A 43,283-nucleotide genomic window follows, 5' to 3' on the forward strand; every position below is an offset into this window, starting at 1 on the left:
AAAAGCGACTACTCAGCTATATCACCGGGTCCAGCGACACGCTCAGCCCCCCGCCGTTCCGCACCTGCACGCGCAATCCCAGCTTCAGCGCGGCTCCCCGGAACTCCAACCCCAGCGCGTCCCTGAGCACCTGCCGCGCCGCGTCCGGGGAGACCGTAGGAGCAGCAGGCGCAGGCGCGTTGAGGATCGCCTGCCGCTGCGCTTCCAGCCGCGCCTTCTTCTCGCCGTACTCCTGAAGCGAGTCGATCCCCGCCTCGTACGCTTCCTTCACCCGGCGCAGACGCACATCGATGTCGGAGAGGAGCGGCGTCACGTCGCGCGCCTCGGGCGCTGCGTTGGGCAGGTAGGGCGTGAGGTCCACGTCCTGCCCCAGCAGGCCCTCCAGCCAGCCGCGCACCTCCGTGTGGATGCGCTCAGCCGGGTAGTAGACCCGGTGGGTGCAGCCATGCCGCTTGGCGAGCGGGTGGCGGCTGTCCCCGCAGGTGTAGTAGGCATTGCGCTCATCGCGGCGGTGCCCGATCATCGCCCGCCCGCATTCCGCGCAGGTGATGCGCCCCTGGAGGGCGAACAGGTCCGCCCGGCTGCTGCGTCGGCCCTGGCCTTTGCGCCGCGCCTGCATTGCGCGCTGCACCGCCCACCACAGTTCGTCGCTCACGATGCGAGGGCAGGGGGCGCTGATAGGAGCCTGGAAACTGGAGGGGCGGCCAGGTTTGCTGCGGCCCCACAGCCACTCGCCCCGGTAGGCCGGGTCACGCAGTATGGCCTGAATCAGTGAAGTGTCCCAGGCGGCCTCGCCAGTAGGGGAGGGGACACCCTGCGCGTGCAGCTCCTGCTGGATGGTGTGCGCCCCGACCTCCAACGCCCGCTCGAACATCCACGTCACCCAGGCCGCTTCTGCCGGCTGCACCTGGTCGTCCTTCCAGCCGTACTTCCGCAGCTTGAACACCGTCTTGCCCGCACGCATCTTGGCGACCTTCCCGGCGGCCAGGCGCTTCACGACCCGGCGACGCTCGGCATCCGCGAAGACCAGGCGCATCCCGGTGTTCATCGCCCCGGCGTCATCGTCCAGGTCCACCATGCCCTCGATGGCAGTGTGGATGGTCAAGCCCGCGAGGTGGGCCGTCTCGATCAGGGCGTACCCCGCGCGGGGGTGCCGCGCGAGGCGGTCAACGGCGTACACCACCAGGTCGGTAAAGCGGTGGGCGTCCGCGAGCAGTTGCCCGAAGCCGGTGCGGGCCTCGGTGGTGCCGCTGATGGCGTCGGAGTAGACGGCCACGACGGTCAGGCCCGCGCGCCCGGCGTACTGGCGGCACTCCGCCTCCTGGGCAGTCAGGCCGTGCTTGTCCTCGCGGGTCGCGCCGTTGGGGTCAGACGTGCGGAGGTAGAGGGCAGCGGGGCGAGGCATTAATCCTCTACCAGCCCTAGCATTTGCCTCCCTAGCTCAGTGGTCCGGTACTGCACGTCTGGGGACGTGGCAGCAGCCGTGTACTCCAGATGGTTCGTTTTGATCAGGCGGCTGGTGTATCTCTGCCGTAAGTAGGTCGGATCGAGGTCCAAGATACTGGCCAGTTCCGCCGTCGATTTGGGCTCAAGGCACAACTCCAAAATTGTCGTCGGGATGGGCTTTCTTGTGACAGTTGAGAACCCCGCCACGATTCTCCTTGGGACCTCCTCTATCGTGGCATGCCTCTGGCTCGCAAGGTGACCTTGCGAGTCCTTGCGACCTTGCGACCTTGCGAGTCCTTGCGAGTCCTTACGACCTTGCGAGCCCTTGGAGGGCTTGCGAGTTCCGGTGGGTTTGCTCGCAGCAACATCTTCATCTCCGAGCAGTAGGGGGAACAACGTTTGCTGCTGGCTCTGGTATGGATCCGCTCGAGCCATGTCCCCTTGAGCGACCTCGTACTCGTACCAGCGGGAAATGCGCTGCCGTACAAGCATGCCTAGATCCACCAGGTTGCTGAGCAAGCGAGTCACATCGGTGGGATGGAGGTCCAACAGGAGTTGCAAACGCTGGTTGGAAACCCTCCTCTCATAGACTGCGGTTGCGAGGATGGAGCGCTCCTGAGGAGACAGCTGCTTGAAGCGGTCGCCGAACAGCGTGATCAACCGGGAAGTCACCCATTCCGGGTAGAGCCCCACCGTGAAGAGTTCAAGTTCAACCACTTCGGGAGATGGCTTCTCGGAGAGAGCCGGCCGACGCCAATGCTGTCTTTCCCAAGCGTGCCTAATTTTCGGGAAGCCAGAGCCAGCTTTCTCCGCACCGCCGACCATCTGGAACATCAGTTGCAGGGAAGGGTTCCGGCAATCGCTGACCCCTCCCTGGTACACCAAGTCGATAGGGACACGAGATACGCCGGGGTTTCTGAAGATGAAGCCGCTGGGGTGCTTCACGATCAGAATCCCGGTGGTCAAGGAATAGTCCGCGTGAACAAGCGCATTGATGAGTGCCTCGCGGATTGCAATGTGCACGTCCGTCTCATCGACACGCTTAGCCCCCTCCAGCATCTGAAAAGGCACGGCCAGATCGGCGACCAACTTGCTATATACCCTTCGATAAAAGTCGTATAGGTTCCCGGACCAGGTGCCGTCGGGGAGGACTCGGTCGGACCATCTCTGGTCATCGACCAGATGGGTTCGATCCTGATAATCAATGGAGTAGTGGGGGAGGGCTTCCCGGATGCTCTTCCACTTTCCGAACATTAGAAGTCCAGCGAGAGTAAGCCCCTCTCGCTGAGTTTTTCTGTCAACACGCCAGCCGCCCAAGTGCTCAAGCAGATCCTTGTCGTCAAAGGTCAGATAGGGATGCCTGGGCTTGCTTGAGGCAAAGTCATTTCTGAAGGCCCGAAGGCTATCGCCATCAATGTCATCAATGGTGAAATCGTCTAGGATATCACTGTCGCGTGCATCAGCCACTGCGTCAGCAATCATCTGGCTGACTTCATCCCGACGGCAACGATAATCGCCTTGATTTAAGCGCTTATAGGTATTGCCAAAAGGGTTTTTTCCAATGTAGATAGGGCGTTCTTTTCTGCTAGCCCGTTCTACCCGAATCAAGACCAGATTGACATCATCACACTCGATGACCTCAACAGAACCCTGATGCAGGATGTTCCTGCTGACGGCATCTGGATTGTTGATGGTGTTCCAGAAATCATCCACGACCCTGCCGGCGTTTTTGATTCCCGTGAACTTTAGACTTCCGTCCGAGTTTTCTGCCGCACCCAGGAGGATGTACCCGCCATCCGAGTTTGCCATAGCGGAATAACTTGCCCACAGGGCGTTGGGAACAGCACCGTTACCATCACGGCCCTGAGCATCTTTGGCTTCAAACTCATATGACTCGCGTAAAGCAAGGAGCTTTGCGCAGGCAACTTGGTTGTCCAGTTCTTCAGATAAGCTCATTGGTTGCGTCCATGTATTCACAAGAGGCGAAAGGTAACTAAGGGGGGGTCACGAAATATGGAGAGAGGCGGGACAGATCATGCTGGGTTTCCAACAGGGCGTTGGCTGCGCTCCCGCCAAGCAAGCCAAAGCGCGTACCCCAGCAGGGCAAATATGGTGAGAAGCGAGGTCACGAACCCTACAGCACTGTACATAGGCCCCATCCCTGAAAAGGCGTTCTCAGCAACGTATAACTTGAACAGATTGCCACAGACGGCCCCAATCACAAGGAGGATGGCCGCTAAGAGATTGAGCGCCATGCTCGCGCGCAGGTCCTTCACCAGAGCGGGAAGCAGGATGTTGGCGAGCGACGAAAGGCCAAAGAGCTGAACGGTGACCTCAAGGATAACTTTGGCACTCAGCACCGTCTGCTTCGCAAGAACGGTCAGCAAACCGACAGTTACAGGGATGGACAGGAGAGCAATTCCACTCAATACGAGCAGCACCGTGGTCAGAGAGCCACTTGTTTTCATGAACCTATCCATGGCCTGTCGGGTACGCTTTGTTCCCTGGTGGCTGAGCAGAATGGCATGCAGGCCCGCGATGAAGAGGATCAACGCCTCGACGAGTAGCAGTTTCCAGAGCGGATAGGAGCTGAGCGTCACGGAGCAACTCCTGGAATAGGCCCCCGCTGCATGTCCTGGGGAACGATCTTGAGCGTGATCAGAAACTCCTCCGTGCTGGTCCCTTCGACGGCCTCGTATAGGCGGTCACAGTAGGACCGACTCCTGAAGAGGATGGGGGGCATACCTATCGTGATCTCTGCTACCTGCTGCCCGTCCTGTTCAGTGATGGTCATCTGTAGCCGACGGGAGAGGCTCCCCTCCCGCTGCAATGCCCGGATTACCTTCACTGCCGCCTCGGGCAATGGCAGGGAATCCTCTTCCGCTTCCAGGAAGCCGCGGCACACGCCCTCATTGAAGACCTTCACTCGCGTGCCGTGGTCAAGCAGCTGCGGCTGGAACCGGTAGGGCCGTTCGACCACGTCCTTGTACAGCTGCACGTCCCGGTTAAAGAGGCTGACGTGGGCCGCCACGCCCTCCACATAGGCGAGCGGCACCATGTCGTCCGGCCACGTTAGGCACCAGGTGCCGCCTTCCTCTCCATGCTGGCTGCACTCCGGCTCCACTTCCAGCCGCCATACCGTGCGCCGGAGGTCGTGTACGTCCCTGCAATCAGGAATCAGAACCGTGTAGTACCCCATCGCTCAGACCGACTCGACCTGGCGCGCACCCACGTACTTCGCGTACACGCTGCCCACGATCTTGTACCCCGTCATGTTCCGGATCGGCGGCACGTTCGGATTCAGGCTGGCCAGCACATGCTTGCCGTTCAGCACTGTCCGCAGCTTCGCCACGTACCCGTTCGGCGTCTCGAAGACGGTGATCTTGTGGGGGCTGTAGATGCTGTACGTAATGTTGGTGTCGACCAGCACGATGTCGCCACTCCGGATCGCGCACTCGGTCCCGTCGTCCATGCTGTCGCCGGTGATCAGCATGGCCCGCGCACCCGGGCGGTACTGGCTGGCGGTGAGGGTCACGACCACCTGGCGCAGGTCGGCGTAGTAGTCGTCGACCGGGGCGTCCGGGCGGCTCGCTTGCACGATGCCGGAAACAGGGAGCACTCTTGTGTTCTTAGCGTAACGCGAGGGTAAAAAAACCCCGCTGGGGGCGACGGGCATGGACTCTCCTTAGTTGAGCGGGCCTTCGTGGCGGTCGCTGACGATGCGGTACAGGCGACCCAGAACACGGGCCTGATCGGCGGGAATGAGGTGGGCGGCGTAGGACGGATTGTCCGCCGTCCAGGCGTGCCCGAACGGCGTGGAACTGTAGCGGCGCAGGAACACGCGCCCGCCGCTCTCGACGGCATAGACGCGCTGTTCCTGGGGCGTAGTGGCGGCCAGGTCGAGGAAGACCAGATCGTCCGGGTGGATGCTGCGGGCCTGGGCGGTGGTCATCTCGTCGCTGTCAGCGAAGAACACCCCGTAGTTGTCGGGGTTGCGCACATGGGGGTTCGGCGCAATGAAGCTGAAAGCGTCCGGCTGTGGCTCGGGCTTCAGCAGGTCTTGCAGCTTGAAGACCGGTGTGGCCTCGTTGCCGATGGCGACAGCATCCGCCACGCCAAGATCAATCCCGGTGGCGCGCTGCATTTCGCCTAAGGTCCAATTGAGTGCGCGCGCGAGGGCGACGACTTTGGCAAAGCCTGCTTGTCTCAAATCAGTTTTGCCTCGCTCAACGTCGCTGACCCATGCCTGGGTCATCAGGTCTCCTGTAGCAGCAACGATGTCCTCTTGGCCCTTGCCGAGTTCTAGGCGACGCATCTTCAGCTTCAACGCCCAAGCGGGCGGAGCTGTCTTCGTGGGTTTGGCCTTGGGGGTCGCCATATGCGTCAGTCCGTACATGTTGCCCGTACTACGCTCAATGTACGGATTTAGTTGCATGAGGTCCAAAGACAAATCCGTGTAGGCAGGCCTGGTCCGAGGATGTACATTGACAATGTACGGATTTACTTATATTCTCTGACCATGCGAATGAGCGAGATCAAGCGACTGCGCCAAGAGCGCGGGCTGTCCCGCGACGAGCTAGCCGCTCTAAGTGGCATTTCGTCGCTGACGATCCGCGCTCATGAGCTGGCTACCGTAAATGGCACCGAGACGAAGACCGCCGAAGCCATCGCCCATGCGCTGGGTGTGCCGGTACACGCTCTCTTTTTTCCTTCGGATATAAATAAATCCGAGAAAATAGGTTATTCCGAAAACGGAGTCGGCGTATGACCCGCTCGCGAAGGCAGGCACACATGGAACAGCAAGACACCCCGGCGGCTACCGGGGCGCAGATGTCAGAGGCTATCGGCTTGCTGAGGCAGATTCGGGACCTGCTGGCTGGTGGGCTGGGCGTTCAGTTCACGTCAGACGGACAAGTAGCGCCTTTGCCCGAGTCCACACCCGAGCGATCTGGTCCTCGGTGAGTTGGGGTTGCTGATGAAGGCCTTCAACGCGCAGCGCCAGATCGTAGGCAATCAGCAGCTTTGCCTGATGTTCAGCGGCTTCCTTCTGCGACTTCGCGAGCTGAGCAGGCAAGTTCGGAAACGTCAACAAGATCACCTCCTTTTGCGGTCAGCCTACCCGGCTGCTGCTCAGGGAAGTGCCGCATGACCCGCTCCCGCCAGCCCCTCGACATCCGCGTCGTGAGCGCGAGCGTGCGCGGCACGGAGGTCTACCGGCACGAGGAGAACGGCGAGCCGGAATGGAAGAACCCCGACCTGATCGCCCGATGCCACGCCGCGCTGCTGCGCCCCATCAGCACGCCACTTGTTCCCACCGAAGAGCCGTCCAGCGCGCGCGCCAGCTAGCCACGACCACTCGACCTGACTGAATCCATCCAAGGCCTGAGAAACCGAGGATTCAGTGCAGGGCACCCGGCTGAAGGGGAGTCCCATGTACCGTACACCCGCCCCATACCTCCGATGTGAGATTTCTTACATCTGCACTCGGTTCAACCATTCCGACCCCGCCCAACTGGGCGTTCGGCGGCCTGGCGCGTTGCCCGGCTGAAACGAAAACGCGCGCCTACAGGGACTGCAACCCAGGCGCGCACTCGAAAGGAGCACCACCATGATACAGGACGGCATCTACCAGTGGGAACGCGTGCAGGTCTATGGCCCCAGCACGCCCATGCTCGCGCAGTTCTGCCACGGCACCCTCGTGCGCCTGGACGACGGCACCACCCCGGTGCCCACCGCCGACCTCGTGTCCTATGCGAGCCGCGTCATCCGCGAGATCGAGCAGCGGCTCGACGCCCAGCGCCGGTTCGGGGGCCGCATCGAGTTCACGCCCACCGTCGTGCTGAGCAACCCCGTCACGGGACTGGTCGGCGTGCCGGTGGGCGTGGGGGGTGAGGCATGAAGCGCGTCTGCCCCACCTACGTTCAGAGTCTTGCCGCCCGCCGCTGGGACGCCTTCGCTGCCGAGCTGGCTGAGGAACCCTACACCGCCGAACGCGCCCGTCTCGAAGCGCGCACCCGCCGACTGGTGGTCCTGCTGCGCGCGGCCGAGGCCCGGGTCGAGCGGTGCGGCTGCGGGCAGATGCGGGCGGTGAGCGTGTGATCCGCCTCGCCCTGCTGTGTGTCCTGGCCTACGTCGCGATGTTCCCGATCATCGACCGCCTCAGCCCTGACGCGAGTGCCTGGCTGCGGCTGGCCTGCGTCGCCGACCTCGTGCTGTTCCTGCTCACGCTGACCGCGCTGCTGACCCGTCTCACCCACCCCACCTGGAGGAACCCATGACGGCCATTGAACACGCCAGCACGACCTACCCCCCTCTCGCCCTCCAGCAGGCCCAGCAGGGGCTAAGCCGCGAACAGATCGACCTCGTGAAGCGCACCATCGCCAAGGGGGCCACCGACGATGAGCTGAGCCTCTTCGTGCAGCAGTGCAACCGCACGGGTCTTGACCCCTTCGCCCGGCAGATTTACGCCATCAAGCGCTGGGACAACAAAGAGCGCCGCGAGGTGATGGGTGTGCAGGTCAGCATCGACGGCCTGCGCCTGGTCGCCGAACGCAGTGGCAAATACGCCGGGCAGGTCGGCCCGATGTGGTGCGCGAAAGACGGGGTGTGGCGCGAGGTGTGGCTGGAAAGCACGCCGCCCGCAGCGGCAAAGGTGGGCGTGCTGCGCTCGGACTTCCGGGAGCCGCTGTGGGCAACGGCACGCTGGGACAGCTACGTGCAGACGAACAAGGAAGGGAAGCCCGGCCCGATGTGGGCCAAGATGCCCGACCTGATGCTCGCCAAAGTGGCTGAGGCGCTGGCGCTGCGCAAGGCATTCCCGCAGGACATGAGCGGGCTGTACACCAGCGAGGAGATGGCGCAGGCCGACAACCCTGCCCCTGCCGCGCCCCAGGCCCGCCGCACTGACGTGACGCGCGAGGTGGCGCAGCAGGCGGGCGTGCAGCCGCAGACCCTGCCTGACCCGCAGCAGGAAGAGGCGCTCCAGAAGTGGGCCAGCAGCATCGGCCTGCTCGCCACACGCGTTCGCAACGTCGCCCCCGCCGACGCGGTGCAGAGCGTCCTCGACACCTACGAGTGGCGCACCGGCATTGACGGCGCGCGGGCCTGCTACGAGGCCCTGCGAGAGCTGGGCCTGAAGCACGCCCGGCCCGCCCAGGAAGCGGGGCCGCAGGACTCCGCCCCGGTCGAGGCCGAGGTGCTCGCCAGCAGTGCCCAGCGCCAGGCCCTCGCACAGTGCGCGGCCCGGGCCGGGGCAACCACCAGCGATGACCGGGCGGTGCTGTGGGGCTACCTGACCAGCAGCGACCGGCCCGTCGGCACCAAGGACCTGAACGAGGGGCAGGCACAGACCATCCTCGACATGTTCAGCGGCTGGGATAACCACGAAGCCGCTGCCGTGTTCGTCGAAGCCCAGAAGAAGATTCTGCCGTTCTGACCCGCCTGGCCCGCACCCCACCCGGGGCGGGCCACTTCCCCTTCCCCGCGAGGTTCCAGATGAAACAGACCCAGCTCTACACCGTCCGCGCCTACCGCACCGAGACCAAGTACAACGCCAAGGACGACCTGATCAGCCTGCTCGACGTGCAGGTACCCGCCGATGCACTGGAGTTTCTGCGCGCGGCCCACAACGCCCAGGACAGCAAGGACGTGACCTTCACCGTGCAAGTGACGGACCGCGAGGACGGCGAGTTCCGCAAGCTGGCCTTCACCAGCAAGGGCAGCAAGATGAAGGACTTCGTGCCCGTCGCCACGCTGGAGAAGTGGCACAACTCGCACGACAACCTGACTGAGCTGTTCGACCACGTGACCTACGAGCTGGCCCTGATCGTGCAGGTCCGCGAGTTGCAGGAAGGCCCTGGCCTCTTCGAGGAAGAGCAGCCGGAAGCGGTGGCGGCGGGCGTGCTGAACGCGCCGAAGGAAGTGCTGGCCCTGCCCGCGCCGGAGGTCGAGGACGCCGAGTTTCAGGACTGGGAGACGACCGCCCGGGCGCTGCTGGCGGCCTGTGGTCCTGCACAGCTCGCGGAATTGCTCGCGGCCCTGGGCCTGCCCGCGCTGCCCGCTGCGGCAATCGGCGAAGAGCAGGAAGAGGCCCGCCGCAGGCTGCTCAAGGTCCTGCACGTCCTGGACGGCACCGCACTGTTGAAGAGCGTGCAAGCTGAGGTGGAAGCCATCGCCGCATTCCTGGCCCGCTGCTCGATGAAGCATCTGGCGGACCTGCTGGAAGAGGCGGGCTACGACCCCACGAGCTGGGATGACCCGAAGCGCACCGACGACGAGGACATGGCCGAGTGGCGCGAGATCATCCGTCACCACTGGGCGCAGCTTCAGGGCACTGAGACGTTCGAGCAGGTGCGCCAGCAGGTGGAGGGAGAGGGCCATGCGGCAGCCGCCGACTGAAGCGGGGGGGCTGCGGCCCCTTCCTCCCACCGAGGTGGAGGTCCGCCCGGAGCTGACGGATGACCTCCGGGCGTTCTGGGTCAGGGAGCTGCGGGGGCTGTCTGCACCTCACCAGGCGGCCATGCTGACCAGCCTCGTCCACCGCTACGGCCAGGCCGCTGCGGACGAGATCAAGAAGGCGGTGGGCGCATGACACCAGCCCGAAACCTCCAGCTCTTCCCCGGCAAGCCCGTCAAGCCCGGCACGCGCCGGGAGAAGGGCACCTACGGCATCACCGACAACGCCGTGATCGAGTACCAGAAGCGCAATGGGCGGGCCGACACGCGCGTGCTGGCCGCCCTCGCGCAGCAGGCGAACTACCGCCAGAAGACCCTGACCATCCCCGAACTGATGGCGCAGACCGACCTGGGGCAGCGGGCCGTGGAGAAGGCCCTGGCTGCCCTGGCCGCCGCAGGCTTCTGCACCCAGGTGGGCCGGGCCTGGCGGTACACCCAGCCCGGAGCGAACGGCGGTGCGAACCACCGTGCGAACGGTCGTGCGAACAGTTGTACGCAGAAAGGGGCCGGAAATGCCGTTCTGCACGGCAAATCCGCTTCCCTGAAGGAAGTAGAAGGACTTAGAAGGAATTTAAAGATCAACAACACCTACGTCTCTGACCTGTATGGCGCACCCACGCCAAGGACGGGTGTTGTTGCTGGGGGAACTTCCGAACAGCAGCCAGGGGCCGCACAGGAGGCGCAGGGCGCGGCCCCTGGCGGGGCCAGAGCTGACCTGCCTTCGCCTTCACAGCCCAAAACAGCTCACCAGCACGAGGAAACCGAGAACGTGACTGACCTTGAACAAGTTCCGCCGCCCGCCGCCGCGCCGCTGAGCTACCGCGCCGCCCAGGAGGCGCTCAGCAACGCCAAAGCGTGGGATATCTGGCAGGGCTGGGTGCCCGGCGTGCCCGGCCTGAGCCGTAACCGCGCCGCCCAGGACGCGCAGATCGCCCAGTTCGCCGCCTGGGTCGCCGATGGCCTCGTCGAAGACCTGCGCCAGAATGCCCGCGACATCGTGGTGGCGGGCAGTTTCGCTCACCCCTTCCCCGCGCTGGTGAAGCGCATGGAGCGCGCGGAAGCCGTCCAGCACGCACGGCGACAGAACCTCGACGAGACCCGCCGCGTGTTCGGCGAGGCCACCTGCACGCCCGGCGAGCGCCGCCGCGCCCCGGATGGCCGTGTCTGGACGGTGGAAGCTGTCGAGTACGGTCTGGTGTTCTTCGCTGAGAGCGGCGCGCCGCTGGACGTGCCGGACCGCGTGGCGGCGGCCTGGGAGGTGTTGGCATGACCGACTTCACCCCCCGCGTCCCCCCGCACAGCAACGAGGCGGAAATCAGCCTGCTGGGCAGCGTCCTGCTGGACAACGACGCCCTCACCAACGCTGTCGTCGGCCAGGTCGTCCCGGTGGACTTCTACCGTGAAAGCCACCGGAAAATCTGGGCCTGCATCCCGACCCTGCGCGAGAAGCGCGGTAGCGACGGCAGCCCCGGCCCGGTCGAACTCGCCACCCTCGCCGAGGAACTCATCCGGCGTGGGCAGCTCGACGAGGTGGGGGGCCTGACGTACCTCATCGGCCTGTCCGACCAGACCAGCACCGCCGTTTACGCTGAGCACTTCGCACGCATCGTGCTGGAAAAGGCCCACCTGCGTCAGGTCATCAGTCACGCCGGGAAGACCATGCAGGCCGCCTACGAACAGCAGATGCCCCTGGAAGACATCGACGCGCTGGCCGCCAGCGCCCCCCGCATGGAGTTCGGCGAGGCGGAGATCGTGCGCGGGGGCAGTCTGCTGGCAGGCGTGCTGGAACAGGCCAGCAGCGGCACCGGGCGGCGCGGCGCACCCACCGGCCTGACCGACCTGGATGACGCGGTGGGCGGCTTCGAGGGCACCCGACTGTACGTGCTCGGCGCGCGGCCTGGGATGGGGAAGACGGCCGCTGCCTTCCAGATGGCGGTGAACGTTGCGGCCACCACGGGCCGCGTGCTGGGCTTCAGCCTGGAGATGCCCGCCGAGGAGATCATGACCCGCCTGCTGTGCAGTGAGGGACGGGTAGACCTCAGCCGCTTCACCGACGCGCAGCGCGGCAAGGCGCAGCTCAGTGAACGGGACTGGGGCCGCCTCATCCCCGCGCAGGAGTTCCTGAACCGCCTGCCGCTGGACATCGTGCGCAAGCAGAACCTGTACCTGCACCAGCTCACCGATATGGTGCGCCGCGAGCACCAGCGTGACCCGCTGAGCATGTTCGTGCTGGACTACCTGCAACTGGTCAAGGTGGCGGGGCGCGGCGGTGGCAACCGGACCCAAGAAGTCGGTGAGATCAGCCGCGAGTTGAAGAACCTGGCGCTGGAACTCCAGATTCCTGTGCTGGCTCTCTCGCAACTGAACCGGGGCGTGGAAGACCGTCCGAACAAGCGCCCGCAGCTCAGCGACCTGCGCGAGTCGGGCAGCGTGGAACAGGATGCCGACGTGGTGATGTTCATCTACCGCGACGAGGTCTACAACAAGGAAACCGACCAGCAGGGCGTGGCCGAGTTCGGCATCGGCAAGCAGCGCAACGGGCCGACCGGCATGGTGAAGGTCCAGTACCACGCGCCCTTCACGCGCTTCTCGAATCTGGCGAGGTTCGTGTGACCGGCCAGCAGCTCCAAGCCCGCGCTCCCACCCTCGAACAGGACATGGCCGCCTGGGGCGAGTCCTACCGGGCCGCCCAGCGCGACCTGAACGTCCGCGCCCTCGCCGCCTACCACCTCTTCCTGCGCTGGAGCGTCGCCGGTCAGCAGGGCGACTTCAGCAGCATCCTCGCCCGGCACGCGGGCCTCTCCCGCACTACCGCCTGGCGTGCTTGGCGGGCTGGGTACGCCCTGCACCTCGGCAGCACCGCCGCCACCGATCAGGGCGACCTCGTGGACGCGGCCCGCGCTCTGGACAACGGCGCCACGCTCGAAGAGGTCAACGCCGCACTGGGCAGCCACACCATCCGCGACCTCGCGCAGCAGCTCGACACGGGCAGCGTGGGCCGCCGGATGACCGCCGAGGCCGCCCAGCTCCGCCAGCAGGTGCAGCAGCGCCTGGGCACGCTGGGTCTGGAGCACCTGCCGCCCGCCGAACGTGACGAGCTGGTGTTCCGCGCGTTTCTGACGGTTTCAGATGAAACGCTCGCCGGGATTGTCGCGGCGTACCGGAAGACAGTGGAAGGGGGGGAGGGATGACCACGGAAGCCGTAGAAGCCTTCAGACGCTTCTCTCAACAGCTCGCCGTCTTGGCTGGAAAGGTGAGGGAGTGGCTGGAAGCCCACAGCGCCCTGACGCCGGAGCCGCCGCGTACCCGTCCCCATACCCGCCCCGGCCGCCAGCAGCCCCAGCCCCGGACGCTGCACAGCGCCCTCGCCGCCAACGCTCGCCCCGTTCATCGCCAGCGGGCCGCGCGGGGCGTGCGGATTCACGCTACCCGGAGAGGATCACGGTGACCCGCTGCGTCAGCAAGCAGGACGGCGAGGCCCTGGAGTCCACCATCCAGGCCCAGATCGTGCAGGCCCTGAAAGCCCAGGACTTCATCGTCTGGGAGATGTTCAAGGGCAGCGCTCGCGGCGGCCAGGTCTGGGCCACCAAGGGTATCCCTGACCTGTACGTCTTCCGGTCAGGCCGCGCCGTTTGGCTGGAGGTCAAGCGCCCCCGCACCGGCAAGCTCAGCCCTGCCCAGCGCGAGCGCCACCACGAGCTGACCATCTGCGGCCTGCCCGTCCACGTCGTCACCAGCCCCGAGGAAGCCCTGGCCGTCCTCGGCATCCGGGTAGTGGGTCTGCTGAAGGGTCACCGATGAGCCTCCACACCCACATCCGTCAGCTCGCCCAGACCCCCGAGGGCCGCGCCCGGCTGCACCGTTGGTCCGGATGCGGCACGGACAACTGGCAGCAGGCGTTCGAGCAGGCCGGGGACTATGCCAACGCCCGGCTGTACGAGTTGCACCAGGCCGCGCCGTGATTCCCCGCCCCTCCCCCTACCGTCACGTTCGCAAGCGCCTCTGGCAGCGCTACCGCCTGCGCCTGAAGCTCGACGAGTACCACCAGCTCTGCCACGCCCTTGCCACCGGCCACTGCCCCAGTGTCCTGCTGGACGGCTACCCGGAAGGCCGCCGCGTGCTGATCCGCTTCCGCTACGCCCGGCGCCACATCACCGCCATCTGGGACAACGACAGCCGCCTGCTGGTCACCTGCCTGCCCCCCTCCACCCATGCCCGCGCCCACCACGCCCTCGGCACCCTCACCTGAAACGGAGCTGCCCTTGCCTCGAAAGTCCGCCCACTACGCCCACCTGGCAGCCCGCGCCTTCCTCAGGGGCACGGGCCATTCCACGGTCGACTCGGCCATCCGCGCCGGTGCCCGAACCAACGCCGAGTGGTGCATCCTCCTGCGCCACTTCGAGCAGCGCTTCTGGAGCACCCACAACAAGAAGGCGCGCCGCGCCGTCAAGACCAGGCACCCGGTCAAGGTGTCACCCGCTCCCGCAGCATCTGGGGAGGGGTGAATCAAGCGGTGACGAAGCAGGTACAAGATGTTCAACTTCTGAACACGGATTTGGAGCGCCGGGCCAAAGCCTGGGGGCAGATTGGCGGCGTCGGGACGGCCCGCGCCCTGCGCCAGGCAGACGAGGCTTACCGTCTCTACCTGGACTTCATCGCCGCCGGGCACCTGGGCCTCGACTTCACCCGTTGGCTTTCCCGGGCCAGCGGCATCAGCCACGGCACCTGCTACAACCGCTTCAAGGCTGGCCGCGCCCGCACCACCTTGCGTGAGTCCGGCGGCAGGCTCAACCGCAACCAGGCGGGCCTGATCGCCGAACTTCGGGAACGCGAGGCCACGCCCATTCCCGACCTCCCCTGGGACGATGAATGACCCGCCGCGCTTCCCTGCCCGTTCGCGTGCAGCGGTTCCGGGAACAGCAGCGCCGCCCGGGCCGCCCGACCGAACTCACCCCTGAGGTCAGCTTCATGATCTGCGAGATGGTGAGGCTGGGCTGCACCTACGAGGTGGCGGCCGTGGCAGCGGGGGTTGCTGGCAGCACCTTCCGCAGTTGGAAACAGCGCGGCCGTGAGGAACCCGGCAGCATCTACGCCGAGTTTCTGGCGGACCTCGAAGAAGCCGAGGCCCAGGGCGAGGTCGTTCACCTCCACACCGTCAGCAAGGCCGGGCCGGACGGGGCGAAGTGGATTCTCGCCGCCCGCCACCCCGAGCGGTACGGCCAGTCCACCAAGGTGAATGTCCTGGTGCGGCAAGAACTCGACACGGCCCTGGACGCCCTGGAAGCTGAACTCACCCCCGAGGAATACGAGAAGGTGCTCGCTGCCCTCGCCAAACACGCGGGCGGCTGACCATGCCGAGAAGGTTCGCACGGGTTTCCGTGTTCGCGGCAGCGGCTGACCGTGCCAAGGCCCGCGGCCTCAACCTCAGTGAGGTCACCGAGCGGACCCAGCAGGAGACACGCTCAGCCCGAGCAGGTGACTTCGCCGAACGGGCGACCGAAGCCTTCACTCCGCACCCCGGCCCCCAGCAGCAGTTCTTCGAGGACCGCACGACTCACGAAGTCTTGTACGGCGGCGCGGCCGGCGGCGGCAAGAGCCACGCGCTGATGGGCCTGGCCCTGGTGCGGTCCGCCATCCCCGGCCACCAGGCCATTCTCTTCCGTAAGACCTACAAGCAGATCGAGGGCAGTGACGGCCTGCTCTCCAAGGCGCTCGCCATGTACCTACCCATCGGCATGAAGTACCGCGCCGACGAGTACAAGTTCACGGCCCCCACCGCCGCGAACGTGGTGCTGCGCCACCTCTCCGACCGCACCGCCTATCTCGACTATCAGGGGCAGGCGTTCCAACTCGCGGGCTTCGACGAGCTGACCCAGTACACCGAAGAGGAATACCTCTACCTCTTCTCCCGCCTCCGCAGCACCATCCCCGGTGTGGTGCCGCTGATGCGGGCCAGCGCCAACCCCGGCGGCCCCGGTCACGAGTGGGTGCTGAAACGCTGGGCCGCCTGGCTCGACCCCCAGCACCCCAACCCCGCTGCGCCCGGTGAGGTCCGCTGGTACCTGCGCGGCGCGGACGGCGTGGAACAGGAAGTGCCCGAAGGCACGCCCCTCGCCCGTTCCCGCACCTTCATCCCCGCCCGCCTCAGCGACAACCCCAGCCTCACCCACGACGACGAGTACCTCGCCAACCTCAACAGCCTCCCCGAGCTGGAGCGCCTGCGCCTGCTGAACGGCGACTGGACGGCGGTGCTCGGGGAGGGCATGTACTTCAAGCGGTCCATGTTCCGGGTGCTGGGGGCGGAGCAGTATCTGGCGCAACTGGAGACGGACCCGGTGGTCACCCGCGTGCGCGTCTGGGACCGCGCGGCCACCGAACCCAGCGAGACGAACAAAGACCCCGACTGGACGGTGGGCACGCTGGTCGGCAAGACGCGCTCAGGTCGCCTGATCGTGGAAAACGTGCAGCGCTTCCGCAAGGGGCCGCACTTCGTCGAGCACAAGATCAAGCAGACCTGCGCCGCCGACGCCATCCGCTACGGCACCGACCCACGCAAGGGTGGCGTGATCACCGTGCTGACCCAGGACCCCGGCCAGGCGGGGAAGTACGAGCGCATGAGCTACGCCCGGTTGCTGGGCGGCCATGACGTGCGCTGGCTGCTGGAACGCAGCATCGGTGACAAGGAAACCCGCGCCCGCCCCGCCGCCGCTCAGGCCCAGGCCGGGCAGGTCGACGTGGTGGAAGCGGAGTGGAACCGCGAGTGGTTCACGGAGCTGGAGGCGTTTCCGCTGGGGGCGCACGATGATCAGGTGGACGGCGTATCCATAGCCTGTATCTGCCTGAACGACAAGATGCCCGCGCGGAGTTCGGGGTGGGTGGCGTAATGTAAGCCTTAAAAGGGACGATTCGCGCCAGGTGGTAGAAGTACATCAGCCAATTGAGCTGTCCACTTCATAGTCATTAAACCTACTTCAAGTTCAGTAAGTACAACGACCATGCACAGTTTTACAATCTGATCCGGCTTAAGACTAAGAGGGCTAGGTTCTAATTCTTTGACAATCCTCTCTTGAGCCTCTTTGTCTAAAGACAAATACATTTCTTGAGCCTCTTTTTTGGTAACCTCCCTCCCTGCGTCTAATTCATGTGCCGGGTTATTTCTAAAGTCTCTTATTTTGTGTAGAACGTCTCCTAAGCGGGCCAAGGATATGTCACTGGAAGCTAGCGCATCTATTTTGCTAACTAGTCGCTTATCTTTCGGCTTTAGCTTAGTAAATACAATTATCTTATCTAAAACCCTCTCTATGTGCAGGGTGCCACGAATTGAGAAGGCTAGTTTGTCTTCAGTAATGAGATCACTTACAAATAAGTGATTTCCACTTTTAATTTCTTCCTCAAAATCATCAAAATCTTTTAACTCCTCTTCCACTATCTTGTTAATCACTTTTTTAGCTAAAATAAAGTCTATTAAGGAAAGCCTTCTCTCAAATGACTTTAAAATCCCCTCTTTTGCCATCAGGAGATTTTTACGATAGTTCTCAGCGTATTCCATGCGCTGAGAATATCAGCCTGCCGGGTGTCACCCCCCAGCCCATCCTGTCCTTACACCGCTCTGGTAGCGGCAGCGCCAGGTGCGCGAAAGGACAGAACATGCCTGAGCAGAAGCAAGTGACCATCACCGTGAATGACGACGGCACCGTCGATCTCGCCGCCTTCGCCTCTGACCCCGACCTGAAGAAGGTCAAGGGCGTTATTGACGGGCTGCGAACCGAGTCGGCAGGACACCGCACCAAGACCGGTGAACTCACCGCGAAGTTGGAAGCGGCTCAGGCCCGCATCTCGACCCTGGAAGGCAGCAGCAACCTCACCGACGCCGAGCGGGGCGAGCTGAAGACCCTGCGCGAGTTCCGCGAGGCGGCCGGCGTCACCAGCGCCGACGACCTCAAGCGGCTGCGTGAGGACGCCCAGTTCGGCCAGTCCCGCCGCGTGGATGACCGCCTGGGCGACCTGGCCCGCGTGCTGGGGGCCGACGCTGGTGCGCTGAAGAAGCTCTCCGGCATCCGTGATCTGGAAACCAAGGTGGAGCGCGAGAAGGTCATCGTCAACGACGCCGAGACCACCCGCGAGACGCCGATGGTCAAGGTGAACGGCGTGTGGGAGCCGCTGAAGGGCTACGTCGAACGCGAGTACGCGCCCTTCAAGGCGGTGCTGTGGCCCGAAGGGGACAAGAAGCAGGACCCCGTCTCTCTGCCGGGCGTGCCCGGTGCGCGCGGGAACGGCCAGGGCCAGGGCGGGGCGGCAGATCAGCAACAGGACGAACCCGACTTCTTCGCCGCCATGTTCGACACCGGCGGCGCTGCCAGGAGCTAATCCATGCCGAGACCCACCCTTGAAGTCATCACCCGCAACAGCGGCCAGGCCAAGCGTAGCATCGTGCGCCGCTACCAGCAGCTCAGCCTGCTGATGCAACTCCTGCCTTTCGACAACTCCGTCGTGCCCAGCCTGAGCGGCGGCGGTGGCCGCAGCCTCGCCTACGCCTACGAGCGCGACAAGCAGCCGCGCGGGGCGCAGTTCCGCGACTGGTACCAGGATTACCCTGCCGACTACCAGGACACCGAGCCCGTGGTCACGTACCTGCGCCCCCTGGGCGGCGCGTTCGAGATCGACCGCGTGTTCGTCCAGGCGGACGGCAGCATCAGCCCCAGCACGCCGGGCCTGGGCAGCTTCGTGAACGAGAACGTGGACGCGCTGGCCCGCGCCACGGTGGGCCTGTTCGCCAACACGGCGGTGAACGGGGACAAGAAGGTGAATAACCTGGCCTTCGACGGGCTGAGCACCATCCTCGACGGCACCACCAGCGAGTTCAACGGCTCCGGCCTGACCATCGCCGAGGGCGCCACGGTGGACAACTACACCACGGCGACCACGGCCATGAAGAAGTTCATCAACCGCATCAAGGCGCGAGGCCTCGCGCCTGTCATCTTCACCAACGAGGACAGCGCCCTGCGCCTGGAGATGGCGGCCATCAAGCTGGGCTACACCGACCGCAAGCCCTCCGGGTTCGGGCAGGACATCGTGAACTTCGCCGGTGCCCCGATCATCGACCTGGGGGCGCGTGTCGGCACCACTGGCGACAGCGCCGCCGACAGCGTGATTCCCACCACGACCGGCGCGGGGGCCTCGGGCGGCCTGACCGACATCTACATCGTCGGCCTGGGTCTGAGCGGCTTCCATGGCGTCACCCTCACTGGGGACAGCGGCGTGACGTACTACAGCAACCTGGGCGACACCAAGCCCGGCGTCACCAAGCGTGTGGAGTGCGAGATGGTCGGCACTGTCGCCCTCAAGGACACCAAGGCCGCCTACGTCCTGCGTGACGTGCGCGTGCAGCCGCAGGTCTGATCGTGGGCGGCAAGGCAGCCGAGTACGCGCGGGAACTGGAGCGGCAGGCGTTCGAGAAGACGCAGGCCGTCCAGCTCCCGCCCACTGACCCCATCCGGCGTGCGAAAGTGCTGGACAGGGTGCCCGCGCCGAAAGACACCGGTGCACCGAACGGCACCGCGGGAAAGGCAGATGGGGCGGACGGCGGCAGCATCCCGGGCGGGGCGTCTGAGGGTGTGCCCACCCCGGACAGCATCCCCGAGGTGCAGCCCACATCCGCCCAGGAATCCCGGCCTGCCCAGCCTGAAGGGGCAGACGAGAAGCCCAAGGCTCCCCGTCGTCCCCGACCCGCGAAGGCCACGGAATGACCCAGCCGCCCGCCATGTCCGAGGCCGACGCCCTGCAACACCTGCGGGACGCCCTGGGCGAGAACTACGCCGGGGCCACCGATGAGGCCACCCTCACCCGTGCCCTGTGGGTGGACGCGGCGGGCGGGCGGCTGCGGCCCTGGGCGACGGCGGCGCGGCTGATCAAGTTCAATACCGAGTACGAGGTCGACGAGGGGCTGAAGGCCCGTGTGGACCGCAAGCTGGCCGAGCTGGCAGACACCCAGCGCGGGGCGGACGCGGCAGCCGGGCGATCTGGGAGACCTGCTTTCGGTGGCGTCACCTGGGGAGACCTGTAGGCCCGCGTCTAGCCGCTCTTTTTGCCGCCCCCCGTGGGCGGTTTTCTTCTGCCGGGTGTCACCCCGGGCGGCACGCTGGGGACATGGAAACGCAGCGTCTCGCCGTCTATCCGCACACGCCGACGCCGCCCGGCACGGTGGTGAGCCTGCAAGGCTTCCCCGGCACCTTCACCGTGTTGAGCAGCTTCACCGCCTACGCTGACGGGAAGAAACGCACGGCGTACATCCTGGCCGATGAGCGGGGTGAAGCCTGCGTGGCCCTGAACACCTGGCACACCCCCTTCAGCTTTCTCTCGGAACGCCTCGCCCAGCTTCAGGCGGCGGGGCAGGAACTGGCGGAGCTGAAGGAAGCCCTCCGGCGGGCGGTCGGGGAAGAGCGTTGATGGATACGGCGCAACTCCTCCAGCTTCAGCGGATGCAGGCACGGCTGGCGGACGTCCGCACCCGCATGACCCGCGAGACGGCCATGCGCGAGCTGTACGCGGACCGCTTCGGCAGTGACCTGCTGGGGGACATGGCCGCCAACTTCTCCCCGGAGACGCTGGATATGGCCTTGCAGGGTGAGAACCCCTTCCGTGAGGCCGTGCAGCGCCTGGTGGTGCCCGTGCGGGCGGGCGGCGCGCAGTGGACCGGCGACGACACCTGGACGGACGACCGCAAGGCGTATCTGAAGGGGCTGGCGGGCCTCTTCGGGAAGGTCGTCACCACCCTGGCTCTGACCGGCAAGGCCGCCGTGCTGCCGTGGAAAGGGCCGGACGGGCAGGTGCGCGTGACCGCCCTGCGCGGTTATCTGCACCCGGTCTACAGCAGCAGCGACCCCGACCAGTTGGAGCGTGTGCTGAGCGTCACCACGTCGGATGGCGGTCCGGCGGGCATCCGCTACACGGTCTGGGCCTTCGAGGCCGGGCGCGTGACCATCCACCGCGACCTCGACGACCCGACGCGGTACGCGCTCACGCCGGGGGAGGAGATCGAGCTGCCCTACGCGGCGGGGCGGCTGCCACTGGCCTTCGTCGCCTTCGACGAGGACGGCGAAGGTCAGCCTTACAGCCCCGGTGACGTGTGCTACTCCGCCTTCCGGCGCTTCCTGCACCGACTCGTGCAGGAGAACGTCACCTACCACAGCGGCGCGTACAAGCAGAAGGTCATCTACGGGAACAACGGCCCGGTCCCGGCCCTTGGCCCCTTCAAGCTGCTGGAACTCGACAGCGAGGCGAAGTATGAGGAACACGGCGCGGACACGGCCCTGATCAAGCAAATGACCGACGCGCGCGAGGCAGCCGGGCGCAGTGTATGGGCGTCGGCAGGGGCACCGGAGGCCCAGCACGGGGCCGGTGAATCTGGCGAGGCGCGGGCCATCGCGGGCCAGATGCACGAGCAGACCTGTGATGACCTGGGCGACAAGGGCGCGGCGCTGCTGACCGATGCCGCCGCGCTGCTCGCCGGGATGGGCGTCACGCCGAAGCCCATCGAGTTCACCTGCCGCCCCCTCTTCGTGGCGAAGCGCGCGGCCGAGCAGGCGAACCTGGGCGCGCTGTACCGCGACAAGGGCATCAGCCGCGGGGAACTGCTGCTGCGTCTTCAGGACAGTGGCCTGACCATCAGCGCCGACGAGCTGAAGCGGGCGGCGGCAGAGTCGGGTGACTTCGCACGGGCGGTGGCGTTGCTGAACGCGGGTGCGCCCACGTATATCGCACTCGACCTGCTGCGCCAGGCCGGCATGACCGTCATCACCGAGCAGGACGTGGAGGCGCAGCGTGCCCTCGACCTGGCTGATGCGGGGGGCGAGGGCGAACCGCTGAACGACCTGACCGGCAACCCGGACGACCTGACCGACCCGGCGGCGTGACGTGGCAGACCTGCGCCTCACCGAGCTGCTGCGGGTCCTCGACCTGGCCGCCCTGCGCGAGAAGCGCGATCTGGACGACATGCGCCGCGCGGTGGTGCGCCAGTACCGTGTCATCTCGCTTGACGAGGCCGCCCGCCAGCTTCGCGCCGCCTTGGACGCCCCCAACCCCAACAGTGCCCGCGCCCGAACCGATCTCACCCTGAAGGCGCTGGACATCGCCGTGAAGGAACTGGGCCTGCCGCCGCAACGGGCCGAGCAGATCGTGCGCCGCGCCGTGCGGGACCGGGTGCAGACGCATGACGAGCTGCTGCGCCTCCAGAATCCGGCCCTGACCTTCAACGATCCCGCCGAGGTGCAGGCCCGCGCGGTGGGCACAGCGCGGCGGGACATGAACACCTACTGGGAGAAGGAACAGCGCCGCTTCCGCAACGACGTGAGCCGCACCATTCGCCAGGCCATCCGGCAGGGCCTGCCGCCCGAAAAGGCGGCGGACCTGCTGGAGAAACGGCTGGGGGTGAGCCGGAGCCGGGCGGTGCTTGTGGCGACCGACCAGATGCTCACCGCAGCGGCCAACGCGGATCGGCAGCGGCAGCGCGACATGGGCATCAAGGAATACCTCTGGCGGACCGTTGGCGATAACCGTGTGCGGCGGGAACACCAGCTCAGGAACGGTGCGCGGTACCGGTGGGCGGACGGGGGGGAGTATCCAGGCTTTGCCATTCGCTGTCGGTGCCGGGCTGTGCCCCTTGTTAGGGCTGCCGTGCCCGATACTGACGCGACCCTCCTCCCCATGACGGAAGCTGCTCATCCCTCCACCACCCCTCCCGAGTCCCTCCCCCGGCCCAACATCCGAACGTACGTGGATGGCCCGCTCGAACGGCGGTTAGCGCGAGTGTTGGACAGGTTACATACAGACCATCCGCCCACGCGAGGCCGCCCCCAGTTCTTCATCGCGCGGTCTGCCGACGAGCTGGGCCAATTCATCAACGTCCTGCGCCTTGATCCCAATGAGGCCCGTAAGGCAGCAGCCTTGTATGCCTACGACGCCCATGCGGTGGTGATCAGCCCCCAACTCCGCGACCTGCTAGACCATCCTGATGATCGTTACCGCTTGGCCGGTTTGAGGTACATGGCACATGAGTGGTGGCATGTGATGCGGGTGGATCGCCAGCGGGTGTATGGCCTGGAGGAGGGGGGCGCGGAATTGTTCGCCGACCGCGTGACTCGCGTTCTGACCGGTGTGCCTGGCGAGTTGCGGCGAATTCAGGAGTATGCGGGTCTGGCGTCTGGTGCTGAGCTTCTCGGGGAGGCGGCCAGGGGTCCGGGAAATGCCCTGGCCTGGGTTCTCGCTTCCCGAGAGCAGGCAGACGTAGGGGCGTGGTTTGCCGCGCAGCTCAAGGAACTCGGTGTGCCCGGTGATGATATTGCTGTCATCAGCAGTTACAATGGGCACACGCCTGGAAGCTGGGTTCAGCTCGTCCAGCAGGCGCTCCGAAGGGCAGGTGAGAAGTCATGACGGTAACTGAGAAGGACGTGCGTTCCATCGAGGACAGCGGCCAGCAGGTCATGTATCCGGACTTTGGCTTCGAGAGCGAGCAGGCCACCACCCGAATTGAGGAGACGTTCGCCCTGCGTGGCACCAGTCACGAGATTGACCATGATCTTCGGGCGCGCCTTGCCGCTCTCCCTGGTGCCTTCGTGATCAAGTGATTCTGTCCCGGCCGGGACCATCCTGCCCCGCGGGGCACTTTCAGTACCGCCCCCCGGGGCGGTTTCCTTTTGGGCCGGGTGTCACTGCCCCCCGCAGACTGAATCCGTGCCCGTCGACGCCCGCCCCTTCCTGACCCTCCACACGCCGGGAGGGTCGTGCCGCTGCCAGCGGCCCAAGTTGCGGCCCCTGGCCCTGGGCGTCACCGGGCAGGCGGGCACCGTCGCACAGGATCAGCCGACGCACACCATCCCCGTTCCCGTGGCGATCACTACCCCGCCCGCTGATCTCGCGGACAACGTGGTGGTGACGGTGGACGTGGAACCTGGTACGTGGACTCCCTTTCGGGTGCTGCGGAACGGGATCGACAAGGGTGCAGGCGTCTGGAAGCTGTATGTGCGGGTGGAAGACGGGTACGTCTCGCCCGCGTCCGGTGGTGCTGAGGAGGGCTACCAGCCATGACCAAGCCGTCCGCAACGTTGAAAGTGCCCAGTTGGGTCAAGCGGCTGGGCCAGCTCCCCGAACAGATCACCCAGGAGGCCCTCGCCGAGAGCCGCGATTACCTGCGTGACGCGGCCCGGCACAACGCCACCAAGGGCGGCGCGCGGGGGCTGCGCGTTCGTTCCGGGCGGCTGCTGCGCTCTATCCGCACCTACCTGAAGGCGAAGCCGAACGGGGGGGAACTGAGCCTCGGCATGGTGTTCTACGGGTGGGTTCATGACACCGGCATGACCATCCGGGGGAAGAACGGCGGCTACCTGCGCTTCCGCACGCCAGATGGGAGCTGGCATCAAGTCCGGCAGGTCGTGCTCCCTGAACGGCGCTGGGCGCGGGACGCGCTCGACGACACCCGCAAGCAGTTCCCCCGCTACCTGCACCGCGCCCTGGAACGCGCCACGAGGCCCGGATGAGCTTCCCGGACTACCTGGAACTGTTCATTACGGAGCTGGTGGCCGAACTGAAGCGCCGCTTTGAACCAAGTGGCTACACCGTGGAAGCACGGGAGCCTGCGGAAGGGGAACTGGCGGCAAACAGCACCACCAAGCAGATTTTCGTGACCCAGGAGGGCTTTGACGGTGCCGAGGCCCAGGATGCGGACGGCGGCGATTTCATCAACATCACCACGGCGGTCATGGTCGGCTGCGTCATGAAACGGCCCTCCACTGAGGTGCTGGCTGTGGGCACCCGTCAGCGCCGCCGCACGCTGGTGCAGGCGGTTCGCCGCGTGATGCGCGACTTCACCGCCCGGCATGACGTGGTGGAGCTGGCGTTTCTGGGCGAAGCCCCCCAGCTCATCGACACCTTTTACGTCTCTCTCACTGGCGTTGAACTCAGGTTCAGCATCCCCGCAGAGGAGGAAGCATGAAGTACGTTCTCAAGACCGAGCTGAACGGTGAGCCGATCCTTGACGGCCTGTTTGATGGCCTGGGCGTGATTCTGCACGGGCAGGTCGTGACGCCCGCCTACCCCGCGCAGGAAGAGGCCCTCAAGGCCGACCCGCGCTTCAAGGTGTACCGGGAACCGGGTGTCACCGAAGAGGCCAAAGTGGGCAGCAAGGCGGAAACCGAAACCAAGAAGCCCACACCCGCCGCCAAGGAGAAATGATGGACGCCTCGACTGCCAAGCTGGGCCTGGCCCTGATGACGAACCTCGCCACCCTCCCCGACGCGCCCACGGTCACGCTTCGTGCGCGCCAGCTTGCCGACCCGACCCCGACCTTTACCGAAACTGATGACCCTGTCGCCATCGGGAACCGCTACGGGCAGATGCGGGTGCTCCAGGGGGTCCAGGCCAACAGCAAGCAGATTCAGGCCACGGGGATGCTGCGCGACCTGCCGTTCCTGCTTCAGCCGATTCTCGGCGCGCCCGACGGGACGGGCCTCATCACGCCCCGGCCCGACGCCTACGCGGCGCTGATGCCCGTGCAGCCGCTGGCGGTGTTCCAGAAGCACCCCTTGCAGGACGCCCTGTTCCCCGGCGCGATGATGTCCGAACTGGTCATCAACGTGACGCAGCGGGACACCAGCACGGTCAGCGTCACGCTGAACACCACCCGCGTGGACGAGATGCCCGCAGTCACGACCTGGCCCGCCGCTGCGGCCAGCGACTACCTGAAGTTCCTGAACTTCTGGATCATCGTGAACGGCGTGAAACTCGCGCCTGAGACGGCCACCATCACCCTCGCTCAGGGTATGGAACCGGAAGACGGGGCGCAGGGCACGGACCCCCAGGGGCGCATGTTCGTTCTGGGGTACACGCTGAATGGTCCGCTGACGGCCAAGCTGGCCTTCTCGATCAACGAGTCCGGTGCCGCGAAGTACGGCGGCACGTTGAAAGGCCTGCACGCCATGTCCCAGCCGGACCTTGCCACGGGCGAGCGCGCGATCTTCGACGTGAAGTTCGGCTTCGACCTGGGCGCGGGAAAGCAGGTGGAATTTACCTTCCCCAATGCGAATCTTCGCGGTCAACAGTTCCCGACCGGGCTGGGCAAGATCGTGGCGAGCTACGAGGCGGAAAGCACGAACGTGGGCGCGCCGCCGGTGCTGGTCAAGGTGCCGGTGCCGACCCCCTGACCTGTCTGGTTCAGGTATGGCCCCGCCCCACGCGGGGCTTTTTGCTGTTGGGTGTCACGACACCTCTGAGACTGGGGGCATGAGCGACGAAACGCAGGCAGCAGACACGACAGCCCTGATCAGCAGGTACGAGCCGCACAGGCGCGAAAAGCTAAAGGGCATGACCAAGGCCCTTTACCTGCCGCTGCTCGGCCAGGAAGTGATTATTGGACGGCTAAGTATGGAGGCCTACCTGGCAGACAGCAGGCGTGTGGTCCTGAGCATCCCGGCCATGCGCGAGGCTGCTGTGGCCTGGAGTGCCAGCGTGGCCGAGAAGCTCGACGATGGGAAGCCCAAGATGCCCCGTGGAGACCTGCCGCCCGAAGTCCAGCTTGAGGTCGAGCGGGAGGCGCAGCGGGCGCTGGTGCGCGGGGCACTCCTGCGCCCTCCGCTTGAAGATCTCGTCGAAGAATTCGGTGGGTCTCTTGAGGACCCCGATCTCGGGATGGCTGATGATTTTGAAGTGCTGCTCTTGAGTATCGTGACCTTTGCCAAGGTAGGTGATGCCGAGCGGGAGCAAACCAAAAGCCTTTCTGTGGCAGCAAGCAGGAATCCTCGACGCCCTCGCCAGTAAGTACAGCAAGCGGCCCAGTGAAGTTATGCGCTTGGTTGGAGCCACAGAAGAGGACCGGCTGGCCTTTGACGAGTGTGTGCTGGCGTGGGCCAGAGCCGATGAGGCCCTCCAGTATTGGTGGGCACAGCAACAACAAGGAGGGTAAGCATGGATTTCGACTTTGAGAAGCTGCAAAAGCAGCTCGAACAAGCCCGCCGTCAGGGCCAGGCCGCCCTTGAGCAGGCGCAAGCATGGGCAGAAGCCTGGGGAATCACCTCCGAACGCCTGATGGCAGTACAGGAAGAGGTACTAGCAGCCCAACGGGAGGCGCAACGGCGCGCAGAGTTGCCTCGACTCCTCGCCCAGTTGTCACGGTATGGAAGATAAACAAGGCCCCCGCCTGAGCGGGGGTTCTTGTTGCCGTCTGTCCTACAACTCTTTCAGATCATCGTACTGATCTACGTTGTACCCACACGCGGCCAGCAGTGCGAAGCGCAGTCCCTCCAGGCTCAGGTGCCCGGCCCCGACCAGCTTCATGGTGAGGGTCTTGGTCTCCTGGGACCACTTCGGGTACTGGCCGTTCCACTGGAGTGTGGTTTCCATAGCCAGGAGGGCTGTGCGCTTGTTGGCATCCGAGAAGCCGTGATTCTGGATAATGAGGTAGCCGAGCGCGGCGACCTTCCAGAAGAAGGTCAAGTAGGCGTCCTGGCCCCCAGCACTCCGGGTTGGAGCCTCCAGAGCGCTGAGGACCTGCCCCTTGTCTTTAAACCCCGGCTGTCCACCGAACTCCTCAAGAATCTCGTCGTGAAGCTCAAAAACGAATACAGAGGTCGGATAGCTCCTCCCTCTGTACCTGTAGTTGTACCGACCTATTTTAAGCAAGGGCCTTCATGGCTTCCGCGTTCTTGCGGAGCAGGTTGCTGATCTGCTGCTTGGCTTCCTTCTTCGTCTGAGGGGCCGCCAGGGCGACCTTGCCATTGGGCTTAAAGTTTGTAGGCTTGGACATACGGACACCTCCTAGGGTCCGGAGTATACCACCGGGCACAGCCCCGGTATACGGCGGTTTGCTTGCTGGGCAAAGGTTAAAGGGCGGGGGGAAAGGGCGGTCTGGGCGCCACGCCCGCGAGATGCTGGACGAGTGGCTGGACGACCACAGCGAGCAGGATGCCAAGACCATCACCATAGACGCCCTGAACTGAACCGCTCCTCATTTGCCGCCCCGCTTTCACAGGGGGCGGTTTAAGCTGGGGCCGTGACCCTCACTCCCGACGACCAGGCACGCATTCAAGCTGAGGAAGCCTATCGTATCCAGCTTCGTACGCAGAAACGGCGTGTAGGATGCTGGAGGTGGGGATGTGGTCTGCTGGTCGCCCCTATCGTTCTTTTTTTCGCCTTTTGGGGGCTGGTGAAGGTCTTTAATGCCGTGACGCCGGATGACCCACGCCAGGCGCAGAAAGATGCTCAGGTTGAGTTTGTAGTCAATTGTGAGAATCAAATACAAGCGAGCTTGAAAGCCCCCAAGACTGCCAAGATCAGTAGCCCCTGGCCTGACCAGGTACTGACAACTGTAAGTGGCTTCGCTTGGAATGGCTACGTGGATGCCGAGAATAGCTTCGGGGCAAACATCCGCACGGACTTCAGATGTTCAGGTCCTGCTGCTTCTCCAACAGTTGTGTTTGAGTGACTAGCCTCCCCCGCCCCCTTACCGGGGCGGCCTTCTTCTTTCACCGGGTGTCACCCCCCACGTCAGCCTAGGGACATGTCCTTGGCCGACGAGATTCTTCTCAAGCTGAACGTTCAGACCGTCGGTGCCGACAGCGTGAAGGGGCTGACCAGCAGCGTCTCCCAACTGACGACCGAGATGCGCGCGACGGACAACGCCCTGGGCATCAGCGGGCAGACTCTCCAGGCTCTCCGCGACCAGCTCTTGCAAGCCTCACGCGGCTTTACTGCTGGAAGCCAGGAGGCACTGAGCCTCGCCCGCGCCGCTGGGCAGGTACAGGTCCAACTCAACGCCGTCACCCGTGCCGAGCGCCAAGTGGCTACCGAGACGGAACGGCAGGCGGCGGCCACCCGTAAGGCCGCGCAGGAAAACCAACAGTACGTCGTCACGACCCGCGCGATGGAGCAGGCCCTTGAGCGGATTCAGGCCGAAGTCCGGGCCGGGATCGTTGGAAGCGACCGCCTGAGTGCCGCGCTGAGAGGACAGCGGACGGAGTTGCAGGGCCTGATTCAGGGTGTGGCGCGGGGCGGTGCCGCGTATGACGAGTACGTGGGCTACCTGGGCGAGGTCACGCGGGAGCTGGGCCGGATGGACCGGGCCATGACCACCCCTGGACGCCTTCAGGGGCTGTTTGGCGGTCTGTCCCAGGGCATCCGTTCCAGTGGCCTGCTAGGGATGTTGGGCGACCTGGGCGGTGGGCTGGGAGGTATTGAGGGAAGACTGGGCAGCGTGGCTGCGGCTGCTGGGCCGGTCGGAATTGCCATTGGTGGGGTCACGGCGGCGATTGGCGTCGGAATCGGGGTAGTGAATAGGGCCGTTAACGAGTACGCCAAGCTGGAATACGCCCTTGCCAAGATCAGCACGCTGACCGATAAGACCCCGGCGCAACTGGGAGCAGTTAAGACGGAAATCCTCAGTCTCAGCCGGGAAATTGGTATGAGTTACGAGGACCTGGCCGAAGGTGTCCGGGGGGCCATTGGAGCCTCCGTGCGCGGAACAGAAGAGATGAGTCAAGCACTGAGCTTCACGCGGGAAGCGGCGAAGCTTGCTGTTGCTGGGAATACGACGACAGCGGCCAGTGTCGATCTTTTGTCCAGCGTCATGAATGCCTACAAATTGAGTGCGTCTGACACGCGGTCGGTCTCGGACGGCCTGTTTGCCGCTATCCGTGACGGCAAGATGGAAGTCAACGAACTGACGCAGAGCATGGGTCTCGTGACTGCCATGTCTGCCGACCTGGGCGTGCCGCTTCAGGTGGTAAATGCTGCCCTGGCGACGATGACTGCCAACGGTATCAAGACCAGCAGCGCAGTGGATTACCTGCGCTCAGCGTTGAGTTCGATCCAGAAGCCAAGTAGTGAAGCGGCTACCCTGGCAGACAATCTCAATCTGAAGTTTGATGCTCAGGCGCTGGCCTCCAAAGGACTGGTCAAGTTCCTCCAAGACGTGATTGTCGCCACTAAAGGCAACAAGGAGCAGATGGCAATTCTGTTTGGCGGCGTGGAGGCGCTGTCAGCGGTCACGTCTATTGCTTCCGGCAATTTTGACCGGATGAAAACTAACCTGGAAAACCAGGCAAAGGCCGCAGGTTCCACAGAGGCGGCCTACAACAAGATGGCTGGGACGATCCAAAAAGAAAGCGACCGTGTAGCTGCCAATTGGAAAACGCTATGGGCCAATATAGGGGAGGCTTTTGCCCCCTTTAAAGCCGGCTTTATGAAAGACATTGGCGACATGCTCAACAGTGTCAATGAGCTGTTGGAAAAGTTTAACCGGGGCCGGAATGAGAGCCGGGCCGCTGAGAACGTCGCCAATCTGGAAAGTGAACTGCAAGCCAAGCGAGAGTACCTGGCCGGTGGGCGCAAGTTCATCAGCGGGGAAAGCCCGGTGGCTGACCCGCGCCTGCGCCAAGACTGGATAGACCGCCGTTTGCCCAACACCCTGCGTGAGATTGCAGACCTGGAGCGGCGCATTACTGAAGCGAGAACGGCGGTAGCGCAGATTCGGGCAGAGAATGCAATCTATGCAGCCGCTCACGGCACTGCCCGACTTCCCAGTGGGGTGCAGGGGCCGAACTTTGGTGGGGTACTAGCCGCTCCTGCGGAGGCTGTTATTGTCTCCGGTCAGGCACTCGCCTCCCTCCTGGGCATGGGGGGACGCCGAGTCCTGAATGACTTCGGCGTCAGCGGCAAGGATTACCACCATGACGGCGCCGTGCGGGCAGACGCCACCCATAACGGCATTGACTACGGTGCCCCACGCGGCACGCCCATCCTGGCCCCCTTCTCTGGCACGCTGTCTTTCCGAGAGGATGCCAAGAACGGGAAAATCTTTGAGTTGGTCGACGCCGCTGGTAACAAGCTTGTTGGCCTACACTTGAACGCTTTTGACGCTGAGGTGGTCAAGGCGCTGACAGCGGGTGGCAGGAAGGCTATTGAGGTTGCCCAGGGCGCGCGTATTGGCACCGTGGGGAACACCGGCAGTACGGCGGGTAGTGCCCCCCACCTGCACCTGATGGGGTACGCCGCAGGAAGCGCGAAGCCCATCAACCCCACCAGCATTCAGTTCCGTGGTGGGGCAGGAGAAGGTGCATTTGCAGATAGCGGGTACGGCAGGAGAGATGGCGCGGGCGGTCCAGGCGGGGGGGGCGATAAAGACACCCCCGTCACCGCCGCCCAGATCGTCCGCGCCCAGCAGCTCACCGCCGCGCTGGAAGCGGCTCAGGCGGCCCTCAAGAAAGACCCCAAGAGTGTCCCTCTCACGCAGGCCGTCATCACCGCCACACGCGAGTTGGAGAAGTTTCAGAAGGCCAGCAGCGGCAACGCCGAAGCCCTGAAGGCCATTCAGAAGGAAGGGGCCAAGACCAGCGGCACGTGTATCGCCAGCTCTGCCGAACTGAGAAAATACGGCACAGACGCCCTGCGCCTCTACAAAGACCTGGAGACGGCGCAGAAAACGGGCAGCACGGCCCAGATCAACGCCGCTGAACGCGCTATCGCCACGTGGCAGGGTGAGGACAAGGCGAGAAAAGCTGTTTTTACTGCTGAAAGCGCCGCCTACCAAATCCGCGTCAAGAACCGTGATGCCGACACGCAGCACACCCAGCGTGCTGCTGCCGCCTACACCGCCGTTCAGCAGGCCATCCGTCAGCAGGACATGAAACGCGCCCAGGACGCCCTGGCCGACCTCAAGGACCAGCAAACGGCCCGCCTCGCCCTGGAAGGCAAAACCGCCACCGACCGGGAGCGCATCGCCAAAGAGACGAATCCCCGCATCCTGTCAGCCACCTACGCGCTGAACGCGGAAATCAAGCGTCAGGCCGATGAGCAGGTCACCGTGTGGCGCAAGAGTGCGGAAGCGAAAGCGCTCGGCGCTGTCGCCGCCGACGCCGAGATGAACCGCCGTCTCGGGGTAAACCGGGAAAATGAACGGCAAGCAAACGTCAAGGCACAGCGTGAACAGCTTCAGGCCGTGCAGCAGGTCAGCGCCCAGCGCCAACAGGAGGAAAAGCAGCTTCAGCAAGAGCTTTCCGGCCTGAGGGTGGAGAAAGCCCAGCAGACCTCCACCCGTCTCAAGACCATTGAAGACGCCGACGTGAAGGCGCACGAAGGCAGCCTTCAGCAGCAGCTCGAACTCACCCGCAAATACTCTCAGGCCCAGTTCGAGCGTGCAGAGCAGATCGCGCGTGCCATTCGCAACAAGGCGATTGCCGACGCCAAAGGCAAGCCGAATGAGTCCGCCCTGGTAGATACGGCGAACGAAACCTACCGGACAGCGGTGGAGACGGCCCGCATCGCCCGCCTGAACGCGGTGCAGACGGCGCAGAAGGCCGTAACGGAAGGGGTGAGCAAGGAACGGGAAGCCGTCACCGCGCTGACCGACAAGTACCGCCAAGCCCAGGATGCCCTTCAGAAAAAGGCCGACGCGGGCACCCTCACCGCTGAGGATATGGCTGACTACGCCCGCACGCTGGCCGGGTACTGGCAGGAAGCTGGGAAGGCAGGCATCAAGGCGCGGCCCGAAATCCTGGCGGCCCACGCGGCAGCGCGGCAATTCGCCAGCAGCGCCACCGACCTGAACGCGGCTTCTATCCTGTTCGGCCTGAACGGGGCGAAGGCTGTGGCAGACGGCAGCAGCGAGGCGCGGAAGGCCGTGAATGACGTGCGGGTGAGCCTGGATGACCTGCTGGCGATTCTGCCCGAGGGCGAGGAGGAAACCCGCACCTTCGTGGTCGCGATTGCCGACCTGGAACGTCAGGGCCTGCTGGCGACCGGGGCCATGCAGGGGCTGAATGAAGCGATAGCTGCCCGCCTGGGCCTCAAAGAGGGCGAGCGGGCTGGGGATGACGCGCTCGACCTGGTGCTGGCCAACCCCAGCGAGTACGGCGACAGCGGGCGCGACCGGCAGGCGGCTCAGGTCGCGGCCCAGGCGGCGCAGCGCCAGACGGCGGAAAGCCTGAGGGATACCTTCCTCGCGCTGGATGACGCCACCCTGCAAAACGCCGACGCCATGCAGGTCTACAGCGACATGCTGGACAACGCGGCCCAGTCGGGCGGCATCACGGCTGAGCAGTTCAAAGAACTGAAGCGCGTTCTGGACACCCTGAAGGGCAATCCAGGCGACGACTTCAGCGAGTATCTGAACGTTGCCGACGGCGGGCGGGGAGACCTGAACCCAAAGAACAAGCCCGCGCCTGTACCCAGCTTCGAAGCGCAGCAGGCCGAGGCCGCCCGCCTCCAGACTCTCATGGAGCAGACTGAGAACCTGGGGCAGCAAGCCGACCTCTGGCGCGACATCCTCGACGGCGAGCAGAAGGCGGGCGGCATCAGCGCGCAGCAGGCCAGCAACCTCCTGCGCGTGCTGGACGTGACGGTCCAGATTCAGGAAGCGGGCAAGGAAATCGAACGCACCCTGGCAATGGGGCAGATGCTGGCCCCCTCGGTGGAAGCGGCTTCGGCCCTCTATGACGGGTTCGCGCAGGGGACGGTCGGCACTGGGGAACTGCGCGAGGGTCTGGCGCGGGTCAAGACCGAGTTGCAGGCCCTGGCCGATGCGGGGGACGAGACGGCCCAGGCCCTGATTCGTTCCTTCGACGACACCGCGCAGGCCACCTACCAGCTTGAAGACGCCATTGCCGAGGGGCAGGGCCAGCGCCTGGAAGCCCAGCACCGCACCCGCACCATCAGCGAGCGGCGCTACATCGACGAGCGCGAGCGGCTGGCTCTGGAAGGGGCGCAGCGGGTCTTCGAGCGCGAAACCGAGGGGCTGGAAGAGGGGACGCCCCAGTACCGGCTGGCCCAGCAGCGCCTGGAGAACGCGCGGTTCGCCGCAGCGCAGGACGGGGCCTCGGCCCGGCAATCGCTGGCCGAGCAGGAAATCAACACCTTCGCGGGCTACGTCCAGCAGGCCATCCCCGGCATTACGGCGGCCATGCAGGCGCTGGGTGGCGCGTCTGAGGAGGTCGCCGGGGCCTGGGGCGAATCGCTCTCCAGCATGGTGAACGACGTGGTGAACTTCGCCACCGCGATTGCCAAGGGTGACTACATCGGGGCGGCGATTCAGGCGCTCACCTCGATCTTCACCTTCTTTGCCCGGAAGGCCGCAGAAGCCCGCGCTGAGCTGAAGCGCACCGCTGACTACAACAACCAGTTCAAGTTCGACAAGGGCGGCTACGGTACGCGCGACGTGACCGCCACGACCACCGGCTTCCTTTTCTGGCAGAAGACCGTCTACACCGAGAAGATCGATGAGGTGGGGAAGGCGCTGGCCCTCAGCTTCGAGGGGGCCGTGGCATCTGGGGTTCAGAACGGCCTTCAGAAAGCCGTTGACACCGGGGACGTGTCCTTCCTCGAAAAGTCCATCAACTCTGCGATGAAGGACGCGGCCATAAAGGGCCTGATCGATGCCTTCATGGGCAGCGCGTCGGTGGCCGCCCTGATGGGGCCGCTGGTCCAGAAACTCATGGAAGCGTTCAAGAGCGGCAACGCAGACATGATTGCCCAGGCCGTGAACGACTTCAAAGTAGGCGTCTCCGGCCTGAAAGATGAGCTGGGCCAGATCACGGCAGTCGGTCAGGTGATCGACGACGCCCTGGCTGACCCGGAAGAGAAGCTGCGGCGGCTGGCCGACCTTGCCCGCGATCTCACTTCCCGCCGCCTGAACAACGAACAGACCGCGCTGGAAATCCAGCACACCGCCGGTCTGGTCAGCACCGAGGACTACGAGCGCCGCAAGCTCGACCTGGCGCTGGCCCGCATCCGCGCCGAGATGGAGGCCGCCCTTGCCGCTGAGGGTCTCACCGCTGAGCAGATCGCGCTGATCCGAGAACAGTACGACCTCCAGGCCGGGCTGGCCCAGGCTGAGTTCGACGCCGCCAGCCGTCGCCGGGCCGACCAGTTCGCCAAGGACCTTTCCGGCCTTCAGATGAACAACGCGGAAACCGCGCTGGGCATTGAGGAGCGGCTGGCGCTGAGCCTCGCGGGCACCGAGGAAGAGAAGTACCAGGTCCAGCTCGCCTATGCCCGCAGGCGTCAGCAGCTCACCCTGGACCGCCTGGCTGTCGAAGAGGCTGTCGAAGAGGCCGGGGTAGATGCGTCTCTGGCCGGGGCCGACGCGATGCTGATTGCCATCCGCGAGAAATACCGTATGGCACGGGAGGCCGCTGGAGCCGACCTGACCGTCATGGAACGTGAACACGCCGCGCAGCTCGCGGAGCAGGCCCGCCAGAAGGCCGAGGAAGTCCGTCAGGAAGCCGAACGCCAGCGCCAGCAGGCCGAGCAGACCGCGCAGAGCTGGCGGCAGGCTCTGGCCAGCGGGGTGCAGGCCCTGCTCTCTGGGGATTCCCCGCTGGACGCCATGTACAAGGGTGTCCGGGACCGCCTCGCGCAGGCGATTCAGGAGGGCTTCGTGGTGAAGCGGATCCTGAGCCAATTGGATCCGCTCTTCGCCCAACTGGACAGTGCCCTGGGCAAGGGGCTGGACCCTGGGGCGATCATCCGGCAGCTCGGCGCGGCCCTGCCGGGTCTCAGCGTGCAGATGACCACCGAACTGGGGCCGCTGCTGGCCCTGTTGAACAGTGCGATTCCCGATCTCACGCGGGCCGTGAACGGCAACACCGCCGCCGTGAAGGACATCCAGTACAGCCAGACCACCATCGTCGAGGCCGCGTCCAGCGTGCCCACCGACAGCCTGCTGCGTGCCCGCTTTGCGAGGTTTACCTGATGTACCGCGTCACCTTCTCCCGCCCCGGTGCGGCCCTGCCCTACGAGATCGCCTACTGGCGGGGTGCGGGGTTCCACGCGCTGGCTGAACTGGTCCCCCTGGGCGGCACGCTGGAGGTCCTGCCGGGGAACCTCTCCGGTTCAGGCCACCTCACCCTGAACCGTGTCCCGGACCGGGGAGGGCAGCGCCTGCGCCCCGGTGACTGGGTGCGCGTCTACCTGGGGGACGCTGCCGCCGCTGTCTATCTGGGGGAAGTGGCCTCCGCCCCCTGGGAGGAGGGTCAGGGGGACGTGCAGCTCACCCCCCTGAAGGACCGGGTGGCGAAGGCCGCCTGGCGCGGCGACCTGGCCCCCGACGGAAAGACCGTCCTTCCCTTCCGCGCGAAGTTCAGGCCCTACCTTCAGGGCGTTCTCGCGCGGGCCGTGCTGCCTCCCGGCGTGACGGTGGGAGAGATTCCCGAGGTGAATGCCACCTTGCAGGCCCTGACGCTCTTCGAGCAGGTCGGGGACACCTTGGCCGCTGCTCTGCCGGCTCTCTCCGGGGGTACCTGGGGCGTGAACGCGGCGGCCCAGGTCAAGGTGCATCAACTCACCGATGCCCTGACCCACCGTTTTACCCGCGAGGTGTCCGACCGACCCGCTGCCAAAGTCGGGGACTATGCCAACTGCGTGCGCTTCGAGTACGCCCGGCCCGACGCGACGCGCGCCTTTTTTGAGCTGCGCCTGCCGCTGGAAATCGCGCTGTTCGGGGAGGCGTGGGCGGAGGAAACGTTGCCGGCCAGCGTGACCACCACGCAGACCAATCCCTACGCGGGGACCTTGCAGGGCGTGCAGCTCACGCTGGGGACCACGCAGGCACCGGGATGGACGACCCCGCAGTACCTGAACCAGCCAGCCACCTCGCCGGTCTGGGCGGGCAAACTCGCGGACGGCGTGAACACATCGCTGGCATGGGGGACGGCGCGGCAGCTCCGGCAACTGGGCGAGGAGGCGGTGACGGTCCTCGTTTCCAGCGGAATCACCACCCCGTACATCACGCGCCCGCTGCCAGGGCTGGCCCTGGAGACCGTGAAGGGGGGCGTAGTTTCTTCCGTGTACGTGAGTCCCAACGACGACAGGTATCCCGGCTGGGTTGCCCTCGCCTCCAACTCCGGCACCTTCACGCTGCGGTACACCGCCGCGAGCGTGACCGCGTTTCGCAACGCCACTGGACGGCTGCCAGAGGGGTTCGACATCCGCTTTTCTGGCGAGAACGTACAGGTGGAATTGACGGCAGCCCCCACCGCCGACCCCGTCCGGACAGTGCGCCTGACAGCGCCGGTCGCGCTGGTCCCCGGTACGGCCAGCTACCCACGCTACGCGCCCACCATCACCCCCCTCACCGTGCAACCGGGGGCGTCCATGACGTTTCCGATCTCGTATCAGTGGCGCTCGGGCGACACGGTCAACACCAACGCCGCCGTGACGGGTGTGACAGCGGTGCTGAACACCACCCCGGCGACCATGCAGCCCCTTACGCGCCTGGTCGATGACCCCGACACCGGCCGCCGCCGCTGGGCACTCCCGGCCGATTTCCAGCTCAGCGGCCTACAACTCGCGGGCGACCCGGCCCAGATCGGCTGGATCGGCATCAACCTGACCGACGAGGCGGGCCTCGCGGCCTACGCCTATGGCCTGCTGCGCTGGCGGACGGACGTGGTGCGGTCCTGGGTGGGGCGCTACCCGGACCTCCGTCCGCTGGAGGTGTCCGGCATGGCCCGCTTCGACACACCGCAGGGGGACACCGATTTGCAGGTCACCCGGGGGGTCTACGACCTCACCAGCCTGCGCAGCAGCATCGAGGCCGGGACGCCGCAGGCGCTGGACGATGCCGAGGCCCTGGGCAACGCTTTTTTGAGTGTGGAGCGCACCTTGAGAAAACCGGGGGGAACAAATGGGTAATGGCCTGTGGCAATGGCTGGATGGGGAGCGGAACGTGCGGCTCGACCTCCAGCGCTGGACGGTGGACGAGGCGTTGCAACTCACGGACGAGGGCCTGCCCGACCTGGCCCCGGTCGGCACAGTGCAGGACGTGCCGGGGACGGGCCTGCGGCTGTATGTGGGCGGGGAGGGCCTGCGGGCCGGGACGTACACGGTCACGGTGGCCGCGCATGGCCGCACGCCTGCCCTGGCTCTACGGCTTCAGCATGAGGTCGTGCGGGCGGCGACCCTGACCCGCTTCGTTCGTCGGGGCGGTGCAGAGCTGCCGATTGCCCGATTTTCCCGCATCAGCCGCAAGTGGCGCGGGAACTGGCAGGTGGGCAGCGCGGTGGACGTGGCCTTCGAGGCCTCCTCGCCGTACTGGCTCCTTCCGGTAGTGACGGTGCCGCTGGTCGCGGGTGCGAACACGGTCAAGGTGGAGGGGGACGGCCCCGTCTCGCCTCGCCTGAGCCTGACGGCCTCGCAGACGGTGACGAATCCGCAGATCACGACGGACGCGGGGGTGACGCGCTGGCTCGGGACACTGAACGCGGGGCAGACACTGGTGATCGACGCCACGCCGGGCGTATGGAGCGTGACGGTGGGCGGGCTGGATGTGCGGCTGGGCCTCCAGGGGCCGCAACCGCTGCTTCAGGCGGGGACGCGGGCTGTCACGCTGGGCGCGAATCTGAGCGGCGTGCTGACGTACAGGCCGGGCGTGCTGGACCCGAGTGGCGTGTCGCCTGAACCCACCTGATCCACGTTCCTCCGTCCCCACATGCACCGGCCAACCCCCTCGAACTCGAGGGGGTTCCTTTTGTCTGTCGGGTGTCACGCCCCTTGCCACCCTGAAGGCATGGCCCCCCGCCTCCTTCTTCTCGCCGCGCTGCTGCTCATGCCAGCCGGAGCGCAATCCACGCCCCCCGTGCCCGCCCTCTCGCCCCCCACCTGTCAGGTCGAGGCGCGGTGGACGGGACACCGCTCCTCCTTCGGCCAGTACCTCATCGAGATTCGCCTGCCGCCCGACTGCCCCAGAGACGCGGGCCGCCTTGCCCGCATCGTCACCCGCCAGGGCGGCATCCTCCCGCCCATCGGCTACTTCCGGCTCGGGGCTGGCTACCCGCGCGCCCTCCGGTACTGGGTGCTCAGCCCCGCCTACGTCAAGGACCGCTTCGCGCCCAACGACTGGCGGGCGGTGCCCATTCAGCGTGCCCCGTGGACCTTCTTCAGGGGGATGCCGTGGACCCTGTGATCCCCCGCCGACTGCGCACGCAGGTGCAGACCGGGCAGACCATGCTGGCGCTGGCCGTGTTTATGGCGCTGCCGGTCGCCAAGCCCACCCTCTGGATTCTGGAAATCTGGGGGAATCTCAGCCTGCCCGCGTGGCTGTGGCCCGGCATCTTTGCCACGGTCGGGGCACTGCTGCTGCTGACCCGCCGCAGCCGGGTAGGGATGGCGGGCATGATGGTGGCGGCCGTCCTGTACTGGACGATTGCCGGGGCGAGTTATCTCACCATCGGCTGGAACGCCTTCGCGGTGGTGTCCGCTATTGCCGGTCTGCACGCCGTATGGACCGCGATTGACCTGAAGGCCCGCGCCCGTGCCGAGGAGCGCCGTGGGCGGGATTGACGCGGGGCAGGTGCTCGCGTGGATTACGGGCATCGGCACCCTGGTGGTGGGTCTCTGGACCCTGGTAGGCCGCAGCAAGGACACGACGTTCGCCCGGGTCGTGGGTGAACGCGACCGCCTGGACAAGCGCGTGGGCGAACTCGAAAAGGGCCGTGAGGAAGACCGGGCGCGGCTCGACCGCGTGGAAGCCGAGCTGGAAGCGCTGCGCCTCGACCACAAGACCCTGCTCGACTTCCTGCGCGACATCTGCTCTGGCCGGTTCGACAGCGACTGGGTAAAGGGCCGGGCGCGCGACCTGCTGGACCGCTTCGGCGGGGGAGGGACACCATGACCTACGATTTCGCCAACGCCATCAAGGCCCGCCCCGCGCAGTCGGAACTGATGCGGGTGCTGGGGGACCCCCGCGGCCCGCGTGAGGTGCGCGGCGACCGGCGGGGCGCATTCATCGCCGATCCGGCCTGGGCGCGCAGCCACCTGGTCCGCGTCTCCACCGACCAGCTTCCCGGCTGGCCCCGCTATGGGGGCCGTCCCGTGAGTGCGGTGACCCTGCACCGCATCGCCGCCGACCATCTGGTCGCCACCTGGGCAGAGGTCTGCCGCCGTGGCCTGCACACCAGGCTGCGCAGCTACGACGGGGCCTTTGTGCCGAGGCATATGCTCTGGAATCCGGCGAACGCCCTGAGCGTTCACGCCTGGGGCCTCGCGCTGGATCTCGACGCGGCCTGGAACGCCTACGGGATTCCCCATGACCGGATGCAGATTGACCGGGACGTGGTGCGCGTGTTCGAGGAATGCGGCTGGACCTGGGGCGGGCGGTGGTCTGAGTCGGACGGCATGCACTTCCAGTTCACGGACCCGCTGCCGGGTACGGACGTGCCTACCTGGCAGGATGCGGTGGCCCAGGTCGCCCCCTCGCCGCCTACCCCGTCTGCACCTGTCGCCCCAGCACCGGCTCCCGCCCCACCCACCAAGCTCTATGTGCAGCTCCGGAACCCGGACGGCACCCTGCGGCCCGACTGGGTGAGCGTGCCCGTGGACAGCACGGGCCGCCTGATGGTCGGGGCCGACCGCCAGCCCCGCGCCTACTACGTCACGGCGGCCCTGGCTGCTACGAAAGGACTGGAGTGATGGACATGGCCTTTCCCTATCTCGCGCAGCTCGGCCTGGCGGGCACCGTCTTCGTGGTGCTGATCGGCCTGCTGCACCTGGGTCTGACCCAGTTCTTCAAGACCACTCTCCGCCGCTTTGGCGCAACTGTTCAGGGGAGCGCGGTGCTGCTGCTCTCGCTGGCGGTGGGGGCGTTGCTGGGGGCCGTAATGCTGAGCCGGGCGGCGACGGTCCTCGACATCACCCTGCCTGAGCCGTGGGGCGGCATCGTGGCTGGGCTGGTGCTGGCAGCCACGGTGAGCGGGCTGGTAAGCTACCAGGAACAGCGGGCGGCACAGAAACAGCGCGGGCAAATCACACCGGACATCCTCGCCGGCATCCTGGCCCAGGCACAGCAGGCCGCGCCCAACGTGACGGTGCAGGTGCCGCCCCCTGCCGCTCCCATCCCGCCCACAACTTCCAGCACCGGGGAAGCCCTGTCACCCATCACGCCCGAGGACCTCGCTAGGACTCGGACGGACTGGCCCCCCGTATCTGGCCTGGACACCTACCGGTGAGACGCTTTCGCCTCGTCCGCAGCGAGGACGTATCCGGGTGCAGCGGCACCGGGATCGTTGCCGAGGGCGTGGAGTTTGGGGACGGCCGCGTGGCAATGCGCTGGTGCCGTTCGCCGTGCAGCACCGGCACGTATGACTCGGTGCAGGACGTGGTGAGCCTGCACGGGCACGAGGGGCGCACGACGGTGCAGTGGCTGGACGTGCCGGAGCTGGTGGGGGTGGGGCGGGGATAACGGACAACTTGCGCCAAACGGTGCGCCCCACCCTTGCCGTTCTGGCGGGGTGGGGCGCTTTGTCGTTTACTCTCTCCCCATGCGCCCACGCGATCCCACCCTAGTTGACGCCGCCCCCCTCGCAGCGTTAAGACTCGTCCCCCAATTGGAATGTGGTTAACTTTGCCTGACATGGGCAGAATCGCTTGGAGAAACATGAAACGGCTCATGCAACCCCATGCCATGTTTCGGCGTATGAGAGTATATGGGAGGCGAGGGTAGTGGAATCACACGACAAATTGGCGCGACCTCTTGTCGTGGAAGTTGTGCTGGAGCTCCGGTTTGCCCCTCGCCACCCCCTCGACGACTATCTGAATGCCCTCAGGGACCGTATTGGCGATAAGTACCCCCACATGGAGTGGGCCTCCTATTCCGGGGTGGAGTTTACCCTCCCAAATTCTGATCAGCTGGCTGCAGGAGAGCTCCCAAGCGTGGCCCAGGTTCAGGAAGAGCCTCATTTTCCGAAGGTTCGGCTCAAGAATAGTGAGGGGATGGTCGTGCAGTTGGGGGAGGGGATCGTGACCATTAACTGCACCGCCTATCAGGGGTTTAGCCTATTCTTCTCCGAAGCAATGCGAATACTTGGGGTTCACGGTGAGCTGGCACGTCCGGAAGGGTACCTCCGCATCGGCCTCCGCTATATCAACCTTGCTCCGTTGGGAGATCCTCGACAGATGTTCACATGGGCGCTGCCAGCACCAACGATCGAAGTGCCAGGCCTTATGCTAGGCATCCGCGAGAGCTTCCAGCAGCTGCTGGTCCGCTTCGGCGATCTCGGCTTTCAGAGGATTGTTGTTGGCGCCCCCCAGTTGGTGGGGGATCGCCAGGGGATAGTTCTCGATATCGATCACTTCACCGACTTGGGGGAACTAGCCAGCCCGGATGTGGCAGCTTTGGAGAAATGGGTCGGACAAGCACATAGCTGTATATGGGCAACATTTGTGGGGGCCCTCAACCCAGATTTCTACGAGGAGCTACGACATGACCACACTCCATCCCAATGACGTTCAGTACGATTTTTCGGCCGTGATCGGCCAGAGGGTCACGGCGAACGATTTTGCAGTTGCGGTCACCCAACCAAAGCCAACTCGTGTCACCTGGACCCGTGCACTGGCTCTCACTGCAAGTAGCGTCCTCATCGCCCAACCGAGTGCAGTTCTGCCTTCAGCCCGAATGGGCCTAGAAATACGCTCCTCTCTCCTCGAAGGAGGCCAGACAATGCAGGGCAACAATTACGGCTTCCAGAGAGTCGAAGGGAGGCGAGGTAGAGCTGCGAGGGCTCAACGCCTACGGCAGACGCATGGGCTAGATCTCGGTGCTATCCGAGAGCGTTTCCTTAGCGGCCCACTCGCTTCTGGCCCCGCCCAGGTAGTTGAAGAGGACGTGGCGCTCGCGACCGCACCCCTGGCGATGACTGTGGATCTGAATAAGATCAAGGCGGGCCGGGAGGCACGGCGGGCAGCCAAAAAAGCGAAACGCAGTGGCGAGCTTGCTTAATGTATAGACAAGCTCCAACCTCTCCAACCCAGGGAAGTGTTGTCCAAGCCGTTTACTTTGACGCGCTTGATGACGAATATCCTGCCGTTATCCTCACCCCCACATGTGACATTGAACAGCATAAGGTTAACTTCTTTACGTGCGTAGCGCTGAGACCATTTCCAGAAATGGCAGAGCAGTTCCTGGCGGGACCATGGAGAGATGTGGCTTATGAGGGTGATAAGCGAAGACCCCAACTAACTAAGAAACAATCCGAGAGTCTCGAAAAAAAGTTTAGGAGCCTCTTCTCTCAAAGGGAGCCACGATACCATTGGTTTGATCCATGGATTCCTGGAGGGGATGGTTATGTAGCCGACTTTCAGTTAGTCACCTCTGTCACTACAGAGGAGATGTCCAGTCTTGAAGTAGTAGCACAATTAAACTCAGAATATTTAGAGGCACTACCAGCAAGGTATGTCAGCTACATGGGCCGAATTGGTACTCCTGATAGAGGAGCCGAAGACTACAAAGAGCATTTTGAAAAGATGATTGGCAGAAATTTTGAAATTATGTAGCCCCCGCTCCTGCGGGGTCTTTTTATTCTGGGAGGAGTATGTGCAACCTTTGTACTATAACCAGGGAGCTTTTCAAAAGCG

General features: G+C 65.0%; 55 protein-coding genes. 45 read left to right on the forward strand and 10 right to left on the reverse strand.

Annotated elements, in window-relative coordinates; all coding sequences use genetic code 11:
• Positions 1-16: 16 nt before the first annotated feature.
• The 6 genes from DEIPH_RS04670 to DEIPH_RS20120 all read right to left on the reverse strand — a co-directional run bounded on the left by DEIPH_RS04670 (position 17) and on the right by DEIPH_RS20120 (position 5,590).
• The gene (locus DEIPH_RS04670) at positions 17-1,405 is read right to left on the reverse strand and encodes a recombinase family protein (protein WP_034354658.1); all 1,389 of its coding nucleotides are present in this window, start codon (positions 1,403-1,405) and stop codon (positions 17-19) included.
• Positions 1,405-3,402 (reverse strand): RNA-binding domain-containing protein, encoded by a 1,998-nt coding sequence (locus DEIPH_RS04675; protein WP_081790780.1) that lies wholly within the window; start codon positions 3,400-3,402, stop codon positions 1,405-1,407. Before DEIPH_RS04675 ends, DEIPH_RS04670 begins: the two co-directional genes overlap by 1 nt.
• A gap of 77 nt (positions 3,403-3,479) precedes the next feature.
• Complete coding sequence (locus DEIPH_RS04680) at positions 3,480-4,046, reverse strand: hypothetical protein (protein ID WP_034354661.1); 567 nt, start codon at positions 4,044-4,046, stop codon at positions 3,480-3,482.
• Positions 4,043-4,645: a hypothetical protein gene (locus DEIPH_RS04685; RefSeq protein ID WP_034354665.1), complete on the reverse strand. Its 603-nt coding sequence runs from the start codon at positions 4,643-4,645 to the stop codon at positions 4,043-4,045. Before DEIPH_RS04685 ends, DEIPH_RS04680 begins: the two co-directional genes overlap by 4 nt.
• Positions 4,646-4,648: 3 nt before the next feature.
• On the reverse strand, positions 4,649-5,065 hold the full coding sequence (locus tag DEIPH_RS04690; RefSeq protein WP_034354667.1) for a S24 family peptidase: 417 nt from the start codon (positions 5,063-5,065) through the stop codon (positions 4,649-4,651).
• A gap of 66 nt (positions 5,066-5,131) precedes the next feature.
• Positions 5,132-5,590: a S24 family peptidase gene (locus DEIPH_RS20120; RefSeq protein WP_034354670.1), complete on the reverse strand. Its 459-nt coding sequence runs from the start codon at positions 5,588-5,590 to the stop codon at positions 5,132-5,134.
• A 381-nt stretch (positions 5,591-5,971) separates the two neighbouring features.
• Between DEIPH_RS20120 and DEIPH_RS19130 the strand changes: the two genes are divergently transcribed.
• A complete protein-coding gene (locus DEIPH_RS19130) occupies positions 5,972-6,214 on the forward strand; it encodes a helix-turn-helix transcriptional regulator (RefSeq protein WP_200868157.1) in 243 nt (80 codons plus the stop codon).
• Between the two features lie 129 nt (positions 6,215-6,343).
• On the opposite strand, the gene DEIPH_RS04700 is transcribed toward DEIPH_RS19130, so the two are convergent.
• Entirely contained in the window at positions 6,344-6,535 is a 192-nt protein-coding gene (locus DEIPH_RS04700; RefSeq protein ID WP_152544799.1) for a hypothetical protein, read from the reverse strand.
• A 56-nt stretch (positions 6,536-6,591) separates the two neighbouring features.
• On the opposite strand from DEIPH_RS04700, the gene DEIPH_RS04705 reads away from it, so the two are divergent.
• The 17 genes from DEIPH_RS04705 to terL all read left to right on the forward strand — a co-directional run bounded on the left by DEIPH_RS04705 (position 6,592) and on the right by terL (position 16,783).
• Complete coding sequence (locus DEIPH_RS04705) at positions 6,592-6,792, forward strand: hypothetical protein (protein WP_034354675.1); 201 nt, start codon at positions 6,592-6,594, stop codon at positions 6,790-6,792.
• A 262-nt stretch (positions 6,793-7,054) separates the two neighbouring features.
• Positions 7,055-7,345, forward strand: a complete 291-nt coding sequence (locus tag DEIPH_RS04710; protein ID WP_034354678.1) for a hypothetical protein — start codon at positions 7,055-7,057, stop codon at positions 7,343-7,345.
• Complete coding sequence (locus tag DEIPH_RS18625) at positions 7,342-7,545, forward strand: hypothetical protein (protein WP_051517156.1); 204 nt, start codon at positions 7,342-7,344, stop codon at positions 7,543-7,545. The genes DEIPH_RS04710 and DEIPH_RS18625 overlap by 4 nt, the downstream gene beginning before the upstream one ends.
• A complete protein-coding gene (locus DEIPH_RS18630) occupies positions 7,542-7,724 on the forward strand; it encodes a hypothetical protein (RefSeq protein ID WP_051517157.1) in 183 nt (60 codons plus the stop codon). The genes DEIPH_RS18625 and DEIPH_RS18630 overlap by 4 nt, the downstream gene beginning before the upstream one ends.
• A complete protein-coding gene (bet, locus tag DEIPH_RS19135; protein WP_081790782.1) occupies positions 7,721-8,881 on the forward strand; it encodes a phage recombination protein Bet in 1,161 nt (386 codons plus the stop codon). Before DEIPH_RS18630 ends, bet begins: the two co-directional genes overlap by 4 nt.
• Before the next feature lie 59 nt (positions 8,882-8,940).
• Positions 8,941-9,843: a hypothetical protein gene (locus DEIPH_RS04725; RefSeq protein WP_034354682.1), complete on the forward strand. Its 903-nt coding sequence runs from the start codon at positions 8,941-8,943 to the stop codon at positions 9,841-9,843.
• Positions 9,824-10,036 (forward strand): hypothetical protein, encoded by a 213-nt coding sequence (locus tag DEIPH_RS04730; RefSeq protein WP_034354685.1) that lies wholly within the window; start codon positions 9,824-9,826, stop codon positions 10,034-10,036. Before DEIPH_RS04725 ends, DEIPH_RS04730 begins: the two co-directional genes overlap by 20 nt.
• Entirely contained in the window at positions 10,033-11,169 is a 1,137-nt protein-coding gene (locus DEIPH_RS18640; RefSeq protein WP_051517158.1) for a hypothetical protein, read from the forward strand. Before DEIPH_RS04730 ends, DEIPH_RS18640 begins: the two co-directional genes overlap by 4 nt.
• A complete protein-coding gene (gene dnaB, locus DEIPH_RS04740) occupies positions 11,166-12,512 on the forward strand; it encodes a replicative DNA helicase (RefSeq protein ID WP_034354691.1) in 1,347 nt (448 codons plus the stop codon). The genes DEIPH_RS18640 and dnaB overlap by 4 nt, the downstream gene beginning before the upstream one ends.
• Positions 12,509-13,090 carry a hypothetical protein gene (locus DEIPH_RS04745; RefSeq protein ID WP_034354695.1) on the forward strand — a complete coding sequence of 194 codons (582 nt, stop codon included), beginning with the start codon at positions 12,509-12,511 and terminating at the stop codon, positions 13,088-13,090. The genes dnaB and DEIPH_RS04745 overlap by 4 nt, the downstream gene beginning before the upstream one ends.
• 253 nt (positions 13,091-13,343) lie before the next feature.
• On the forward strand, positions 13,344-13,700 hold the full coding sequence (locus DEIPH_RS04750; RefSeq protein WP_051517159.1) for a VRR-NUC domain-containing protein: 357 nt from the start codon (positions 13,344-13,346) through the stop codon (positions 13,698-13,700).
• Positions 13,697-13,861: a hypothetical protein gene (locus DEIPH_RS20125; protein ID WP_161636034.1), complete on the forward strand. Its 165-nt coding sequence runs from the start codon at positions 13,697-13,699 to the stop codon at positions 13,859-13,861. The genes DEIPH_RS04750 and DEIPH_RS20125 overlap by 4 nt, the downstream gene beginning before the upstream one ends.
• Positions 13,858-14,148 carry a hypothetical protein gene (locus DEIPH_RS04755; RefSeq protein ID WP_034354698.1) on the forward strand — a complete coding sequence of 97 codons (291 nt, stop codon included), beginning with the start codon at positions 13,858-13,860 and terminating at the stop codon, positions 14,146-14,148. Before DEIPH_RS20125 ends, DEIPH_RS04755 begins: the two co-directional genes overlap by 4 nt.
• A gap of 13 nt (positions 14,149-14,161) precedes the next feature.
• Positions 14,162-14,404: a hypothetical protein gene (locus DEIPH_RS19655; protein ID WP_152544800.1), complete on the forward strand. Its 243-nt coding sequence runs from the start codon at positions 14,162-14,164 to the stop codon at positions 14,402-14,404.
• A gap of 8 nt (positions 14,405-14,412) precedes the next feature.
• A complete protein-coding gene (locus DEIPH_RS04765; RefSeq protein WP_152544801.1) occupies positions 14,413-14,772 on the forward strand; it encodes a hypothetical protein in 360 nt (119 codons plus the stop codon).
• Positions 14,769-15,248 (forward strand): hypothetical protein, encoded by a 480-nt coding sequence (locus DEIPH_RS04770; RefSeq protein WP_034354707.1) that lies wholly within the window; start codon positions 14,769-14,771, stop codon positions 15,246-15,248. Before DEIPH_RS04765 ends, DEIPH_RS04770 begins: the two co-directional genes overlap by 4 nt.
• Positions 15,249-15,250: 2 nt before the next feature.
• Entirely contained in the window at positions 15,251-16,783 is a 1,533-nt protein-coding gene (gene terL / locus DEIPH_RS18645; protein ID WP_081790783.1) for a phage terminase large subunit, read from the forward strand.
• A gap of 8 nt (positions 16,784-16,791) precedes the next feature.
• On the opposite strand, the gene DEIPH_RS19140 is transcribed toward terL, so the two are convergent.
• A complete protein-coding gene (locus DEIPH_RS19140) occupies positions 16,792-17,448 on the reverse strand; it encodes a DUF4145 domain-containing protein (RefSeq protein ID WP_081790784.1) in 657 nt (218 codons plus the stop codon).
• Positions 17,449-17,546: 98 nt separating this feature from the next.
• Between DEIPH_RS19140 and DEIPH_RS04780 the strand changes: the two genes are divergently transcribed.
• From DEIPH_RS04780 to DEIPH_RS04850, 15 genes are all read left to right on the forward strand, one after another.
• Positions 17,547-18,266 (forward strand): hypothetical protein, encoded by a 720-nt coding sequence (locus DEIPH_RS04780; RefSeq protein WP_034354710.1) that lies wholly within the window; start codon positions 17,547-17,549, stop codon positions 18,264-18,266.
• Between the two features lie 3 nt (positions 18,267-18,269).
• On the forward strand, positions 18,270-19,298 hold the full coding sequence (locus DEIPH_RS04785) for a major capsid protein (protein ID WP_034354713.1): 1,029 nt from the start codon (positions 18,270-18,272) through the stop codon (positions 19,296-19,298).
• Positions 19,299-19,300: 2 nt separating this feature from the next.
• Entirely contained in the window at positions 19,301-19,645 is a 345-nt protein-coding gene (locus DEIPH_RS04790) for a hypothetical protein (protein ID WP_034354716.1), read from the forward strand.
• Positions 19,642-19,962 carry a hypothetical protein gene (locus DEIPH_RS04795; protein WP_034354719.1) on the forward strand — a complete coding sequence of 107 codons (321 nt, stop codon included), beginning with the start codon at positions 19,642-19,644 and terminating at the stop codon, positions 19,960-19,962. Before DEIPH_RS04790 ends, DEIPH_RS04795 begins: the two co-directional genes overlap by 4 nt.
• An 83-nt stretch (positions 19,963-20,045) precedes the next feature.
• A complete protein-coding gene (locus tag DEIPH_RS04800; RefSeq protein WP_034354722.1) occupies positions 20,046-20,345 on the forward strand; it encodes a hypothetical protein in 300 nt (99 codons plus the stop codon).
• Positions 20,345-21,811: a hypothetical protein gene (locus tag DEIPH_RS04805; RefSeq protein ID WP_034354725.1), complete on the forward strand. Its 1,467-nt coding sequence runs from the start codon at positions 20,345-20,347 to the stop codon at positions 21,809-21,811. The genes DEIPH_RS04800 and DEIPH_RS04805 overlap by 1 nt, the downstream gene beginning before the upstream one ends.
• Before the next feature lies 1 nt (position 21,812).
• Complete coding sequence (locus DEIPH_RS18650) at positions 21,813-23,327, forward strand: phage head morphogenesis protein (protein WP_051517161.1); 1,515 nt, start codon at positions 21,813-21,815, stop codon at positions 23,325-23,327.
• Entirely contained in the window at positions 23,324-23,521 is a 198-nt protein-coding gene (locus DEIPH_RS04815) for a hypothetical protein (RefSeq protein ID WP_034354727.1), read from the forward strand. Before DEIPH_RS18650 ends, DEIPH_RS04815 begins: the two co-directional genes overlap by 4 nt.
• Before the next feature lie 106 nt (positions 23,522-23,627).
• A complete protein-coding gene (locus DEIPH_RS04820) occupies positions 23,628-23,981 on the forward strand; it encodes a hypothetical protein (RefSeq protein ID WP_152544802.1) in 354 nt (117 codons plus the stop codon).
• Complete coding sequence (locus DEIPH_RS04825; protein ID WP_034354733.1) at positions 23,978-24,430, forward strand: hypothetical protein; 453 nt, start codon at positions 23,978-23,980, stop codon at positions 24,428-24,430. Before DEIPH_RS04820 ends, DEIPH_RS04825 begins: the two co-directional genes overlap by 4 nt.
• Positions 24,427-24,885, forward strand: coding sequence for a hypothetical protein (locus DEIPH_RS04830; protein WP_034354735.1), 459 nt, complete (start codon positions 24,427-24,429; stop codon positions 24,883-24,885). The genes DEIPH_RS04825 and DEIPH_RS04830 overlap by 4 nt, the downstream gene beginning before the upstream one ends.
• A complete protein-coding gene (locus DEIPH_RS04835) occupies positions 24,882-25,124 on the forward strand; it encodes a hypothetical protein (RefSeq protein WP_034354737.1) in 243 nt (80 codons plus the stop codon). The genes DEIPH_RS04830 and DEIPH_RS04835 overlap by 4 nt, the downstream gene beginning before the upstream one ends.
• The gene (locus DEIPH_RS04840; RefSeq protein WP_034354739.1) at positions 25,124-26,092 is read left to right on the forward strand and encodes a hypothetical protein; all 969 of its coding nucleotides are present in this window, start codon (positions 25,124-25,126) and stop codon (positions 26,090-26,092) included. The genes DEIPH_RS04835 and DEIPH_RS04840 overlap by 1 nt, the downstream gene beginning before the upstream one ends.
• Before the next feature lie 79 nt (positions 26,093-26,171).
• Entirely contained in the window at positions 26,172-26,705 is a 534-nt protein-coding gene (locus DEIPH_RS04845; protein ID WP_034354742.1) for a hypothetical protein, read from the forward strand.
• 147 nt (positions 26,706-26,852) lie between these two features.
• A complete protein-coding gene (locus DEIPH_RS04850) occupies positions 26,853-27,071 on the forward strand; it encodes a hypothetical protein (protein ID WP_034354744.1) in 219 nt (72 codons plus the stop codon).
• Between the two features lie 42 nt (positions 27,072-27,113).
• On the opposite strand, the gene DEIPH_RS04855 is transcribed toward DEIPH_RS04850, so the two are convergent.
• Both DEIPH_RS04855 and DEIPH_RS20765 read right to left on the reverse strand, forming a co-directional pair.
• Entirely contained in the window at positions 27,114-27,566 is a 453-nt protein-coding gene (locus DEIPH_RS04855; protein WP_034354747.1) for a type II toxin-antitoxin system death-on-curing family toxin, read from the reverse strand.
• Positions 27,559-27,690, reverse strand: a complete 132-nt coding sequence (locus tag DEIPH_RS20765) for a hypothetical protein (protein WP_267134642.1) — start codon at positions 27,688-27,690, stop codon at positions 27,559-27,561. The genes DEIPH_RS04855 and DEIPH_RS20765 overlap by 8 nt, the downstream gene beginning before the upstream one ends.
• Before the next feature lie 246 nt (positions 27,691-27,936).
• Between DEIPH_RS20765 and DEIPH_RS19660 the strand changes: the two genes are divergently transcribed.
• The 12 genes from DEIPH_RS19660 to DEIPH_RS19665 all read left to right on the forward strand — a co-directional run bounded on the left by DEIPH_RS19660 (position 27,937) and on the right by DEIPH_RS19665 (position 43,202).
• Complete coding sequence (locus tag DEIPH_RS19660; RefSeq protein WP_152544803.1) at positions 27,937-28,368, forward strand: hypothetical protein; 432 nt, start codon at positions 27,937-27,939, stop codon at positions 28,366-28,368.
• A gap of 75 nt (positions 28,369-28,443) precedes the next feature.
• Positions 28,444-35,628, forward strand: coding sequence for a phage tail tape measure protein (locus DEIPH_RS04860; protein WP_034354750.1), 7,185 nt, complete (start codon positions 28,444-28,446; stop codon positions 35,626-35,628).
• Positions 35,628-37,568: a hypothetical protein gene (locus DEIPH_RS04865; RefSeq protein ID WP_034354753.1), complete on the forward strand. Its 1,941-nt coding sequence runs from the start codon at positions 35,628-35,630 to the stop codon at positions 37,566-37,568. Before DEIPH_RS04860 ends, DEIPH_RS04865 begins: the two co-directional genes overlap by 1 nt.
• Positions 37,561-38,343, forward strand: a complete 783-nt coding sequence (locus DEIPH_RS04870) for a phage tail family protein (RefSeq protein WP_034354756.1) — start codon at positions 37,561-37,563, stop codon at positions 38,341-38,343. Before DEIPH_RS04865 ends, DEIPH_RS04870 begins: the two co-directional genes overlap by 8 nt.
• 99 nt (positions 38,344-38,442) lie before the next feature.
• Positions 38,443-38,838 (forward strand): hypothetical protein, encoded by a 396-nt coding sequence (locus tag DEIPH_RS04875; protein WP_034354759.1) that lies wholly within the window; start codon positions 38,443-38,445, stop codon positions 38,836-38,838.
• Positions 38,826-39,215: a hypothetical protein gene (locus tag DEIPH_RS04880; RefSeq protein ID WP_034354762.1), complete on the forward strand. Its 390-nt coding sequence runs from the start codon at positions 38,826-38,828 to the stop codon at positions 39,213-39,215. The genes DEIPH_RS04875 and DEIPH_RS04880 overlap by 13 nt, the downstream gene beginning before the upstream one ends.
• On the forward strand, positions 39,202-39,546 hold the full coding sequence (locus tag DEIPH_RS04885; RefSeq protein ID WP_034354765.1) for a hypothetical protein: 345 nt from the start codon (positions 39,202-39,204) through the stop codon (positions 39,544-39,546). Before DEIPH_RS04880 ends, DEIPH_RS04885 begins: the two co-directional genes overlap by 14 nt.
• Positions 39,543-40,343 carry a M15 family metallopeptidase gene (locus tag DEIPH_RS04890; RefSeq protein WP_034354768.1) on the forward strand — a complete coding sequence of 267 codons (801 nt, stop codon included), beginning with the start codon at positions 39,543-39,545 and terminating at the stop codon, positions 40,341-40,343. Before DEIPH_RS04885 ends, DEIPH_RS04890 begins: the two co-directional genes overlap by 4 nt.
• 5 nt (positions 40,344-40,348) lie before the next feature.
• Entirely contained in the window at positions 40,349-40,879 is a 531-nt protein-coding gene (locus DEIPH_RS04895) for a hypothetical protein (RefSeq protein ID WP_152544804.1), read from the forward strand.
• Complete coding sequence (locus tag DEIPH_RS04900; RefSeq protein ID WP_034354774.1) at positions 40,876-41,112, forward strand: hypothetical protein; 237 nt, start codon at positions 40,876-40,878, stop codon at positions 41,110-41,112. The genes DEIPH_RS04895 and DEIPH_RS04900 overlap by 4 nt, the downstream gene beginning before the upstream one ends.
• Positions 41,113-41,372: 260 nt before the next feature.
• Entirely contained in the window at positions 41,373-42,155 is a 783-nt protein-coding gene (locus tag DEIPH_RS19145) for a TIGR04255 family protein (RefSeq protein ID WP_161636035.1), read from the forward strand.
• Positions 42,156-42,647: 492 nt separating this feature from the next.
• Entirely contained in the window at positions 42,648-43,202 is a 555-nt protein-coding gene (locus tag DEIPH_RS19665) for a hypothetical protein (protein ID WP_152544805.1), read from the forward strand.
• Positions 43,203-43,283: the final 81 nt, after the last annotated feature.

It is taken from the genome of Deinococcus phoenicis, assembly GCF_000599865.1.
Lineage (GTDB): Bacteria > Deinococcota > Deinococci > Deinococcales > Deinococcaceae > Deinococcus > Deinococcus phoenicis.

Bases quoted from the DNA above. Each gene is read 5' to 3' on its own strand.
- DEIPH_RS04670 (WP_034354658.1), bottom strand. From the start codon at position 1,405: ATGCCTCGCCCCGCTGCCCTCTACCTCCGCACGTCTGACCCCAACGGC.
- DEIPH_RS04675 (WP_081790780.1), bottom strand. From the start codon at position 3,402: ATGAGCTTATCTGAAGAACTGGACAACCAAGTTGCCTGCGCAAAGCTC.
- DEIPH_RS04685 (WP_034354665.1), bottom strand. From the start codon at position 4,645: ATGGGGTACTACACGGTTCTGATTCCTGATTGCAGGGACGTACACGAC.
- DEIPH_RS20120 (WP_034354670.1), bottom strand. From the start codon at position 5,590: ATGCAGCGCGCCACCGGGATTGATCTTGGCGTGGCGGATGCTGTCGCC.
- DEIPH_RS19130 (WP_200868157.1), top strand. From the start codon at position 5,972: ATGAGCGAGATCAAGCGACTGCGCCAAGAGCGCGGGCTGTCCCGCGAC.
- DEIPH_RS04705 (WP_034354675.1), top strand. From the start codon at position 6,592: ATGACCCGCTCCCGCCAGCCCCTCGACATCCGCGTCGTGAGCGCGAGC.
- DEIPH_RS04710 (WP_034354678.1), top strand. From the start codon at position 7,055: ATGATACAGGACGGCATCTACCAGTGGGAACGCGTGCAGGTCTATGGC.
- DEIPH_RS18625 (WP_051517156.1), top strand. From the start codon at position 7,342: ATGAAGCGCGTCTGCCCCACCTACGTTCAGAGTCTTGCCGCCCGCCGC.
- bet (WP_081790782.1), top strand. From the start codon at position 7,721: ATGACGGCCATTGAACACGCCAGCACGACCTACCCCCCTCTCGCCCTC.
- DEIPH_RS04725 (WP_034354682.1), top strand. From the start codon at position 8,941: ATGAAACAGACCCAGCTCTACACCGTCCGCGCCTACCGCACCGAGACC.
- DEIPH_RS04730 (WP_034354685.1), top strand. From the start codon at position 9,824: ATGCGGCAGCCGCCGACTGAAGCGGGGGGGCTGCGGCCCCTTCCTCCC.
- DEIPH_RS18640 (WP_051517158.1), top strand. From the start codon at position 10,033: ATGACACCAGCCCGAAACCTCCAGCTCTTCCCCGGCAAGCCCGTCAAG.
- dnaB (WP_034354691.1), top strand. From the start codon at position 11,166: ATGACCGACTTCACCCCCCGCGTCCCCCCGCACAGCAACGAGGCGGAA.
- DEIPH_RS20125 (WP_161636034.1), top strand. From the start codon at position 13,697: ATGAGCCTCCACACCCACATCCGTCAGCTCGCCCAGACCCCCGAGGGC.
- DEIPH_RS04770 (WP_034354707.1), top strand. From the start codon at position 14,769: ATGACCCGCCGCGCTTCCCTGCCCGTTCGCGTGCAGCGGTTCCGGGAA.
- terL (WP_081790783.1), top strand. From the start codon at position 15,251: ATGCCGAGAAGGTTCGCACGGGTTTCCGTGTTCGCGGCAGCGGCTGAC.
- DEIPH_RS19140 (WP_081790784.1), bottom strand. From the start codon at position 17,448: ATGGAATACGCTGAGAACTATCGTAAAAATCTCCTGATGGCAAAAGAG.
- DEIPH_RS04780 (WP_034354710.1), top strand. From the start codon at position 17,547: ATGCCTGAGCAGAAGCAAGTGACCATCACCGTGAATGACGACGGCACC.
- DEIPH_RS04785 (WP_034354713.1), top strand. From the start codon at position 18,270: ATGCCGAGACCCACCCTTGAAGTCATCACCCGCAACAGCGGCCAGGCC.
- DEIPH_RS04795 (WP_034354719.1), top strand. From the start codon at position 19,642: ATGACCCAGCCGCCCGCCATGTCCGAGGCCGACGCCCTGCAACACCTG.
- DEIPH_RS04800 (WP_034354722.1), top strand. From the start codon at position 20,046: ATGGAAACGCAGCGTCTCGCCGTCTATCCGCACACGCCGACGCCGCCC.
- DEIPH_RS04805 (WP_034354725.1), top strand. From the start codon at position 20,345: ATGGATACGGCGCAACTCCTCCAGCTTCAGCGGATGCAGGCACGGCTG.
- DEIPH_RS04815 (WP_034354727.1), top strand. From the start codon at position 23,324: ATGACGGTAACTGAGAAGGACGTGCGTTCCATCGAGGACAGCGGCCAG.
- DEIPH_RS04825 (WP_034354733.1), top strand. From the start codon at position 23,978: ATGACCAAGCCGTCCGCAACGTTGAAAGTGCCCAGTTGGGTCAAGCGG.
- DEIPH_RS04830 (WP_034354735.1), top strand. From the start codon at position 24,427: ATGAGCTTCCCGGACTACCTGGAACTGTTCATTACGGAGCTGGTGGCC.
- DEIPH_RS04835 (WP_034354737.1), top strand. From the start codon at position 24,882: ATGAAGTACGTTCTCAAGACCGAGCTGAACGGTGAGCCGATCCTTGAC.
- DEIPH_RS04840 (WP_034354739.1), top strand. From the start codon at position 25,124: ATGGACGCCTCGACTGCCAAGCTGGGCCTGGCCCTGATGACGAACCTC.
- DEIPH_RS04845 (WP_034354742.1), top strand. From the start codon at position 26,172: ATGAGCGACGAAACGCAGGCAGCAGACACGACAGCCCTGATCAGCAGG.
- DEIPH_RS04850 (WP_034354744.1), top strand. From the start codon at position 26,853: ATGGATTTCGACTTTGAGAAGCTGCAAAAGCAGCTCGAACAAGCCCGC.
- DEIPH_RS20765 (WP_267134642.1), bottom strand. From the start codon at position 27,690: ATGTCCAAGCCTACAAACTTTAAGCCCAATGGCAAGGTCGCCCTGGCG.
- DEIPH_RS04860 (WP_034354750.1), top strand. From the start codon at position 28,444: ATGTCCTTGGCCGACGAGATTCTTCTCAAGCTGAACGTTCAGACCGTC.
- DEIPH_RS04865 (WP_034354753.1), top strand. From the start codon at position 35,628: ATGTACCGCGTCACCTTCTCCCGCCCCGGTGCGGCCCTGCCCTACGAG.
- DEIPH_RS04870 (WP_034354756.1), top strand. From the start codon at position 37,561: ATGGGTAATGGCCTGTGGCAATGGCTGGATGGGGAGCGGAACGTGCGG.
- DEIPH_RS04875 (WP_034354759.1), top strand. From the start codon at position 38,443: ATGGCCCCCCGCCTCCTTCTTCTCGCCGCGCTGCTGCTCATGCCAGCC.
- DEIPH_RS04890 (WP_034354768.1), top strand. From the start codon at position 39,543: ATGACCTACGATTTCGCCAACGCCATCAAGGCCCGCCCCGCGCAGTCG.
- DEIPH_RS04895 (WP_152544804.1), top strand. From the start codon at position 40,349: ATGGCCTTTCCCTATCTCGCGCAGCTCGGCCTGGCGGGCACCGTCTTC.
- DEIPH_RS19665 (WP_152544805.1), top strand. From the start codon at position 42,648: ATGTATAGACAAGCTCCAACCTCTCCAACCCAGGGAAGTGTTGTCCAA.